This window comes from Bradyrhizobium sp. FW305-F6, from assembly GCF_058782905.1.
In genome coordinates this window covers 57672-114754 of the sequence record NZ_JBYSYD010000005.1, presented here as the reverse complement: position 1 = coordinate 114754, position 57083 = coordinate 57672, and the positions used below count along the sequence as shown (strand labels likewise).

At 64.1% G+C, this 57083-nt stretch carries 52 protein-coding genes (2 of these 52 cut by a window edge); 38 read left to right on the top strand and 14 right to left on the bottom strand.

All coding sequences use genetic code 11. The features are described from left to right. The 11 genes from AC3WLX_RS28630 to AC3WLX_RS28580 form a co-directional block, all read left to right on the top strand. Positions 1 to 133: the end of a molybdopterin molybdotransferase MoeA gene (locus AC3WLX_RS28630; RefSeq protein ID WP_492338499.1), read on the top strand. It extends 1124 nt beyond the left edge of the window; the window shows 133 of its 1257 coding nt (coding positions 1125–1257); its start codon lies off the left edge, out of view; the stop codon is at positions 131 to 133. A 47-nt stretch (positions 134 to 180) separates the two neighbouring features. Beyond that, the gene (locus AC3WLX_RS28625) at positions 181 to 414 is read left to right on the top strand and encodes a sulfurtransferase TusA family protein (protein ID WP_492338498.1); all 234 of its coding nucleotides are present in this window, start codon (positions 181 to 183) and stop codon (positions 412 to 414) included. 282 nt (positions 415 to 696) lie between these two features. Continuing rightward, positions 697 to 2403, top strand: a complete 1707-nt coding sequence (locus tag AC3WLX_RS28620; RefSeq protein WP_492338497.1) for an NADH-ubiquinone oxidoreductase-F iron-sulfur binding region domain-containing protein — start codon at positions 697 to 699, stop codon at positions 2401 to 2403. After that, a complete protein-coding gene (gene fdhF / locus AC3WLX_RS28615) occupies positions 2400 to 5168 on the top strand; it encodes a formate dehydrogenase subunit alpha (RefSeq protein WP_492338496.1) in 2769 nt (922 codons plus the stop codon). The genes AC3WLX_RS28620 and fdhF overlap by 4 nt, the downstream gene beginning before the upstream one ends. Positions 5169 to 5279: 111 nt before the next feature. Beyond that, a complete protein-coding gene (gene ybaK / locus AC3WLX_RS28610) occupies positions 5280 to 5753 on the top strand; it encodes a Cys-tRNA(Pro) deacylase (RefSeq protein WP_492338495.1) in 474 nt (157 codons plus the stop codon). An 18-nt stretch (positions 5754 to 5771) separates the two neighbouring features. Continuing rightward, positions 5772 to 6854 (top strand): HupE/UreJ family protein, encoded by a 1083-nt coding sequence (locus AC3WLX_RS28605; RefSeq protein ID WP_492338494.1) that lies wholly within the window; start codon positions 5772 to 5774, stop codon positions 6852 to 6854. A 183-nt stretch (positions 6855 to 7037) separates the two neighbouring features. Further along, the gene (locus AC3WLX_RS28600; protein WP_492338493.1) at positions 7038 to 7481 is read left to right on the top strand and encodes a hypothetical protein; all 444 of its coding nucleotides are present in this window, start codon (positions 7038 to 7040) and stop codon (positions 7479 to 7481) included. Then, positions 7478 to 8335: an alpha/beta fold hydrolase gene (locus AC3WLX_RS28595; protein ID WP_492338492.1), complete on the top strand. Its 858-nt coding sequence runs from the start codon at positions 7478 to 7480 to the stop codon at positions 8333 to 8335. The genes AC3WLX_RS28600 and AC3WLX_RS28595 overlap by 4 nt, the downstream gene beginning before the upstream one ends. Positions 8336 to 8351: 16 nt before the next feature. Then, entirely contained in the window at positions 8352 to 9548 is a 1197-nt protein-coding gene (locus tag AC3WLX_RS28590; RefSeq protein WP_492338491.1) for an ABC transporter substrate-binding protein, read from the top strand. A gap of 61 nt (positions 9549 to 9609) precedes the next feature. Next, positions 9610 to 10491, top strand: coding sequence for an NAD(P)-dependent oxidoreductase (locus AC3WLX_RS28585; protein ID WP_492338490.1), 882 nt, complete (start codon positions 9610 to 9612; stop codon positions 10489 to 10491). Between the two features lie 8 nt (positions 10492 to 10499). Then, positions 10500 to 11255, top strand: coding sequence for an IclR family transcriptional regulator (locus AC3WLX_RS28580; protein WP_492338489.1), 756 nt, complete (start codon positions 10500 to 10502; stop codon positions 11253 to 11255). Positions 11256 to 11259: 4 nt separating this feature from the next. On the opposite strand, the gene AC3WLX_RS28575 is transcribed toward AC3WLX_RS28580, so the two are convergent. After that, entirely contained in the window at positions 11260 to 11940 is a 681-nt protein-coding gene (locus AC3WLX_RS28575; protein WP_492338488.1) for a GntR family transcriptional regulator, read from the bottom strand. A gap of 147 nt (positions 11941 to 12087) precedes the next feature. Here AC3WLX_RS28575 and tcuA point away from each other — a divergent pair, with 147 nt between their 5' ends. Beyond that, positions 12088 to 13479 (top strand): FAD-dependent tricarballylate dehydrogenase TcuA, encoded by a 1392-nt coding sequence (gene tcuA / locus AC3WLX_RS28570; RefSeq protein WP_492338487.1) that lies wholly within the window; start codon positions 12088 to 12090, stop codon positions 13477 to 13479. Then, positions 13466 to 14566 (top strand): tricarballylate utilization 4Fe-4S protein TcuB, encoded by a 1101-nt coding sequence (gene tcuB / locus AC3WLX_RS28565; RefSeq protein ID WP_492338486.1) that lies wholly within the window; start codon positions 13466 to 13468, stop codon positions 14564 to 14566. Before tcuA ends, tcuB begins: the two co-directional genes overlap by 14 nt. A 27-nt stretch (positions 14567 to 14593) precedes the next feature. On the opposite strand, the gene AC3WLX_RS28560 is transcribed toward tcuB, so the two are convergent. Continuing rightward, a complete protein-coding gene (locus tag AC3WLX_RS28560; RefSeq protein WP_492338485.1) occupies positions 14594 to 17998 on the bottom strand; it encodes an acyl-[ACP]--phospholipid O-acyltransferase in 3405 nt (1134 codons plus the stop codon). 350 nt (positions 17999 to 18348) lie between these two features. Then, entirely contained in the window at positions 18349 to 18615 is a 267-nt protein-coding gene (locus AC3WLX_RS28555) for a hypothetical protein (RefSeq protein ID WP_492338701.1), read from the bottom strand. Positions 18616 to 18666: 51 nt separating this feature from the next. On the opposite strand from AC3WLX_RS28555, the gene AC3WLX_RS28550 reads away from it, so the two are divergent. Both AC3WLX_RS28550 and AC3WLX_RS28545 read left to right on the top strand, forming a co-directional pair. Further along, complete coding sequence (locus tag AC3WLX_RS28550) at positions 18667 to 19299, top strand: TetR/AcrR family transcriptional regulator (protein ID WP_492338484.1); 633 nt, start codon at positions 18667 to 18669, stop codon at positions 19297 to 19299. A gap of 89 nt (positions 19300 to 19388) precedes the next feature. Further along, complete coding sequence (locus AC3WLX_RS28545; RefSeq protein WP_291619513.1) at positions 19389 to 19748, top strand: helix-turn-helix transcriptional regulator; 360 nt, start codon at positions 19389 to 19391, stop codon at positions 19746 to 19748. Between the two features lie 30 nt (positions 19749 to 19778). Here AC3WLX_RS28545 and AC3WLX_RS28540 read toward each other — a convergent pair whose 3' ends face one another. From AC3WLX_RS28540 to AC3WLX_RS28530, 3 genes are all read right to left on the bottom strand, one after another. Beyond that, positions 19779 to 21089 (bottom strand): GGDEF domain-containing protein, encoded by a 1311-nt coding sequence (locus AC3WLX_RS28540; protein WP_291619515.1) that lies wholly within the window; start codon positions 21087 to 21089, stop codon positions 19779 to 19781. 229 nt (positions 21090 to 21318) lie between these two features. Next, positions 21319 to 22623: a nicotinate phosphoribosyltransferase gene (gene pncB, locus AC3WLX_RS28535; RefSeq protein ID WP_291619517.1), complete on the bottom strand. Its 1305-nt coding sequence runs from the start codon at positions 22621 to 22623 to the stop codon at positions 21319 to 21321. A gap of 78 nt (positions 22624 to 22701) precedes the next feature. After that, positions 22702 to 23631, bottom strand: coding sequence for a LysR family transcriptional regulator (locus tag AC3WLX_RS28530; protein ID WP_291619519.1), 930 nt, complete (start codon positions 23629 to 23631; stop codon positions 22702 to 22704). A 93-nt stretch (positions 23632 to 23724) separates the two neighbouring features. Between AC3WLX_RS28530 and pcaH the strand changes: the two genes are divergently transcribed. Together pcaH and pcaG are read left to right on the top strand one after the other, a co-directional pair. Then, the gene (gene pcaH / locus AC3WLX_RS28525; RefSeq protein ID WP_492338483.1) at positions 23725 to 24507 is read left to right on the top strand and encodes a protocatechuate 3,4-dioxygenase subunit beta; all 783 of its coding nucleotides are present in this window, start codon (positions 23725 to 23727) and stop codon (positions 24505 to 24507) included. Between the two features lie 4 nt (positions 24508 to 24511). Next, positions 24512 to 25138 (top strand): protocatechuate 3,4-dioxygenase subunit alpha, encoded by a 627-nt coding sequence (pcaG, locus tag AC3WLX_RS28520; RefSeq protein ID WP_291619523.1) that lies wholly within the window; start codon positions 24512 to 24514, stop codon positions 25136 to 25138. A gap of 41 nt (positions 25139 to 25179) precedes the next feature. Here pcaG and AC3WLX_RS28515 read toward each other — a convergent pair whose 3' ends face one another. Further along, positions 25180 to 25569 (bottom strand): nuclear transport factor 2 family protein, encoded by a 390-nt coding sequence (locus tag AC3WLX_RS28515; RefSeq protein ID WP_291619524.1) that lies wholly within the window; start codon positions 25567 to 25569, stop codon positions 25180 to 25182. A gap of 35 nt (positions 25570 to 25604) precedes the next feature. Continuing rightward, a complete protein-coding gene (locus AC3WLX_RS28510) occupies positions 25605 to 26318 on the bottom strand; it encodes a DJ-1/PfpI family protein (protein ID WP_291619526.1) in 714 nt (237 codons plus the stop codon). A 59-nt stretch (positions 26319 to 26377) separates the two neighbouring features. On the opposite strand from AC3WLX_RS28510, the gene AC3WLX_RS28505 reads away from it, so the two are divergent. Continuing rightward, positions 26378 to 27406 carry a GlxA family transcriptional regulator gene (locus AC3WLX_RS28505; protein WP_291619528.1) on the top strand — a complete coding sequence of 343 codons (1029 nt, stop codon included), beginning with the start codon at positions 26378 to 26380 and terminating at the stop codon, positions 27404 to 27406. 19 nt (positions 27407 to 27425) lie between these two features. On the opposite strand, the gene AC3WLX_RS28500 is transcribed toward AC3WLX_RS28505, so the two are convergent. After that, positions 27426 to 28328: a helix-turn-helix domain-containing protein gene (locus AC3WLX_RS28500; RefSeq protein ID WP_291619530.1), complete on the bottom strand. Its 903-nt coding sequence runs from the start codon at positions 28326 to 28328 to the stop codon at positions 27426 to 27428. A 50-nt stretch (positions 28329 to 28378) separates the two neighbouring features. Here AC3WLX_RS28500 and pobA point away from each other — a divergent pair, with 50 nt between their 5' ends. Beyond that, a complete protein-coding gene (gene pobA / locus AC3WLX_RS28495; protein ID WP_492338482.1) occupies positions 28379 to 29551 on the top strand; it encodes a 4-hydroxybenzoate 3-monooxygenase in 1173 nt (390 codons plus the stop codon). Between the two features lie 79 nt (positions 29552 to 29630). Here the strand turns inward: pobA and AC3WLX_RS28490 are convergent, their stop codons facing one another. The 3 genes from AC3WLX_RS28490 to AC3WLX_RS28480 form a co-directional block, all read right to left on the bottom strand. Beyond that, a complete protein-coding gene (locus AC3WLX_RS28490; protein ID WP_492338481.1) occupies positions 29631 to 31781 on the bottom strand; it encodes a CHASE2 domain-containing protein in 2151 nt (716 codons plus the stop codon). A gap of 18 nt (positions 31782 to 31799) precedes the next feature. Further along, complete coding sequence (locus AC3WLX_RS28485; protein ID WP_492338480.1) at positions 31800 to 32468, bottom strand: hypothetical protein; 669 nt, start codon at positions 32466 to 32468, stop codon at positions 31800 to 31802. A gap of 183 nt (positions 32469 to 32651) precedes the next feature. Then, complete coding sequence (locus AC3WLX_RS28480; RefSeq protein ID WP_492338479.1) at positions 32652 to 33788, bottom strand: HD domain-containing phosphohydrolase; 1137 nt, start codon at positions 33786 to 33788, stop codon at positions 32652 to 32654. Positions 33789 to 34059: 271 nt separating this feature from the next. Between AC3WLX_RS28480 and AC3WLX_RS28475 the strand changes: the two genes are divergently transcribed. The 13 genes from AC3WLX_RS28475 to AC3WLX_RS28415 all read left to right on the top strand — a co-directional run bounded on the left by AC3WLX_RS28475 (position 34060) and on the right by AC3WLX_RS28415 (position 48238). After that, positions 34060 to 34383, top strand: coding sequence for an STAS domain-containing protein (locus AC3WLX_RS28475; protein ID WP_291619541.1), 324 nt, complete (start codon positions 34060 to 34062; stop codon positions 34381 to 34383). Beyond that, positions 34383 to 34748, top strand: a complete 366-nt coding sequence (locus tag AC3WLX_RS28470) for a response regulator (protein WP_291619543.1) — start codon at positions 34383 to 34385, stop codon at positions 34746 to 34748. Before AC3WLX_RS28475 ends, AC3WLX_RS28470 begins: the two co-directional genes overlap by 1 nt. Next, positions 34745 to 36865, top strand: coding sequence for a chemotaxis protein CheA (locus AC3WLX_RS28465; protein ID WP_492338478.1), 2121 nt, complete (start codon positions 34745 to 34747; stop codon positions 36863 to 36865). Before AC3WLX_RS28470 ends, AC3WLX_RS28465 begins: the two co-directional genes overlap by 4 nt. Further along, a complete protein-coding gene (locus AC3WLX_RS28460) occupies positions 36865 to 37311 on the top strand; it encodes a chemotaxis protein CheW (protein ID WP_061023362.1) in 447 nt (148 codons plus the stop codon). Before AC3WLX_RS28465 ends, AC3WLX_RS28460 begins: the two co-directional genes overlap by 1 nt. A 35-nt stretch (positions 37312 to 37346) precedes the next feature. Continuing rightward, complete coding sequence (locus AC3WLX_RS28455) at positions 37347 to 39035, top strand: methyl-accepting chemotaxis protein (RefSeq protein ID WP_492338477.1); 1689 nt, start codon at positions 37347 to 37349, stop codon at positions 39033 to 39035. A 77-nt stretch (positions 39036 to 39112) separates the two neighbouring features. Then, positions 39113 to 41035, top strand: a complete 1923-nt coding sequence (locus AC3WLX_RS28450; RefSeq protein WP_291629563.1) for a methyl-accepting chemotaxis protein — start codon at positions 39113 to 39115, stop codon at positions 41033 to 41035. 53 nt (positions 41036 to 41088) lie between these two features. Continuing rightward, positions 41089 to 41571 carry a chemotaxis protein CheW gene (locus AC3WLX_RS28445; protein WP_492338476.1) on the top strand — a complete coding sequence of 161 codons (483 nt, stop codon included), beginning with the start codon at positions 41089 to 41091 and terminating at the stop codon, positions 41569 to 41571. 54 nt (positions 41572 to 41625) lie between these two features. Beyond that, entirely contained in the window at positions 41626 to 43431 is a 1806-nt protein-coding gene (locus tag AC3WLX_RS28440; protein ID WP_492338475.1) for a methyl-accepting chemotaxis protein, read from the top strand. Between the two features lie 133 nt (positions 43432 to 43564). Beyond that, on the top strand, positions 43565 to 44419 hold the full coding sequence (locus AC3WLX_RS28435; RefSeq protein ID WP_291623921.1) for a CheR family methyltransferase: 855 nt from the start codon (positions 43565 to 43567) through the stop codon (positions 44417 to 44419). Positions 44420 to 44435: 16 nt separating this feature from the next. Next, on the top strand, positions 44436 to 45527 hold the full coding sequence (locus AC3WLX_RS28430; RefSeq protein ID WP_291623923.1) for a protein-glutamate methylesterase/protein-glutamine glutaminase: 1092 nt from the start codon (positions 44436 to 44438) through the stop codon (positions 45525 to 45527). A 5-nt stretch (positions 45528 to 45532) separates the two neighbouring features. Continuing rightward, entirely contained in the window at positions 45533 to 47260 is a 1728-nt protein-coding gene (locus AC3WLX_RS28425; protein ID WP_492338700.1) for a chemotaxis protein, read from the top strand. 140 nt (positions 47261 to 47400) lie between these two features. Continuing rightward, positions 47401 to 47847, top strand: a complete 447-nt coding sequence (locus tag AC3WLX_RS28420) for a hypothetical protein (protein ID WP_291623927.1) — start codon at positions 47401 to 47403, stop codon at positions 47845 to 47847. A gap of 7 nt (positions 47848 to 47854) precedes the next feature. Beyond that, the gene (locus AC3WLX_RS28415) at positions 47855 to 48238 is read left to right on the top strand and encodes a hypothetical protein (protein ID WP_492338474.1); all 384 of its coding nucleotides are present in this window, start codon (positions 47855 to 47857) and stop codon (positions 48236 to 48238) included. A gap of 86 nt (positions 48239 to 48324) precedes the next feature. On the opposite strand, the gene AC3WLX_RS28410 is transcribed toward AC3WLX_RS28415, so the two are convergent. Beyond that, complete coding sequence (locus AC3WLX_RS28410; protein ID WP_492338473.1) at positions 48325 to 48498, bottom strand: hypothetical protein; 174 nt, start codon at positions 48496 to 48498, stop codon at positions 48325 to 48327. A gap of 685 nt (positions 48499 to 49183) precedes the next feature. Between AC3WLX_RS28410 and AC3WLX_RS28405 the strand changes: the two genes are divergently transcribed. The 4 genes from AC3WLX_RS28405 (at position 49184) to AC3WLX_RS28390 (ending at position 53468) form a co-directional block, all read left to right on the top strand. Continuing rightward, a complete protein-coding gene (locus AC3WLX_RS28405) occupies positions 49184 to 49525 on the top strand; it encodes a hypothetical protein (protein ID WP_291623933.1) in 342 nt (113 codons plus the stop codon). A 429-nt stretch (positions 49526 to 49954) separates the two neighbouring features. Beyond that, entirely contained in the window at positions 49955 to 50326 is a 372-nt protein-coding gene (locus tag AC3WLX_RS28400) for an H-NS histone family protein (protein WP_291623935.1), read from the top strand. A 722-nt stretch (positions 50327 to 51048) separates the two neighbouring features. Next, the gene (gene gspD / locus AC3WLX_RS28395; RefSeq protein WP_291623937.1) at positions 51049 to 53055 is read left to right on the top strand and encodes a type II secretion system secretin GspD; all 2007 of its coding nucleotides are present in this window, start codon (positions 51049 to 51051) and stop codon (positions 53053 to 53055) included. Continuing rightward, entirely contained in the window at positions 53052 to 53468 is a 417-nt protein-coding gene (locus AC3WLX_RS28390; protein WP_492338472.1) for a hypothetical protein, read from the top strand. The genes gspD and AC3WLX_RS28390 overlap by 4 nt, the downstream gene beginning before the upstream one ends. A gap of 9 nt (positions 53469 to 53477) precedes the next feature. On the opposite strand, the gene AC3WLX_RS28385 is transcribed toward AC3WLX_RS28390, so the two are convergent. Next, the gene (locus tag AC3WLX_RS28385; protein WP_492338471.1) at positions 53478 to 54293 is read right to left on the bottom strand and encodes a hypothetical protein; all 816 of its coding nucleotides are present in this window, start codon (positions 54291 to 54293) and stop codon (positions 53478 to 53480) included. 209 nt (positions 54294 to 54502) lie between these two features. Here AC3WLX_RS28385 and AC3WLX_RS28380 point away from each other — a divergent pair, with 209 nt between their 5' ends. Beyond that, positions 54503 to 56284, top strand: coding sequence for a GspE/PulE family protein (locus AC3WLX_RS28380; protein ID WP_492338470.1), 1782 nt, complete (start codon positions 54503 to 54505; stop codon positions 56282 to 56284). A 12-nt stretch (positions 56285 to 56296) separates the two neighbouring features. Continuing rightward, positions 56297 to 57083, top strand: the 5' portion of a protein-coding gene (locus tag AC3WLX_RS28375) for a type II secretion system F family protein (protein ID WP_492338469.1). It continues 464 nt past the right edge of the window; only the first 787 of its 1251 coding nucleotides appear in the window; the start codon lies at positions 56297 to 56299; its stop codon lies beyond the right edge, outside the window.

Below are 57083 nucleotides of genomic sequence, written 5' to 3'. Positions count from 1 at the left end.
GTTCCCGCGCGAAGGGGCAGGGCTGCTGTCTTCGCTGGTGGAGACCGACGGCCTCGTCGAACTCGTCGAGGACATCACGAATGTCGAGCCTGGGCAGGACGTTGGCTTCCTGTCCTACGCCAGCCTGATCTGATCCCGTCTAACGTTGACGCAGCCGCCCCGTCTCGCCATGGTGCCGCGATGAGCAGGACGACACTCGATCTCACCGGGCTGAAATGCCCTCTGCCGGCGCTCAAGACCCGCAAGGCGCTCAAGCCGCTTAAGGCAGGGGACCAGCTCGAGGTTCACTGCACCGATCCGCTCTCGGTCATCGATATTCCCAATCTGATCCGCGAGACCGGCGACAAGGTCGAGATCACCGAGCGCAACGAGGCGCGCATCGTGTTCCTGGTCGAAAAGAGCGGCGTCGCGTAGCAGGGCGAATGTTGGCAGCGGCCACCCTTGCGCTCCGCGGCTGAGGCGAAGTCGATAGGACTTCGCAATCGCAGCATGGGACGCCTTTATTGATCTCCCGCTCAATTCGGGCTTCGCTCGGCCAGATGGTCGAACGCAGGGTCGTGTCCGGGTCAGATCTGGGAGCGCTCCATTGAGCTGTGCCGCGTAACCGCTTCCGCGAGCATAATAAATGATCTTGGCATCTGGCATGCCAGAGTTTAGAAGTGGAGCCGTTCTACGAGACGAGATCGAGGCGAATCGATGAGCCATGAGGACGTGCACAAGGTCCGCTCCTTCGAGCATCCCGGTGAGGGGCGCCGACGCGCCAAGGCCACCCCGAAAGGACGGCAGGTCGATCCGACCGCCGCTCACGAGATCGAGCTCTTGCTCGGCGACAGGCCGCGGCGGCGCGATCTCCTGATCGAATATCTGCACCTGATCCAGGACGAGTACCACCAGATCTCGGCTGCGCATCTGGCTGCGCTCGCCGACGAGATGAAGCTAGCCTTCGCCGAAGTGTTCGAGACCGCGACCTTCTATGCGCATTTCGACGTGGTGAAGGAAGGCGAGCTGGACATCGCGCCGCTGACGATCCGCGTCTGCGATTCGCTGACTTGCGCAATGCTTGGCGGCGAGAAACTGCTCGAGGATTTGCAGAGCGCATCGGGGCCCGGCATCCGCGTCGTGCGCGCCCCCTGCGTCGGCCGCTGCGATACTGCGCCGGCCGCGGAAGTCGGGCACAATTTCGTCGATCATGCCACTGTCGCGAACGTGATGGCCGCCGCGAAAGCCGGCGACACGCACGCCCATCTGCCCAGCTATGTCGGTTACGACGCCTATGTCGCCGGCGGCGGCTACAAGCTGCTGGGCCGGCTGCGCGCGGGCGAACTCTCGACGGACAACCTTTTGAAGTCGCTCGACGACGCCTCGCTGCGCGGGCTCGGTGGCGCCGGCTTCCCGACGGGTCGCAAATGGCGCGCGGTGCTCGGCGAACCCGGGCCGCGGCTGATGGCAATCAACGGCGACGAGGGCGAGCCCGGCACGTTCAAGGACCGCTATTATCTCGAAACCGATCCGCATCGCTTCATCGAGGGCATGCTGATCGGCGCGCATGTGGTGCAGGCGAGCGACGTCTACATCTATCTGCGCGACGAATATCCGGCCTCGCGCGAGATCCTCCAGCGCGAGATCGCCAAGCTGCCGCCGGGTGGGCCGACGTTGCACCTGCGCCGCGGCGCCGGCGCTTATATCTGCGGCGAGGAATCCTCGCTGCTGGAAAGCATCGAAGGCAAGCGCGGCCTGCCCCGGCACAAGCCGCCTTATCCGTTCCAGGTCGGCCTGTTCGGCCTGCCGACGCTGATCAACAACATCGAGACGCTGTGGTGGGTGCGCGACATCGTCGAGAAGGGCGCCGACTGGTGGAAGGGCCATGGCCGGCACGAGCGGCACGGCTTGCGCAGCTTCTCGGTCTCGGGCCGCGTCAGGGATCCCGGCATGAAGCTCGCGCCCGCCGGCATCACCGTGCGTGAGCTGATCGACGAATATTGCGGCGGCATGGCCGAGGGCCATCGGTTCTACGCCTATCTGCCAGGCGGTGCGTCCGGCGGCATCCTGCCGGCGTCGATGGACGACATCCCGCTCGATTTCGGCACGCTGGAGAAATACGGCTGCTTCATCGGCTCGGCTGCGATCGTGATCCTGTCTCACAAGGACAGCGTGCGCGCGGCAGCATTGAACCTGATGAAGTTCTTCGAGGACGAGAGCTGCGGCCAGTGCACGCCATGCCGTGTCGGGACGCAGAAGGCGGCGCTGCTGATGCAGAAGCCGGTCTGGAACCGTGCCTTGCTGGAAGAATTGAGCCAGGCGATGCGCGATGCCTCGATCTGCGGGCTCGGACAGGCGGCATCGAATCCGCTGTCCTCCGTGATCAAATATTTCCCCGACGAGTTCAAGGAAGCGGCCGAATGACCAAGATTACGTTCGAGCTCGACGGCAAGCAGGTCGAGGCCAGCGCAGGCGAGACGATCTGGCAGGTGGCCAAGCGTCAGGGCCGCGAGATTCCGCATCTGTGCTATTCGCCGGCGCCGGACTATCGCCCCGACGGCAATTGCCGCGCCTGCATGGTCGAGATCGAGGGCGAGCGGGTTCTTGCCGCATCGTGCAAGCGCACGCCCTCGGTCGGCATGAAGGTGAAGACCGAGAGCGCGCGTGCGGTGTCCGCGCAGAAGATGGTGATGGAGCTGCTCGTCGCCGACCAGCCGGCGCGCGAGACCAGCCACGATCCGGAGTCGAAATTCTGGCACTGGGCCGAGACCACGGGCGTCACCGAAAGCCGCTTCCCCGCCGCCGAACGCTGGACCACCGACGCCAGTCATCCGGCGATGCGCGTCAATCTCGATGCCTGCATCCAGTGCGGCCTGTGCGTGCGCGCCTGCCGCGAGGTCCAGGTCAACGACGTCATCGGCATGGCCTACCGCAATCACGGTTCGAAGATCGTGTTCGACTTCGACGATCCCATGGGCGAGTCCACTTGCGTCGCCTGCGGTGAATGCGTGCAAGCCTGTCCGACCGGCGCGCTCATGCCGGCCGTGATGCTCGACGACAAGCAGATCCGCGTGACCTATGCCGACAGGAAGGTCGACTCGCTCTGCCCGTTCTGCGGCGTCGGCTGCCAGGTCACCTACGAGGTCAAGGATGAGAAGGTGATCTATGCGGAAGGCCGTGACGGTCCCGCCAATCACAATCGGCTCTGCGTCAAGGGCCGCTTCGGCTTCGACTACATCCACCATCCGCATCGCCTGACCAAGCCGCTGGTGCGGCTGCCGAACGCGAAGAAGGATGCCAACGACCAGGTTGATCCGGCCAATCCGTTCACGCATTTCCGCGAAGCAAGCTGGGAAGAGGCGCTCGATATTGCTGCCAAGGGCCTGGTCAAGATCCGCGACGAGAAGGGCGTAAAGGCGCTGGCCGGCTTCGGCTCGGCCAAGGGCTCGAACGAAGAGGCGTATTTGTTCCAGAAGCTGGTGCGCACCGGCTTCGGCTCCAATAACGTCGACCACTGCACCCGTTTGTGCCACGCCTCGTCGGTGGCAGCGCTGTTCGAAGGCCTGAGCTCGGGCGCGGTGTCGGCGCCGTTCGCAGCCGCCATGGACGCCGAGGTCATCATCGTGATCGGCGCCAACCCGACCGTGAACCACCCGGTCGCGGCGACGTTCATCAAGAACGCCGTCAAGCAGAACGGCGCAAAACTGTTCGTGATGGATCCGCGCCGGCAGACGCTGTCGCGCCACGCGACCAGGCATCTGCAGTTCAAGCCCGGCTCCGACGTCGCCATGCTGAACGCGATGATCAACACGATCATCACGGAGGGCCTGACCGACGACCAGTATATCGCCGGCTACACCGAAGGTTTTGAGGACCTCAAGGAGAAGATCAAGGAATTCACGCCGGAGAAGATGGAGCCGATCTGCGGCATCCCGGCGGAGACGCTGCGCGAAGTGGCGCGGACCTATGCGCGGGCAAAATCGTCGATCATCTTCTGGGGCATGGGCATCAGCCAGCACGTCCACGGCACCGACAATGCGCGCTGCCTGATCGCGCTGGCGCTGATCACCGGCCAGGTCGGCCGTCCCGGCACCGGCTTGCATCCGCTGCGTGGCCAGAACAACGTGCAAGGAGCGTCCGACGCCGGCCTCATTCCCATGTTCCTGCCGGATTACCAGCCGGTCGGTCGCGACGATCTGCGCGGCAGCTTCGAAAAGCTTTGGCAGCAGGATCTCGATCCCGTCCGCGGCCTGACCGTGGTCGAGATCATGAACGCGATCCATGCCGGCGAGATCAAGGGCATGTATATCGAGGGCGAGAACCCCGCGATGTCCGATCCCGATCTCCAGCATGCCCGCCAGGCGCTCGCCATGCTGGATCACCTCGTGGTGCAGGATCTGTTCGTCACCGAGACAGCGTTTCATGCCGACGTGATCCTGCCGGCCTCGGCCTTCGCGGAGAAGGAGGGCTCCTTCACCAACACCGACCGCCGCGTGCAACTGGCGCGCCAGGTGGTCAAGCCGCCGGGCGACGCGCGGCAGGATCTCTGGATCATCCAGGAGATCGGCAAGCGCATGGGCCTGCCGTGGAATTATTCCGGTCCCGGCGACGTCTTCACCGAGATGGCGCAGCTGATGCCGTCGCTGAAGAACATCACGTGGGAGCGCCTGGTGCGCGAAGGCGCGGTAACCTATCCGGTCGATGCGCCGGACAAGCCTGGCAATGAGATCATCTTCACCACGGGCTTCCCGACCGCGAGCGGCCGCGGCAAGATCGTGCCGGCCAAGGTGATCCCGCCGGACGAGATTCCGGACGATGAATATCCGATGGTGCTGTCGACCGGGCGCGTGCTGGAGCACTGGCACACCGGCTCGATGACGCGCCGCGCCCAGGTGCTCGACCAGATCGAGCCGGAGGCGGTCGCCTTCATGTCGCCGAAGGACATGCGCAGGAAGCAGCTCGCGCCGGGGGATTTCATCCGCCTGGAGACGCGCCGCGGCGCGGTCGAGGTCAAGGTCCGCTCCGACCGCGACGTGCCGGAGAACATGGTGTTCATGCCGTTCTGCTACGCCGAGGCGGCCGCAAACCTGCTCACCAATCCGGCGCTCGATCCGTTCGGCAAGATCCCGGAGTTCAAGTTCTGCGCGGCACGGGCCGAGCGCGCCGAGATGCGGGACGCGGCGGAGTAGCGGGCCTCGTCGTCATCGCACACGAGGCCACACAAGCCGCTGTCATTCCCCGCGAAGCCGGGGAATCCGGTACACTTTCGCTCCTCGCCATGGCGGTGGTAGATATGGCCCATGTCCAAAGTCACCCCCGCCACACGCGCACTCACGGCCGCCGGCGTCGCCTTCACCGTTCATGCCTACGACTATGATCCCGACGCCGAAAGTATTGGCCTCCAAGCCGCCGCCGCGCTCGGTGAGGACCCCGCGCGGGTCCTGAAGACGCTGATGGCGCAGGTCGACGGCAAGCCGGTCTGCGTGGTCGTTCCCTCCGACCAGGAAGTCTCGATGAAGAAGTTGGCGGCGGCGGCGGGCGGCAAGTCGGCGCAGATGATGAAGCCGCCCGAGGCGGAACGCAGCACCGGTTACAAGGTCGGCGGCATCAGCCCGTTCGGCCAGCGCAAGCAGGTCGGCACCGTGATCGAGCAGAGCGCGCTGGCGCATGACCTCGTCTATCTCAACGGCGGTCAGCGCGGACTGCAGATCCGGCTGAAGCCGGCCGATGTCCGGGATGTCCTCAAGGCGGTCGTGGCGGATGTACTGGCGTGACGGCGACGGAGCTAGATCGTGAAGTGGCCGCTTCTGCTGTGGCTAGCGGTTCTGCTCGGCATTGGCCACCCGGCCGAGGCGCATCAGGTCAACCTCGTCACGGCACGCGTGGCGCTGACCGCCGAACGCATTGTGAAGGTCGAGCTCGGATTGAAGGGCAGCGATGTCGACCGGCTGGTCGGCGCGAGGACATATGACGCAAAGCAGGACGCGGTCGATCCCGCGGCGGTCGAAGCGGCCGGCGCCGCAATCCTAGCCTATTTCCATACGCATATGGCCGTGACGGGGGGCGGCTCCGCCTGTGCGCCGGGCAACGCTGCGATTCTGCCCGATGGTGACGGCATCATCTATCGCAACAGCTTTGCTTGCGCGAGCATGGCCGGCGATATCGTCTATCGCTCCACCGTGCTGACTGAAAAGGACAAGGCCGCGCGTCAGGTCGTGCTGGTTGCGCAGGGCAGGTCCGAGACGCAGGCCTTGCTCGACGCGGACAACATCACGGTCACGCTCTCGAAGGAGCCACCGTCGCTGGCCTCGACCATGTGGCGCTATCTCCTGACCGGCATCGAGCATATCTTCCTCGGTTACGATCACGTGGCATTCTTGGCCGCAATCGTGCTATGGGCGCGCCGGCTGATGCCGGTCGTCAAGATCGTCACGGCCTTCACCGTCGCTCACTCCCTGACATTGTCGCTCGCGGCGTTGAATGTCCTGGTCGTCCCGAGCCGCATCGTGGAGCCGGCGATCGCGGCCTCGATCATGTTTGTGGCGGTCGAGAACTTCTTCTCGCGCGACGTCGACAAGCGCTGGCGCCTTGCTTTCCTGTTCGGCTTGATTCACGGCTTCGGCTTTGCCGGCGTGCTTCGGGAGATCGGCCTGCCGACGGATGCGATCGTCCCGGCGCTCGCCGCCTTCAACCTCGGCGTCGAGATCGGGCAGGTCGCGATCGTCGCCGTCGCGTTGCAGATCCTCCGTCTTGCCGATCGATGGAGCGCCGGCCGGTCGGAACCGGTGAGGGCGGCAGGGCTGGTATACGCACTGTCCGCGCTCATCGGCCTGCTCGGCGGGTATTGGCTGTTCGCACGCGTCTTCGAAGCTTGAGGTCGAGCGGCGCTGCCGGACCAGCTTCATCTCTTCAGCGGTCGCCTGCATCCGTCACAACCGCAGCCCCATGGCTCTTTCCCGTTATCCACCCTTGTCTTCGTTCGCGAGCGCTGTATAGAAATGGAATAGAAATAGAATAACGTTCTGTTAGATAGAACAATCAGGGCAGGGGAAGGAACGATGGAATCCGAACGCGCCCGGCCGGACGAAGGCTCCCCGGTGCCATTTACTCCCGATGCCGTGATCGCAGCGTTCAGGACGATCCCTGATTTGCTCGCCCGCGACGAGGCGCTCACTGCCCGCGGCCGCTGGCTCGATGTCGATTGCCTGCTCGGCCCGAGCCCCCAGCCATTCCACCTCGCCATTCGGGCCGGCCGAATCGTGGATATGGTGCCGGCGCCGGTGCTGATGCGCTCCTGGCGATTCTCCTATCGCGCGACGCCTGCAGCTCTCGCCGCGTTCTGGCAACCGATGCCGCCGGCGGGCTGGCACGATCTGCTGGCGCTGACCAAGCGCGGGCAGGCGACCCTCGAAGGCGATCTGCATCCCTTCATGACGCATCTCCAGTACTTCAAGGATCTCCTGGCGCTGCCCCGGCAGAACGGGTTTGGAGGTGCGTCATGAACGGCTTCATCGAGCCGATCGCCGGGCGCTATGTGCATGTCGACATCGATGGCGAACTCCATAGGATCTATTTCGAGGAGAACGGCAGTGGCGTCCCCCTCGTCTGTCTTCACACCGCCGGCTCCGACGCACGGCAGTGGCGCCATCTACTCGTGGACGACGAATTTACCAGGCACTTCCGCGTCATCGCCTTCGACATGCCCTGGCACGGCAAGTCCAATCCGCCGGAGAGCCAATATGGCAACGAGTATCGGCTGACCACCGCAAGCTATACGGCGACGATCCGGGCGTTTTGCAATGCGCTTGGGCTGGAGCGGCCGGTGGTGATGGGTTGCTCGATCGGCGGTCGCATTGTGCTCAATCTCGCCATAGAGCACGCCCGGGAGTTTCGTGCTCTGATCGGGCTCGAGGCCGCGGACTTCCAGCAGCCCTGGTACGACACGAACTGGCTGAACCGGCCCGATGTTCACGGCGGCGAGGTCTGCGCCGCGCTTGTCTCGGGTCTGATCGCGCCGGGCGGTCCCGAGGCTGCGCGCGCGGAGACGCTCTGGGGCTACAAGCAGGGTGGCCCGGGCGTCTTCAAGGGCGATCTCTATTTTTATCGCGTCGATGGCGATCTGCGCGGACGGACCGGCAGTATCGACGTCAATGCGTGCCCGCTTTATCTGCTGACCGGCGAGTACGATTTCTCCTGCACGCCGGAGGACACACTGCGGACCGCCGCCAACATTCCCGGCGCGAAAGCCATCGTGATGGAGCGGCTCGGTCATTTTCCGATGAGCGAAAACCCCGTGCAGTTCCGCCGCTACATCGCGCCGGTGCTGCAGGACATCCTCGATAAGCACAAGTCGTAAAAGGGAGGCATATGTTATGAAGTTGCGTTGGATGATCGCGGCCGTTCTGGCTGCACAAACGGGCAGCGTGACCGCGGCCGACAATGTCATCAGGATCGGCGTCCTCAACGACCAATCCGGCGTTTTCGCCGACAATGGCGGGCGCGGCTCGGTCGCTGCTGCCAAGCTGGCAGCGGAAGATTTCGGCAACGAACTGCTCGGCAAGAAGATCGAGATCGTTTCGGCCGACCATCAGAACAAGCCGGACATCGCATCGGCGACTGCGCGCAAATGGTTCGACAATGAGGGCGTCGACATGATCGCGGACGGCGCAGCCTCCTCGGCCGGCTTTGCCATTCTGGAAGTCGCGAAGCAGAAGAACAAGATTTTCGTCATTTCGGGTCCGGGCTCGTCGGATTTCACTGGAAAGTCCTGCTCGCCGGTCAGCTTCCACTTCAACTACGACACCTATGCGCTGTCGAAGCTGACCAGCGACGCGATCACGCGGGCCGGCGGCAAGACCTGGTACTTCGTGACCGCCGACTACGCCTTTGGCCACGCGCTTCAGCGCGATGCGACGAAGTTCATCGAGGCCGCCAGCGGCAAGGTGATCGGCTCGGCTGCGCATCCGCTCGGCACTGCGGACTTTGCGTCCTTTCTGCTGCAGGCGCAGGGATCGAAGGCAGACGTGGTTGGCCTTGCGACGTCGGGCGCGGACGTGCAGACCGCGATCAAGCAGGCGGGTGAGTTCGGCATCGTCGAGGGTGGCCAGAAGCTCGCCGGCCTGCTGGTCTTCATCACCGACGTGAATTCGCTCGGCCTGAAGGTCACCCAAGGCCTGCAGGTGACGACCTCGTTCTACTGGGATCTCAACGAGCAGACCCGCGCCTGGTCGAAGCGCTACGCGGCGCTGATGGACGGCAAGGTCGCGAGCATGGTGCAGGCCGGCGTCTACAGCGGTGTCCATCATTACCTCGCAGCCGTGAAGGCGGCCGGTACCACCGATGCAACGGCCGTTGCCGCCAAGATGCACGAGCTGAAGGTCAACGACATGTACAACAAGGACGTTGCGGTCCGCCCGGACGGGCGCGTGCTGCACATGATGCATCTGGTACAGGTGAAGAAGCCGGAGGAGTCCAAGTACAAGTTCGACTATTACCGGGTTGTCAGCTCGAAGCCGGGCGAAGAGGTGTTTCGTCCCATGAGCGAAGGCGGCTGCCCGCTGGTAAAGTAACTGCGCCGGCCGGCCGGGATCGAGTCCCGGCCGGCTGCTTAACTTCGAGGAGCGTTAAGGAATGTCTGGTTCGATTGGGTTCATCGGTCTTGGCGTCATGGGAGAGCCGATCTGCCGCAACCTGTTGCGCAGGAGCGGCCGGCTGGTCCTTGCGTTCGATCTTGCCGCGGAGCCTTTGGCGCGGATCGTGGCCGATGGAGCGACGGCGGCGAAGTCGATCGGGGATCTCGTCGCCGGCGTACAAACGATCTTCCTGTGCCTGCCCAGCGCCAAGCACGTGATGTCGGTGTTTGAGAGCATCTTGCCAGGGATCAAGCCCGGTCAGATCGTGATCGATCTCGGCACGTCCGACGTCGGCCTGACCCGTTCCTTCGCCAAGCAGCTCGCGGACAAGAGCGCGCTTTGGATCGATGCGCCGATCGCGCGCACCCGACAGGCGGCGCAGGACGGCACGCTCAGCGTCATGGTCGGTGCGACGACCGAGCAGTTCGCCGTAGTCGAGCCGCTGATCCGGCATTTTGCGACCGACGTCACGCTCTGTGGCGAAACAGGCGCGGGGCAAGTGACGAAGATCCTCAACAACATGGTGCTGTTCGAGACCGTGAATGCGCTGGCGGAGGCCGTCGCGATTGCCAAGCACAGTGGCGTCGAGCCAAAGCTGCTGCTGGACACGCTGTCCAAGGGGTCGGCGGACAGTTTTGCCCTGCGCAATCACGGTATGAAGGCGATCGTCGCCGAGGAGTTTCCGCTGCGCGCGTTCTCGACGGAATATGCCATGAAGGATCTCTCCTATGCGCTCGAGCTCGGCGCGCAGGCGGGGCTTAACCTGAGGGGGGCAGCGCTGATGCGCACGATCTTCCAGGAGACGATCGACAAGGGCTTGGGTGATGCGTATTTTCCGGTCATCGCAAAGCTCATCGATCCCTCCGGATTTCCGCAATAGGAGACCCCATGCCTTCGCCCGGCGTCGCAGCCGTCGACCGCGCTCTAAGTATCCTGGCGGCTTTCGAGGACGCGCCGGAGCCGATGACGTTGGCGGAGCTCGCCCGGCGCACCAAGATGTACAAGAGCACGCTGTTGCGGCTGATGACGTCGCTTCAGGAATTCGGCTATCTCGTGCAGTTCGCCGACGGTCGCTATCATCTCGGTCCGACGCCGTTCCGGCTCGGGGCGGTCTACCAGCGCAGCAATAATCTGCATGATCGCGTGATGCCGCTGTTGCGCCAACTCGTGGCCGACGGCACCGAGAGCCCTTCGTTCCACGTCCGGCATGATGCCAAACGCCGGCTGTGCGTCTTCCGCGTCGATTCCCGGCATTCGACCCTCGACCGGGTCGAGGCCGGCATGCTGCTGCCGCTCGACCGCGGCGCGGCCGGACGGGTCATCCTCGCCTTCGACGGCGAGAAGAGGGGCGGCTACGACGAGATTCGAGAAGGCTGCATCGCGCTGTCCTTTGGGGAGCGGGATCCCGATTGCGCCGGGCTGGCCTGCCCGGTGTTCGGTCCTGGCGGCAAATGCGCCGGCGCCTTGTCGCTGTCGGGGCCCAAGCCGCGCTTCACGCGCGACAACATCAAAACGATGACGTCGCTGTTGCTGAGAGCCGCCATCCGCCTGACGCGGGCGTTGGGCGGTCCGACCGAGCTGCTCGACAAGGCTCTGCCGGCGCCGGCTGAAGACGCGCGTCCCGCCCGCAGGGCGAAGCGCTAGGCGCTTACTGCTTCTGCAAAAGCTTCAGCCGGCAGCGCAGCGCCTCGCTTATATGCGCGCGCGCGAGTTGCTCGGCTCTGTCGCCGTCGCGCGCGGCGATGGCGTCGATGATGGCGCGATGCTCGTCGTGGCTGGTCGAGGGACGCCCCGATACGGTGAATGTGGTCGGGCCGAGCAGGGCGATCCAGTCCTGCAATTCCCGTGAGGCGTTGTCGAGATAGCGGTTGCGCGCGGCGCGGCAGACGGCCTCGTGAAAGGCGCGGTTGAGCCTCGCCATGTCGGCCGTATTGCTCGCGGGCGCCTCCACGAAGGCCTGCTCGATATCCCTGAGCGCATCGATCTCGGTTGGTGAGGCGTGCGCGGCGGCGAGGCGCGCGGCGGCGCCTTCCATGATCTCGCGCATGGCGTAGAGCTCCAGCACCTCGGAAATATCGAGATTGCGGACGATCAGCCCACGACCGCCGGCCGGCGCGACGAAGCCGCGCGCGGCGAGCCGGCCCAGCGCCTCCCTCACCGGCGTGCGGCTGACCTTCAGCCGCTGGGCGACCTCCTCCTCGCGCAGGCGGTCGCCGGCGCGGTAGCTGCCGGCCTGGAGCGCCTCGCACAGCGAGCGAAACACGGCCTCGCCGAGCGCAACGTCGCCGCGCAAGATCCTTCCGCCTGAGTTCGCCGGGCGTCTGGCCATCGTCCCTCGATGCGTATCCTGCCCATGCAGAGATGCCGCTTGCACGGTCGCTGTATATCTTTGTATACAAAAGTACGCAATGGCCGTCGAGGCATCGAGGCCGCCTGCAGAAAGAATGTCTCCAATTTAGCCGTAGCGGGCAACGGTATGAGCAGCAAATACGATGTGCTGGTGATCGGCGGCGGCAACGCGGCGCTGTGCGCAGCGATCAGCGCGCGGCGCGGGGGCGCTTCGGTACTGGTGCTCGAAGGGGCGCCAAAGTTCTATCGCGGCGGCAACACCCGCCACACCCGCAACATGCGCTGTGCCCATGACGCCGCGACCGAAATCCTCACCGGCCCCTACACGGAGGAGGAGTTTTGGGAGGACCTGCTGCGCGTGACTGGCGGGCAGACCGACGAGGTGCTCGCCCGCCACATGATCCGGGAGTCCAAGGACATCCTGAACTGGATCGTGGAGCAGGGTGTGCGGTGGCAGCCCTCGCTCGGCGGCACCCTCAGTCTCGGCCGCACCAATTCGTTTTTTCTTGGCGGCGGTCGGGCGATGCTGAATGCGTTGTATCTCACAGCGGAACGGCTCGGGGTCGACGTCGAATACGACGCCGAGGTCACCGATCTCCTGATCGAGGACAGCATGTTTCTGGCCGCGCGCCTCAAGCGGCCGATCAACGGCAAGACCGAGATCCGCGCCGGTGCGCTGGTGGCCGCCGCCGGCGGATTCGAGGCCAACATCGAATGGCTGAAGCAATATTGGGGTGAGGCGGCAGACAATTTCCTGATTCGCGGGACGCCGTATAATCGCGGCTCGATTCTCAAGATGCTGCTCGCCAAGGGCGTGCAGGAGGTCGGCGATCCCACCCAGTGCCATGCGGTCGCGATCGACGCCCGCGCGCCGAAATTCGACGGCGGCATCATCACCCGACATGACTCGGTCGTGTTCGGTATCGTCGTCAACAAGCACGCCCAGCGCTTCTACGACGAGGGCGAGGACATCTGGCCGAAGCGCTACGCGATCTGGGGCCGGCTGGTCGCGGCGCAACCGGACCAGATCGCCTACATCATCTTCGATTCCACAGTCGTCACCAGCTTCATGCCGACGCTGTTTCCGCCGATCGCCGGGCAGACGGTGGCGGAACTCGCCGCCAAGCTCGCGCTCGATCCGGTCGCGCTGGAGAAGACCATCACCGAATTCAACGCGGCGGTGCGGCCCGGGACCTTCGACCACACCATTCTCGACGATTGCGTGACGGAAGGCATTACGCCGCCCAAGACGCACTGGGCGCGCAAGATCGAAACGCCGCCTTATCTCGCCTATCCGGTTCGGCCCGGCATCACCTTCACCTATCTCGGCACGCGGGTGAACAAGGAGGCGCGGATGCTGATGGCGGACGGCAAGCCGTCCGCCAACATGTATGCGGCCGGCGAGATCATGGCCGGCAACGTGCTCGGCAAAGGCTATGCGGCCGGCATGGGTATGACCATCGGCAGCGTCTTCGGGCGGATCGCAGGACGGGAAGCGGCGAAACATGCACGGAACTAGGATTTTGGATGAAGCCGACCGTCTGATGACGGTCTGCAATTCCTGCCGATATTGCGAGGGACTGTGCGCAGTGTTTCCGGCGATGGAGATGCGACGGGCTTTCTCGGACGGCGATCTCAACTATCTCGCTAATCTCTGCCATTCCTGCGGCGCCTGCTACGTCGACTGCCAGTTTGCGCCGCCGCATGAGTTCAACGTGAATGTCCCGAAGACGCTTGCGGTCGCGCGTGCGGAATCATACGCGACCTATGCTTGGCCGCAGGTGCTGTCCGGTGCCTTCGCGCGTAACGGCCTCGTCATCAGCATTGTCGCAGCGCTCAGCATGGCAGCTTTCATCCTCGGCTTCGCAGCGCTGAATGATCACAGCGTGCTGTTCGGCGTGCACAAAGGGCCCGGCGCGTTCTACAAACTGATGCCGCATAACACCATGGCCGCGCTGTTCGGCGCCGCGTTTCTCTACGCCGTTTTCGCAGTGATCATGGGTGTGCGCGCCTTCTGGCGCGACATCGGCGCGCCCATCGGCGGCCGCGCGGACGGCGGCTCGATCTTTCAGACGATCCGCGACGCTGGCGAACTGCGCTATCTCCACGGCGGCGGTGTCGGCTGCTATAACGAGGACGACAAGCCCACGGACCGGCGCAAGCTCTATCACCACCTGACGTTTTACGGCTTCCTGCTGTGCTTCGCGGCGACGTCAGTGGCCACGCTGTATCACTATCTGCTCGGCCGCGAAGCGCCCTATCCGTGGTGGGACCTGCCGGTGGTGCTCGGTACGCTTGGCGGCATCGGCCTGATCGTCGGGCCGATCGGCCTGTTCACGGCCAAGATGAGGCGCAATCCGGCGCTGCTCGACGAGTTCAGCTACGGCATGGATGTCGGCTTCATCGTCATGCTGTTCCTGACCGGGCTCACCGGGATGCTGCTGCTGGTGCTGCGCGAGACCGCCGCGATGGGACCGCTGCTGGCGCTGCATCTCGGCGCGGTGTTCGCGTTATTCGTCACCATGCCCTACGGCAAGTTCGTGCATGGCATCTATCGCTTCGCAGCGCTGGTGCGCTATGCGCAGGAGCGACGGACGGCGGTGTGACCCGCGCGTCGCCCGTCTCCAAACCTCTTACGCCACCTCGCGCTCCGGCGCTGACGCCTGCTCGCGCGCCATCGCCGTCGACGTGACATAGTCGGTCTTGCCGGTGCCGAGCAGCGGCACCTTGTCGACCACCATGATCGCCGCGGGCACCGTCAGCTCGGAGGCGCCGATCGCCTTCGCCTGGGCCTGCATCGCGCTGCGCTCGGCGTTCTTCTCCGTGGTCAGCAGCACGATGCGCTCGCCCTTGCGCTGGTCGGGGATCGCGACCGCGACCGAGGCGGCCTGCGGCCATAGCGACGCAGCGATGGCTTCGACGGCGGACAGCGAGACCATTTCGCCCGCGATCTTGGCAAAGCGCTTGGCGCGGCCCTTGATGGTGATGAAGCCGGCAGCGTCGATCGACACGATGTCGCCGGTGTCGTGCCAGCCCTCGGGCAGCACTTCGAGCACGCCGGGATTTTCGGCCCTGAGGTAACCGAGCATCACGTTCGGGCCACGCACCGACAGGCGACCGCCTTCCTCGATGCCGGGGACTGGATCGAGCCGGCTTTCCATCAACGGCGAGAGGCGGCCGACGGTGCCGGGACGGTTGGCCATCGGCGTGTTCATGGCGAGCACGGGCGCGGTCTCGGTGACGCCGTAGCCTTCGAGAATGCGAATGCCGTAGCGCTCCATGAACACTTGCCGCGTGCGGTCCTTGACCGCCTCGGCGCCGGCGATCACGAGGCGCAGGGTGCGGAAGTCGTAAGCGTGCGCCGAGCGGGCGTAGCCGGTGAGGAACGTGTCGGTGCCGAACAGGATGGTCGCGCCGGTCTGGTAGATCAGCTCGGGCACGATCCGATAATGCAGCGGCGAGGGATACATGTAGATCGGAATGCCCGCCAGCATCGGCATCATCATGCCCCCGGTCAGCCCGAACGAGTGGAACACCGGCAGCACGTTGAACACCTTGTCGTTGGCGTTGGCATCGACCCGCGCCAGCGCCTGCGCCGCGTTGGCGAGGATGTTGCGGTGGGACAGCACGACGCCCTTGGGCGTGCCTTCGGAGCCCGACGTGAACAGCACGACGGCCGGGTCGTTCGGCTGGCGCGCGACGCGCGGCGCGGTGCCGGCGAGCAGGCCCTTGATCTTGTCGGCGGTACCGATCGAGGCGCGGACGTCCTCGAGATAGACGACGCGCGCCTCCGCGGAGATTGCGGTCATCAGCTTGTCGAGCTTGCCCTTCTCGATGAAGGCTTTCGAGGTCAGCACGGTCTTGACCTGCGCAGCCTTCATGGCGGCGAGCACGTTGACCGGACCGGCCGAGAAGTTCAGCATCGCCGGCACCCGGCCGATGTTCTGCAGCGCCATGAACACGACGGCAACGCCCGCCGAGTTCGGCAGCAGCACGCCGACATTCTCTCCGATTGCGGTGCCGCTTTCCAGCTTGCGGCTCAGGACCTGCGCGCCGAGGATCAGCTTGCGATAGGTCAGCTTGGTCCCGAGCGCGTCCTCGATGATGACCTTGCCGGTGTCGCGGTCGCGATAGGCGTGTCCGAGCGCTTCGAACAGCGTGTGATCGAGCATGGCGTTCTTCACGAGCGCATCGATCATGACGTCCTGCAGCGCGGCGCCGGCGGCATTGCGGCGCGCCTTGCCCTTCAGCGTCTCATCGACGGGGAGCTTGACGGGCGGCAGGATGGTGACCGTGACCCGCGGAAACCAGGATCGCTTGATCTGGCTGGAGTTGAGATAGCTGAGATAGGAGCGCTGTGCGCCTTCGATCCGGACCGGCACCACGACGGCATCGGCCTTGTCTGCGATCATCGCGGTGCCGTCATACACCTTCATGAGCGACCCCGAGACCGTGATGCGCCCTTCCGGGAAGATCACGACCGGCTCGCCGGATGCGACCAGCTTGATCAGGTCGCGCGCGGCCAGCGGCTTGGTCGGGTCCATGGTGTAATGCTTGACCGCACGCAGGAACGGCTTGGCCCACCAGGCCTTGGCGATGCCGGTGTCGACTGCAAAGCTCGCGTCGATCGGCAGCACAGCGTGCAGCAGCGGGCCGTCGACCAAGCTGACGTGGTTGGGCGCGATCAGCATGCGCGTGCCGGGAGGCGGCAGGTTTTCGAGCCCCCGCACTTCGGTACGGAAAAGGGCGCGGAACAGAAGCCCGCCGGCATCGCGCACGCCTTCCTTCCCCCACTTGGTCAGCACGAACCAGACCGCGCCGAAGCTGGCAATCCCGAGTCCGAAGAAGATCCAGCCGATATGAAGGCCGGCCGCCTGCAGCAGCGCGACGAACAGCGAGCCGACCACCATGAAGGCGGCCTGCAGCACGTTGCCGGCGGCGATGATGCGGGCGCGTTCGGACGGTTGCGACCAGGCCTGGACCGCGGCAAAGGACGGCACGACGAACAGGCCGCCGCCGAATGCGAAGGCGACGAAGTCGGCCAGCATGCGCAGGCCGGCGAACGAGGTCGCAAAGCTCAGCGCGGTGATGTCCTGCCCCTTGGCGGTGACGCCGATGGCCCAGGCGAGATCGATGCCGGCAAAGCCCATGATGATGGCGCCGATCGGCACCAACGCGAGGTTGGGGCGGACATGGCTGAGGCTTGCGGCAAACAGCGAGCCGATCGCAATACCGATCGCGAAGATGGCAAGGCACAACGTCACCACGCCCTCGGTGCCGCCGACCACCTCCTTGATCAGCGCCGGCAGCAGCGACAACACGATGGCGCCCACCAGCCAGAACCAGGAGACGATCACGGTGCCGTCCCACAGCCGGCGGTCGGCGTAGAGCGTCCTGAGCAGGCCGAGCGTCGAGGTCCAGGGATTGGCATCGACGCGCAGGTCGGGCGCGGAGGGCGTCGTCTGCGGAATGCGAGCGGCGAACGCCCAGGACAACAGCGCCAGCGCGACCACGGCCGAGGCGACCCAGCCCATATGCGTCGAGCCGGCCACGAACTGGCCGCCGGCGACGGTGCCGAGCAGGATCGCCATGAAGGTCGCACCTTCAACCAGTGCGTTGCCGGTCGCGAGCTCGCCGAGCTCGAGCTGGTCCGGCAGCATGGCGTATTTGACCGGGCCGAACAGGGCGGCGATGGTGCCGAACAGCGCGAGCGCGGCGAACAGCAGCGGCACCGAATGCAGGAAAAAGCCGGCGGCGGCAAAGCAGGCGGCGAAGATCTCGACGAATTTGAGCCGCCTTGCGACGACGGATTTGACGTATTTGTCGGCGAGCTGGCCGCCGAGGCCGGACAGGATGAAATAGGGGAAGATGAAGACGGCGCCTGCGACCGTCACCAAGGCATCGCCGTGGCTCGTCGCCGCGCTGTAAAGCAGGATGATGACGAGTGCGTTCTTGAGCACATTGTCATTGAGCGCCGAGAAAAATTGCGCCCAGAACAGCGGCGCGAAGCGGCGTGACGACATCAATTCCCTGATCATGACTAGTCCTGTTTTGGAAAGGCAGCCTGAGATTGTTACTTTGGCGGTGAAAGCGTCACGACCGGAAGGGCGGGGGGCGAGCATGACAGGGCGGCGGTCGCCGGCCTGCTTTGTCCCCTCGGTCCCTCTGATCCTGTTGGTCTCCAAGCGTTGTCGTTAGGTTCGCAAATATCTGGCCGCCGCCTGCTCCGGCGAGAGGCCGCGCCTGACCAGATATTGCGCCGGCGATGAGGAAAGGCTGAACCGCATCGCCGAGGTCTGGCGGGATCGGCCGCCGACATCGGGAGATGGTGAGTCCTTCCTTGCCACCGGATTTTGCATTCGAGCCGAGCAACTGCCAGCTGTGGGAATCAGGTGAGATGGGAGAGGTGGCGAAAGGGCGAGAGACGGCCGAGCAGGCTGTATCGGCGGCCCTCCTGCCGGGCACGCGAACGGCTCGCCCGCCACATCCGGAAGGTCGCCCGGCGTTCCGCGAGCACGCCGGCGACGTCGCAAGCATTGGCTATGCGATTGATCGGCGCCATCGCGAACCGCAGCAGGGTCCAGCCGAACCCGGTCACGAGAGCGGCGGCGTCATCGACGAAGGTGGCGGCGATATCAACAGCGAGGGTTTGCATTTGGAAGTTCTCCAGGCTAATTTGAACAATGTTCACATGAGTAGCTTGAAAATGAACAATGTTCAAGAAGAATCGCCGCGCGACCAGAAAAAATTTCGGCGCCGGATCCAGATCGTCGAGATCGCCCGCGGCATCATCTCAGCTAAAGGGCTGAGATCATTGAAGGTCCGTGACGTCGCGGAGGCTGTCGGCTGCTCGGTCGGCAGCGTCTATAACGAGTTCGGGGACTTCGACGGGGTCATCCTGACGGTCAATCGGGAGACGGTTCAGGCGCTCACGGCGCGGCTGAGGGGCGTTCCGGCTGAGGATCCGGTCCGCCAGCTCCATGGCCTTGCCGCGACCTATCTCGATTTCTTTGCCGAGCACGCCAATCTGCTGCGCTCCCTGTTCGAGCATCGGATGGAGGACGACCGCCCTTATCCGGACGACATTCTCCAGATGGTCATGGATGCCTTCGCGTTGATGCATCCGCCCCTGGTGCGGCTGTTGCCGGATGCGGATGACGTGAAGATCGCGCTGCTCTCGCGCACGCTGTTTTCCGCGGTGCACGGCATCATCTCGCTCGGCCTCGAGGAGCGTATGGTGGCGGTGCCGCCGCAGATGCTGCGCCAGCAGATCGAGCAGTTCGTCGAGACCCATCTCGTCGGTCTCGGAATTCTGCCGCTGGGCGGGCGGCTTGCTTGATCGGGGCGGCCGAGCCATTACATCCGACGCGCCGCCCGCCCGCTGGCCGGGTGGACTGAAGGTACAGTCGCGTATGGACTGAGGCGGCCGTGGCGCGTCTCGAGGCGATCAAGGCCGATGTGCTGGCGCGGCTGGGCAACGGTGACCTCAGTCTTGGCGACGTTGCCCAGCGCAACCGCGCCAGTGCGCGCTACGTGCAGATCCTGTTCGAGCGAACCGGCACCACGTTTTCAGAGTTCGTGCTGGAGCAGCGATTGCTCCGCGCCGCAAGGCTGCTCCGAGATCCCTTGCATCGCTCGCGCAAGGTGAGCGACATCGCGCATGTCGTAGGCTTCAACGACGTGTCCTACTTTCATCGCACGTTTCGGCGCCGGTTCGGCATGACCCCGAGCGACATGCGCCATCAGGCGCCGGCCGCTGAGGGGCCGTTGGCGGCATCCAAGAATTGAGGTCCGTCCAATTCTCTTCTCCGAAGGCCATCAGGCCCGCGCTGCGAGAGCTTCGCGAGGCTGCGGCGTAACGGCGACGACGCTTGGTCTCCCGCTCTCGACCTGAACGCGGTTGCGTCCTTTTTCCTTGGCCCGGTAGCAGGCGGCATCCGCGCACCGCATCGCATCCTCGAGCGTGGTGTTGCGGTCGGCGATGCAGGCGACGCCGATGCTGGCGGTCGCGACAAAGCAGCGGTCGTCCCAGGCGAAACTGAACTGCTCGAGCGATCTGCGCAAGCGCTCGGCGATGTCGGCGGCATCGAAAGCCGAGCATCGCGGCAGGATCAGGCCGAATTCGTCGCCGCCGAGCCGGGCCACCAGATCATCCGCATGTCGGCCCTGTTGCAGGAGGCGCGAGACCTCTCGGAGCAGGCGATCGCCGGCAAGGTGGCCGCAGCTGTCGTTGACGCCCTTGAACTGGTCGAGGTCGAGCAGGATCAGGCCAAGCGCACCCGCTGCGGGATTCTCCAGCTCGCTTTGCAAGCGCGCCTCGAAGGCGCGACGGTTGGAGAGGCCGGTCAACCAATCGTGCGAAGCCTGCCACGCCAGGCGCTCCTTCTCGGCATGCAAGGCCGTCTCGAACGCCTGGCGTTGCAAGACCAGCCGCCGCGTATGCCAGATCAGAAGCAGGATCAGCGTTGCCGCGCTGGCGACGTTGATGCAGGTCAGCATAACCTTGATCGCCCTCGAGCCTTCACCCAGGACGGTGGAAAAACGTTTGGCATGTACCGTGAACTGGGTGTTGAGCTCTGAGAGCCGAGACGACAGAAATTGCACGCGATCGTCTTGAATGGGACCGTTCGCCAGCTCCGACCGGATGAGCTCGCCGAATACGCTGAGCTCGAGCAAGATGGGATCGGTGGCTCTCCACTCCTGGATCGCTTCCTGCAGGAAGCTGACGCGGTTGAAGTAGCGGTACAGCCAGATCAGTCCCGACACATCCTCCGGATGGTTGCCGCCTTGCAGGAAGCCGATGCGGGCGGACTCGATGTCGACCGGATCGCGCTCGAGCGCCCAGCGCGCGAACTCGTCCCCGATGGGAACGGCGAGAGAGGCCTGGTACTGCGCGAACTGGCCCGGGTCACCCGAATGCAGGTAGAGATTGAGGAAATAGACGGCATTCTTCTGCGAGCGTGACCATAATGCCTCGCCTGCGACATAGGCTCGGACCGAGGACATCACCTCGAGACTGAACCCCGCGATCGCCGCCTGGAGCAGGACGACCATCACGAAAGGCGACACGAGCTTGATGACGTGAAGGAAGCTGTGTCCCTTCATCGACGTTGATGTTCTGCCAAACACCCTGGCGTTCCCCAAATCGCGCAATGCCCCCGACGGAGCGCTGCATCTGCAACCTGAACTAGAGGCGACGGTTGCTTAACTCGACCTGAAAATCGCGAATGACTGCGCCGTAAGGTGAAAGCAATGTAAGGTGGATGTGCGCAGATCGTTTCAAATGCCGATCAACCGATACCGGAGCGGTATCGGCGATGAGCGCTACACGCGCGCCATCGTGGTGATGCGCGTGTTGTCAGACCAGCACCGGCTTGCGCACGCGCCCGGCGTCGCCGAACACGCGCAGGTAACGCTCGATCTCCGAGGGCAGGCCGGTCGCCTTCTCCGGATTGTCCGATAGCTTGACGGCCGGCTGGCCGTCGACCGACGACACCTTGCAGACCAGCGAGATCGGATCGAGATTGAACGAGCCGTCCGGCGTGCAGCCGACGAAGTCGTTGGTGAGGTTGGTGCCCCAGCCGAAGGAGAGCCGCACCCGCCCGGCGAAGTGGTGATAGGTCTCCTCGATCGAACCGACGTCCATCGCGTCGGAGAAGACCAGCAGCTTGTCCGCGGGATTGCGGCCCTTCTTCTGCCACCACGCGATGATCTCCTCGCCGGCCTGGATCGGCGGCGCGCTGTCGGGGCGGAAGCCAGTCCAGTCGGCGACCCATTCCGGCGCATCGCGCAGGAATGCCTTGGTGCCGAAGGCGTCCGGCAGCGCGATCAGGAGATTGCCGCCATAAGTCTGGCGCCACTGGTCGAGAATGCGATAGGGCGCCCAGCGCAATTCCTCGTCGTCCCTGGCGAGCGCGGCCGCGACCATCGGCAGCTCGTGCGCGTTGGTGCCGATGGCTTCGAGATCGTTGTCCATCGCAAGCAGCACGTTGGAGGTGCCGATGAAGGATGAGCCGAGGCCTTCCTTCACCGCCTCGACGCACCAGCGCTGCCAGAGGAAGCCATGACGGCGGCGGGTGCCGAAGTCGGACAGCCGCAAATTCTCCAGCTTGCGCAGCCGCTCCACCTTGGTCCAAAGCTTGGCCTTGGCGCGGGCATAGAGCACGTCGAGCTCGAAGCGGCCGCGGCCCTTCATCGCCGCACGCGAACGCAGCTCGTTGAGGATTGCGAGCGCCGGAATCTCCCACATCGTGGTGTGGGTCCACGGGCCATGGAAATGCAGCTCGTATTGGCCGTCGACCTTGTGCAGCTCGTACTCAGGCAAGCGGAATTCCGCCAGCCAGCGGATGAAATCCGCCGAGAACATGTGGGTCTTGCCGTAGAAGGTGTTACCGGCCAGCCAGATCAGCTCTTTCTTGCTGAAGCGGATGGTACGGGCGTGGTCGAGCTGGGCACGCAGCTCGCTTTCGTCGATGATCTCGGCGAGACGCACATGGCGCGAGCGGTTGATGACCGAGAAGGTCACCTGCTGATTCGGGTAATCCTCCCGAATCATCTGCAACATCAATAGCTTGTAGAAGTCGGTATCAAGCAGGCTGCGGATGATGGGATCCAGCCGCCAGCTGTGATTGTAGGTCCGGCTCGCAATGTCGGTCACTGTCATGGCGGGATTTTAGCGCGGCTCTCCCTGCGCAACCAGTGGGTTTGGGAAGGTCAGTCTTGCGGAAGACGGCACTTGGTATCAGGATTTGGCGGCCGTCGCCGCAACGGCCTCGAGCTGGGCCCTGACCCAGCGATGGGCCGGGTCCTTCTGGTAGCGTTGGTGCCAGACCATGAACATCGGCAATTCGGCCAGCGTCCGCGTGCGCGACGCCAGCGGGATCGGGGTCTGGGCAAAGCCCCGCATCACGCCGGGTGCGAGCAGGCTTGGCATGCTCGCCAGCATCTGCGAGCCCCGCAGAAAGGACGGCACGCCCGAGAAGCTCGGCACGGAGATCGCGATGTCGCGGTGAAGCCCGTTCGCGGCCAGCCGCCGGTCGAAGTCGAGCCGCTCGTTGTCGGTATAGACCACGGTGATGTGGCGCGCCGCGAGGTAGGCGTTGCGGCTCGCCGGCGCGGCCCGTGCCTTGGCGTCGTAGTAGCAGACGTAATGATCTCGCAGCAGCCGCTTTTGCACGATGTCGACGCCGGACGGCGGCAGCGGCGTGATCAGGAGGTCGCAGCGGTTCTCGCGCAACATCGCGGGCGAAGGCGATTGCGAGGGAATCACGCGCAGGTTCAGGCTCTTCACTTGCGCGGCAACGTGGTCGAAGAACCGCGGCAGCAGCAGGTCGCGCTGGAAGTCGTTGGCGGCGACCGTCAGCGAGAGCTGCGCGCGCGGCGGCTCGAACGTGACGCCGCCGGCGAAGCTGCGCATCTCGTCGATCAGCGCGCGTGCCTTGGTCGCCAGCGCCTGGGCGTGCGCCGTCGCGACGATGCCGCGACCGGATTTCGCGAACAGCGGATCGCCTGCGATCCGCCGCAGCTTGTTCAAGCCGTGGCTGACGGCAGACTGGGTGAGGCCGAGCCGCGTCGCTGCCGCCGTCACCGAGCCTTCTTCCAGCACCGCCAGGAACAGCTCGAGGGCGTGGCCGTCGAGGGTCAAATGATCGATTTCCTTCATGCAATTCATTATAATTCATCTATTTATCTTGAGAATAGGGCGGCTCATGATCTCTCGATAAGCCGCGTCCGGGTCCGGGCGCCCCAGGGAGAGACAACGCCGATGAACGTCCAGGCGCCAGCCTTGCAGGATTCCCGCCTCAACCGCCCCGAGCCTTTCAGGCCGAGCGACGGCGGCTTCTTCCAGCGCGATCGTTCGATCCATCCGCCGGCGCATGCGCCGGGGTACAAGTCCTCGGTGCTGCGCTCGCCACGCCAGTCGCTGCTGTCGCTGGAGACCTCCATCTCTGAGATGTCAGGGCCCGTGTTCGGGCACAACGATCTCGGCCCGCTCGACAATGATCTGATCCGCAACTACGCCAAGGACGGCGATCCCATCGGCGAGCGTATCGTCGTGCACGGACGCGTGGTCGACGAGACCGGCCGCGGGGTGCCGAACACGCTGGTCGAGTTCTGGCAGGCCAATGCCGGCGGCCGCTACCGGCACAAGAAGGACACTTATCTGGCGCCGATCGATCCGAATTTCGGCGGCTGCGGCCGCGCGCTGACCGACGACACCGGCTACTACTATTTCCGCACGGTGAAGCCGGGACCGTATCCCTGGCGCAACTACGTCAACAGCTGGCGCCCCGCGCACATCCACTTCTCGGTGTTCGGGTCGGGCTTTGCGCAGCGGCTGATCACGCAGATGTATTTCGAGGGCGATCCGCTGATCCCGGTGTGCCCGATCCTGACGACGATCCCGGACAAGGATGCGCTCGACCGACTCGTGGCGCCGCTCGACCTCAACGCCTCGACGCCGTTCGATTCGCTGGCCTACCGCTTCGACATCGTGCTGCGCGGCCAGCGCTCCACCTATTTCGAAAATCGCACCGCGGGGAACTGAGCCCATGCCGCAGCCGCTCGACTACCTCAAGGAGACAGCTTCGCAAACCGCGGGGCCCTACGTCCATATCGGCCTGATCCCGGCCATGGCCGGCTTCGACATTTTCGAAAAGAATTTCTCCAACGTGCTGGTGACGCCGAACACCAAGGGCGAGCGCATCACGCTGGAGGGCAGGGTGCTAGACGGCACCGGCACGCCGCTGCGCGACGTGCTGCTGGAGATCTGGCAGGCCAATGCGGCCGGCCGATACAACCATCCGGCGGACCGTTCGGCGGGCGCACTTGAAGAGGACTTTCGCGGCTGGGGCCGCGCCGGCTCCGACTTCGACAGCGGCCTCGTCACCTTCGAGACCATCAAGCCGGGCGCGATCACCGATAAAGCGGGGCGGAAGTGCGCGCCGCATGTCAATGTCTGGATCGTCGCGCGCGGCATCAACATCGGCCTCAACACGCGACTTTACTTCTCGGACGAGGAGGCCGCCAACGCCGCCGACCCCGTGCTCAACCTGATCGAGCAGCCAGTGCGCCGCAAGACGTTGATCGCAACCCGCTGCGAGCGTGCCGGCAAGGTCGTGTATTCCTTCACGGTCAATCTGCAGGGGCCGGACGAGACGGTGTTCTTCGACGTCTAAGCCATGCGATCGGCCTCACCGAAAGATGAGGCCGATCCAAGCTAGAAGGCCGTCGGTCCGACGGCCCCGATCCAGTGTTTGACCTTGGTGGGATCCTCTTCGTCCATGTAGAAGAAATGGACCATCGTCGGCTGCACGGGCGCGACGTTGGGATCGTCGAAGCGCATTGATACCTCGCCGCGAAAGATCTTGAGCAGGGGGCTGTCCCAGTACTCGATCACATCATGGAGCGCGGTGACGCCGCGATCGATGAACTGCCGAAGATTGCTACGGATCGTCTCACGGCCGTGCCAGTCCGCGGCGCCGAGATTGCAGATCGCATCCTCGGCGAAGCAGTCGAAACCCTTGCCGAAGGTCTTGTCGTCGATTTCTCTCCACATCGCGAGCAGCCATTCCGGCGGCGCCGTCTTGGTGAAGGTCTTCGTGCTCATCGTTGTCTCTCTCGAATGCGGGGGGCTTCCGGAAATCACTCTCGAGTGGGGACGATCCCAAGTCGCGACGCGACGCGCCTGGCCGTCGCCTCGCGCTGTGCGGTGATGTCGGCCACCGCGCGCCTTGCCTGATCGAGGATGGCGCCGGGCGCGCGCTCCGGCGTGCCGCTGTCGAACGGCGGCTCGGGCGCATATTGCATGTAGAGCTGGATCGCGCGCGCGGCATCGTCGCCGCGCAGCTCGGCAGCGAGCCGTAGTGCGCCGTCAATTCCGGCGGTGACGCCGGCGGCGAAGATCCAGGTCCCATCCACCACGACGCGCTCGTTGACCGGAATGGCGCCGAGCAACGGCAGCAGGTGGAATGAGGCCCAATGGGTCGTTGCCCGCCGTCCCCTGAGCAATCCGGCCGCGCCGAGCAGCAGGGCGCCGGTGCAGACCGAGAATACGCTGCGCGCACCCGCTGCCTGTTGCGTGATCCAGGCCAGGATCTCCTCGTTCTCCATCAAGGCTTCCTGACCGAAGCCGCCGGGCACATGCAGCACGTCGAGCTTCGGTGCTGCTGCCAGCGTTGCATCTGGAGTCAATTGCAGGCCCTTGACGTCGCGGACAGGGTCGGTCGTCTTGGCGTAGACGCGATAGGTCGCATTCGGGATACGCGAGAGCACTTCGAAGGGGCCCGTCAGATCGATCTGGTCGAGGCCATCGAACAGCAGGGATCCGATTTGCAGGTGCGTCTCTGGTAGGATCATGGGTCGTCCTCAATTCGCAGCTGGACAGGGGCAACCTAACGGGTCAGGCTGTGGCCAAGATGCCAAAGTCCCCTCGTTTCCCGCCAAACTCGCGATCACATGCCGTGCGCCCAGCCGCGGCCCAGGCCGCCCGTGTTATCGAAGTGCTGGCCTATCCGGCGGTGCAGTTGCTGGATGTGACAGGGCCGCTCCAGGTGTTCGCGACCGCCAACGAGCAGATCGTGCAGGCCGGCGGAACCGCACCTTACGTCCTGCGTGTCGTGGCAAAGGATCGCGCGCGCGTGGCGGCCTCGTCGGGGCTGGAAGTCGTAACCGACGCATTGCCGCGCAGCACTGCCGCGCTGGATACGCTGGTGGTCGCGGGCGGTCCCGGCGTCGACCTCGCTGCTGCCGATCCGGCGCTGCTCGCTTGGCTGCGCCGGCGCGTGAGGAAGGCGCGCCGTGTGGCGTCAGTCTGCACCGGAGCATTCCTGCTCGGCGCATCGGGTGCGCTCGACGGGCGGCGCGCGGTCACGCACTGGTCGTACTGCGCCGAGCTCGCGCGGCGGTTTCCCGCCGTACGCGTCGAATCCGATCCGATCTTCGTGCGCGACGGCGCAATGTGGACGTCCGCAGGCGTGACGGCTGGCATCGACTTGGCGCTGGCGCTGGTAGAGGAGGATCTGGGCCGCACGACGGCGCTGGCGGTGGCACGCTATCTCGTCGTCTTCCTCAAGCGGCCGGGAGGGCAGGCGCAGTTCAGCGAGACACTGTCCTTGCAGTCGGCCGAGGACGAGTTCGGCGCCCTGCACGATTGGATCATCGAGCATCTTTCCAGCGATCTTTCGCTTTCCAGACTGGCCAATCAGGCCGGCATGAGCGAGCGCAGTTTCAGCCGGCACTATGCCAGAGCGACCGGACAGACCCCGTTGCGCGCAATCGAACGGCTGAGGGTGGAGGCCGCCCGACGGATGCTGTCGGAGACGCGCCTGCCGATGAAGCGGATATCCCAGCGCTGCGGTTTTGGATCGGAGGAGACGATGCGCCGCAGCTTCCTGCGCGTGCTGTCAACGGCGCCGCAGGACTATCGCCGCCGGTTCGGCGTCTGAAGCCGATTGGTCGAGGGGTCTATTCGCCGCCATGGAGCCGCGCACGAAACGCGCGCGGCGATACGCCCGTGGCCGCGGCATAGACCCGGCTGAAATAGGCGGGATCGTCGAAGCCGAGCGCATAGGCAATCGTCGAGACCGGCAGGTTGGTGTAGACGAGGTTGCGCCGCGCCTCGCGGACCAGGCGGTTGAGGATCAGATGCGAGGCCGTGTCGCCGGTCGCAGCGCGCGTCACCCGGTTGAGGTGAGTGGGCGTGATCGACATGGCTCTGGCATAGTCGGCGACGCTCCAGCGCTCCAGATGATGCTGCTCCAGCAGGGCTTCGAAACGGCGAAACAGTCCGGTCTGCGCCGTGCCGCTGCCGCCGCTTTCGCTCGCGAGGGCGCGGGCCACCAGCCCCATCATGGCCGATGACAGGGCGCGCAGCACATGGGCCCGGCCAAAGTCGCGCGCGGCATGCTCGGCGAAGATCTGCTTCATCATCGCGCGAATCTGCGGCGTGCCGCGTACCACCGCCGATTGCGACAGGGCGCCCCGCAATCCCTCGGCGGCGAGCAGCGCTTCGTCGAGGATTTCCGCAGCGATCGTCAGGACCCAGCCTTGCGTATTCGGCTCGAAGCCGAAGCCATGGACATGGCCGACGGGCACGTTGACGATCTGCATCGGCCTCAAAGATACCACGCGACCGTCGAGTGTTGCTTCGCCGCCGCCGCGCTCGATCAGCAGCACCTGGTGCAGCCGGGCATGGCGGTGCACGGCCAGCGTCCAATCGTGCAGCACCGAGCGGGCCGCAATGGTCTCGCAATGCACGACGTCGGGCAGGTCGCCGGATTCCCCGAACAGATTGTAGACCCGGATTGCCGGGGCGGGGGCTGCGTTTCTCATGTTCGAATAGTACAAGACAATAGCGAAACCCTCCATCGGTTTGCGGCGCGACTTCTGCAAAAAAGTGCCGACGGGAGGACGCAAAAATGAAAGTTCAGGTCTGTATCATCGGCGGTGGCCCGTCCGGGCTGCTGCTATCCCAGCTCCTGCACCTCAAGGGCATCGACACGATCGTGCTGGAGAAATACAGCCGCGATCACGTCCTCGCCCGCATCCGTGCCGGCGTGCTCGAGCACGGCTTTGCCGAACTGATGCGCGAGGCGCAGTGCGGCGAGCGGATGGACCGCGAGGGCGAGATCCATCGGGGGTTCGAGATCGCCCATGACGGCGTGCTCTCGAAAATTGACCTGCACAAGCATTCCGGGGGCAATTCGGTGCTGGTCTACGGCCAGACCGAGCTGACGCGCGACCTCTACGAGGCGCGCGACCGGCTCGGCGGCAAGGTCGTGCATGATGCGCAGGATGTGACGCCGCACGATCTGACGTCGGACCGTCCTTACGTCACCTATCGCTCGAACGACGAGACGGTCCGCGTCGATTGCGACTACATCGTCGGCGCTGATGGTTTCCACGGCGTCAGCCGCAGGTCGATCCCGAAGGACGTGCTGCGCGAATATGAGAAGGTCTATCCGTTCGGCTGGCTCGGGGTGCTATCGCGCACCAAGCCGGTATCGCCCGAGCTGATCTATGTGAAGCACGCGCGCGGCTTTGCGCTCTGTTCGCTGCGCTCGCAGGTGCTCAGCCGCTACTACATCCAGGTGCCCTTGACCGACAAGGTGGAGGACTGGAGCGATGACGCGTTCTGGGCCGAGCTGAAGCGCCGCCTGCCGGAGGAGGTTGCCGGCCGCATGATCACGGGTCCGTCGATCGAGAAGAGCATCGCCCCGTTGCGCAGTTTCGTCGCCGAGCCGATGAGCTATGGCCGCCTGTTCCTCGCCGGCGATGCCGCGCATATCGTGCCGCCGACTGGCGCGCGCGGGCTGAACAGCGCCGCGTCCGACATCTATTATCTCTATCACGCTCTGCTCGCGCATTATCAGCGCAGCGATGATTCAGGCCTTGCAGGCTATTCCGCCAAGGCGCTCGCCCGGATCTGGAAGGCGCAGCGCTTCTCCTGGTGGATGACGATGATGCTGCACCGCTTCCCCGACCGGATCGACTACGAGGACCGGCTGCAGCAGACGGAGCTGGACTATCTGCTCTCGTCCGAGACCGCGCAGCGCCTGCTCGCGGAGAATTATGTGGGGCTGCCGTTCTAGGGAATGATCTCGCCAACGTGAGTGCTGCCGTCCCTTTTCCCACAAGGGGAGAGGGATGAAGGCGCGCGTGGCTGATACGCTACTTTCCTTCCAGCGTATTGACCGGTGTCCAGTCCGGCGGCGGCGGAGTCTCAGTCAGCGCTTTCGCACGCTTGGCAAACCGAGCTGACGCAGGATCGGTCTTCGCGATGCCGTCGAACGCATCAGCCGCCTTCGCAAACTTCTTCGCCCGCCAGCACGCCAATCCCTCCGCATATGCTGCCGCCACCTTCGCTTGCTCTGCGGTCTCCGCACCCGCTTCCGCCAGCGGTTCGAAAACCCTGATCGGCTCGCCGCGGCCCTGCACACGGATCGCGTCGAGCTCGCGCCAGGCGAAAGTGTCGCCGGTCTGCGCCATCGTGGTCTCGGACGCCATGATCGCGGTGCCGTAATATTTGTTGGCGCCCTCGAGCCGCGAGGCGACGTTCACGGTGTCGCTCATGACGGTGTAGTTGAAGCGGCGGCGCGAGCCGATGTTGCCGACCACGGCTTCGCCGCTGTTGAGCCCGATGCGGTGCGACAGGCCGTGGCCGGCGAAAGCGGGATGGCCGGCATTGAGCTCCGCCAGCGTTTCGTGGCACTTCAGCGCGGCGCGAACCGCATTGGTCGCGTGGGCGGGATCGTCGGCCGGCGCGCCGAACATGGCGACGATGGAATCGCCGATATATTTGTCGACATAGCCGCCGTGGCTTTGGATGATGTCGGTCATGGCGGACAGATATTCGTTCATCAGCGTCACCAGCTCGACCGGCGTCATGGTTTCCGCAATCGAGGAGAAGCCGCTGAGGTCAGAGAAGAGCATGGTGACGTTGCGCATCTCGCCGCCGAGCGCCGGCATCTTGCCGGAGGCGATCATGGTCTCGATGACCTCGGGCGCGAGATAGTAGGCAAAGCTCCTGCGCAGGAAGCGCTCGTCGCGATCGGCCAGCACGAAGCGGTAGCCGATCATCGTCGCGAGCGCGGCAAGGCTCGCGAGCACAGGCTCGGTCAGAGGCAGCGCCAGTGCGTGGACGAACGCGCCGACCGCGACCGCGGCGTAAGCGGCGGTGAGGCCTAGCCAGGCAGCCAGCGCAGTGCCCGGCGCCAGCATGCAGGCCGCGCACGCGACAACGAGTGCGAACACGACCGTGAGAAGGGTCCGCGCGGGAAAGCCGAGCTCGGTCACGGCATCGCGCTCGATCAGGTTTCGGACCGCAGCGGCGTGCACGAACACACCGGCGACGTCGCTGCGCGCCTTTTGCGCGGTGCTGGCGGGCGCGGGCAGGGCACATTGTGCCCCCGGCGTCCCGTCATGGCCGCCGGACAGGCGCATCGAGGTGAGCTTGCGGTCCTCGAAGTTGAGGATGGTGCCGAGCAGCACGACCTTGCCCTCGAAGGCGCGGCGGAAGAAGTCGCGGTCGCCTTTTTCGACGCAGGCACGCAGATCGGCAAAGGAGAAGGTCGGAACGTCGCGGCCGAGGCCGCGGAAGTTGAGCGTCAGCGTATTCGGCACGGCGCTCGGGATTGCGTAGCCCGACAGCTCGGCCGCGCCGGATGGCGCAATCTCCACCTTCGCGCCGAGCGCGCGCGCGGCGAGCTCGACCGCCATCGTGGGCACCGTCTGGCCATCGATGGAGAAGCTGAGCGGCATCCGCCGGATGACATCGTCCGCGTCGGTGTGGACATTGAGCGCACGGACGTTGTTGCGCACCGCCAACCGCTGCGCACGGTAGGGCGATTCTGGATGGTCGTTGCTCAGGATCTCGCCGAGCACCAGCTTGCCGTTGTCCGAGATCTGCCGCAGCGCGATCAGATAGTCCCGGTCGAATCCCCGCATGCGGGCACCGAGCGGAGCGTCGCCAAAGGGAATCTCGGACTGCTCCATCGAATTCTTGAAGATGACGTCGAAGCCGATCACCTTGGCGCCGCCCTCGCTGATGCTGGCGAGCACCCGCCCGATCTCGCGAGTCCAGGTCTGCGTCGGCGATCCCTTGAAGGGCGGCGTGTCGTAGGTCTCTCCATCGATCGCCACGACGACGACCGGCGACGTCGCGGGATCGCGGCGTTCGCCGGCCAGCTTGCCGCGCAGCGCCGTGAGGAGGTCGAGGGAGAGACCCTGCAGCGTCTGCAGCGGTGGCGAGGTGAAGATCGCGCCCGCAAGCAGCGCGATCAGGATCGCCACAACGATGTCCCGTCCCCCGATCCGCCGCATCGCGCCGTCGCTGAGCGGCTATTCGAGACGCAGCAGGCGGCCGATGATCGGGGTCGGCGAGGAGGTGGCGCTGGCGTCGATCTGGAAGGTGTAGCGCTTGGCCCCGAGAATGGCGAGGTAGCTCCCGCCCGCCGTCAGCGTCTTCCCGGCCTTGGCAAAATCATAGAACTTGCCACCGACCATGGCGTCGCCCTTCAGCGGCACGCTGATCGTGGGCTCCTTGCCGTCGGTCCGCTCGATCACCAGCGTGCCGCCGGCTTTGGCCTGCACCAGTGGCGAGACGCCGTAGAGCGTCGGCAGCTTGGCCGGCGCGGCCTTGGCGTCCGACCGCACGGTGCGGAAGGTCGTTGCGGCACTCTGGTTCGCTTCGCGCTCGGACAGCTTCGTCGCATTGGTATCGCAGGGCACCTTCTCCCGCTTGACCTCGCCCAGCTGCACGGTGCTCTGCTCGGCGCCGATCAGGACGACGCCCTCGCTGATGGTCTCGCGCTGGCAGGATTTCAGGTAGCTGAGCGTGATGCTGGCCTTGGGTCCGAGCTTGATGATCTTGCCCGGCGCCACATAGTCCATGAACGCGATGCCGTCGACCTTGCCCTGGACGTCCTCGACGATAGCTGCAGGCGTCTCAGCCAAAGCCGGGGTCGCAAGGCAGAACGCGCCGACACAGGCGCCGATCAGGCTTTTCATGGGAATTCTCATCCAATTAGACGATGCTCTGGTGCCCCGTCCTGGTTCGATGCCTAGCAGCAGGACGCCGGGGCAAGTGTGACCAGAATCACTCTTGGTTCTTGGTGCCACTTTAGCAGGAACAGGTTCAAACCGGCGACCGAAGAAAAAGGCCGCTGCGGCAAGATGTTGGCGGGGGCCGTCTCAGGCGGTCGGGACCGCGGCCGAATGATCCTCGCCTGAAAGGCTCTCGGCCGCATTCTCCATCGATGGAGCGAGGGGGGCCTCACTGCTTTGACCAGGAATCGTCCGCTGACCGCCGGCGATCGCGACCACCTCGTCCCAGCGCGACAGAAAGGCCCCGACACAGGCCGGGTCGAACTGCCGTCCCGCGTTCTCGGCGAGGTAGCTGCGCGCCGCCTCGAGCGGCATCGGCTCCTTGTACGGCCGCCGCGTCGTCAATGCGTCGAAGACATCGGCAACGGCGACCACCCGCGCGGCGACCGGGATTTCGTCCGCCTTGAGGCCCTTCGGATAGCCCGCGCCGTCCCAGCGCTCGTGATGACCCGCGGCGATCTGCGCGCCGAGCCGAATCAGCTCGCAGCTGGAATCGGCCAGGATCCGCTCGCCGATCGCCGGATGCGTCCGGATTACCGCCATCTCTTCGTCGGTGAGCTTACCCGGCTTGAGCAGGATGTGGTCGGGAATGGCGACCTTGCCAACGTCGTGCAGGGGCGCAGCCAGATAGATGTCGCGGCACAGCCGGGAGGGCAGGCCCAGCTGCTCGGCGATGGCGCGGCTGTACCTGGCTACCCGCAACGTGTGCTCCCCAGTGTCGTTGTCGCGGTACTCGACCGCGAGCGCCAGCCGCAGGATGATCTCCTCCTCGCGCTCGCCTAGCTTTCGTGTGGCCGCTGCGACGTCGCTGGCCAGATGCGCGGCGCGGTCGTTGAGCTTGCGCACAGCTGCACCAAGCTGAACCAAATTCCGAAGACGCACCGTCATCTCGAGGCTTTGTCGCTGCTTGGGCAGGAAATCGGTTGCACCAGCCTGCAGCGCTTCCATCTTGAGGTCATCGGTTTGATGCGACGTGATCATCGCGATCGGGATGTCGGCGCAGCCGGGAAGCTCGCGGAAGCTGCGGATGAAGCTGATGCCGTCCATATGCGGCATCTCGTAGTCGACCAGCACCAGATCGAAGACGCGCTCCTGCGCGCAAGCCAGCGCCTCCACGGGATCGAGCAAGGCGGTGACCTCGACCAGACCGTCAGCCTCGATATGACGTTTCAGGAAGTTGAGGACGGAGCGGCTGTCGTCAACCAGGAGTGCTTGGGTCAGCATCTGTCGGCCGGGCTCTGTTCGCTGGCGAAGGCAAGAACCCTAGCCATAACCCAGGCGCGTTTAACGCGAAGCAAATGCCGTTGCAGAGAGGTGAGAGACGCCGGGAATATGCGTGCCTCGCACGAGGTTTCAGCAGTCCGCCCACCTTGCATGCAACGACGCGAACCCTCTGAAAGTGTGACCCGTAGTTGTACGGATGCTCGCGTTAGGAGTTTGCTCACTCGACTCAAACAAAACGTGTAGCGGGATTCTTAGCAAAGGCGGGGCAGCGATGGCGCTCAATCCGACGGAGCCTAAATGGTCGTTGCGGTTACCCGCGGACTGCAGCATCGCAGCCATTCGCAACGTCTATGAGCTCATTCGCGAGGCTTTCGGCCGGCAGGAGCGACTCGAGATCGATTGCTCGAGCGTCGACAAGGCCGACGTGACCTCGATCCAGCTTCTGCTGTCGACCGCCAAGACGGGCGAGGCCCAAGGCCGTCCGGTGGTCCTGACCTCCTTCTCTCAGTCTCTGCGCAATACGCTTCGCCGCGCGGGTTTCGCCAGCGATGCGATGCTCGATCAGCATCTCCCGCAAAAGAAAGATGGCACCTGATGGCCACGATTCTCACGGTCGACGACTCTCCCAGCATTCGGCAAATGATCAAGGTCGTGCTCGAGCCGGCCGGTCACAACGTGATCGAGGCGGGCGACGGCGCCCAGGGGCTCGCTAAGGCGCAAGCTGCCAAGCTCGATCTCGTCATCACCGACCTCAACATGCCCGTCATGAACGGGCTGGAGCTGATCCGCGCATTGCGCAAGCTGCCGAGCGCCGTCGGCATGCCCATCGTGTTCCTGACCACCGAATCCAACGAGACGGTGAAGCAGGAAGCCAAGAGCGCCGGCGCCACCGGCTGGATCACCAAGCCCTTCAAGCCCGAGCAGTTGCTCTCCGTGGTCGCCAAGCTGGTGCGCGCATGAGTGCAATGGATCCGACCGAGATCTTCCGCCAGGAAGCCAGCGAGCTGTTCGAGGTTCTGGAAGGGGCCCTGCTCGACCTCGGTCAGCGTCCCGACGACCGCGAACTGGTCGATTCCGCCTTCCGCGCCCTGCATACGATCAAGGGATCGGGCGCCATGTTCGGCTTCGACAAGGTCGCCTCCTTCACACACGAGTTCGAGACCGCCTTCGACCGCGTCCGCAAGGGCGAGATCAAGCCGACGCAGGAGCTGATCTCGGTCGCGCTGGCCGCCAAGGACTACATCCGCGCGCTGATCGAGGATCCGCAGTCGACCGACGACATCATCGGCGAAGCCATCCTCGACGACCTCAAGCGCTTCGTTTCGTTCGACCAACCTGCTGCCCCGACCGTTGAGATCGCCGAGGCGCCGCCGTTGGTCCCCGGCGACAGCAACCAGGCCGGCTGGCACCTGTACCTTGAATTCGAATCGCACGTTCTGCGCAACGGCTCGAATCCGCTCGATCTGCTGGAAGATCTTTGCAAGCTCGGGCCTTGCTTCGTGGTTCCGGTCACGGACGGCATCCCTTTCCTCGACGAGATGGAGCCGGAAGACTGCTATCTGAAGTGGGACGTCAAGCTGCACGCGGCCTGTGACAAGGACGCGATCGACGACGTCTTCATGTTCGTCCAGGACGAGATGAAGCTGACGCTCGCGCCGCTGGAGCAGGTCGAAGCGCCCGCGCCGGGACCCTTGTTCCGGCTTCTCGACGAAGAACCCGCGCCAACGGCCGAGACGGTCGTGGCGGTGGCCGAGGCGGCTCCAGCACCCGTTGCCGAGCAGCCCGCTGCAAAAGCAGAGCCGAAGACGGAAATTGCTAAGGCCGAAGCGGCGACCGAGCCGAAAGCCGAGATCAAGCGCGAAGCGGCGCCGGCCAAGCGCGACGACGTCAAGCAGGAGCGCGGCATCGCCACCGTCCGCGTCCAGGCCGAACGTCTCGACGAGCTGATGGACCGTGTCGGCGAACTCGTCATCGCCCAGGCGCGGCTGACCCAGCTCGCTTCGTCCGGCTCCGACCTCTCGATCAAGATGATCGCCGAGGAGATCGAGCGCCTTGCCTCTTCCCTGCGCGACACCACGATGGGCGCGCGCATGGTGCCGATCGGCTCCCTGTTCGGCCGCTTCCGCCGCCTCGTGCACGACCTGTCGCGCGATCTGTCCAAGCCGGTCGAATTCGTCACCTCGGGCGAGGATACCGAGCTCGACAAGACCATGATCGAGTGCCTGGCCGATCCGCTGGTGCACCTGATCCGCAATGCCATCGACCACGGCATCGAAGACAACGCCACGCGCGCTGCCAATGGCAAGACCGAGCAGGGCCGCATCGAGCTCGCCGCCGTGCATTCCGGCGCGCAAGTGCTGGTCACCGTGAAGGACAATGGCGGGGGTCTCAACACCGCACGTATCCGCGCGAAGGCGGAAGAGCAGGGCTTGATTGCGGTCGGCGCCGTGCTGACCGACCACGAAATCCACCAGTTCCTGTTCCATCCGGGCTTCTCGACCGCCCAGACCATCTCGGCACTATCGGGCCGCGGCGTCGGCATGGACGTGGTCAAGCGTACCATCGAGAACATGCGCGGCTCGATCGATCTGTCGACCAGGCCGGGCCAGGGCACCACCGTGACGCTGCGCCTGCCGCTGACCCTCGCGATCATCGAGGGTCTGCTGATCCGGGTCGGCGAAGGCCGCTACATCATTCCGCTGCCGGCGGTCGAGGAGTGTGTCGAGCTGACGGCCGAGGACGAACGCTCGCGCGGCCGCAACTTCCTCAACATGCGCGGCAATCTCGTGCCCTTCCTGCGCCTGCGCGACATTCTCTCGGTCGACGGTTCGCCCGACCAGCACCAGAAGACCATCATCATCTCGACCGGCGAGACGCAGGTCGGCCTCGTCGCCGACCAGATCATCGGCAACCACCAGACGGTGATCAAGTCGCTGTCGAAGTTGCATTCGGACGTGACCATCTTCTCCGGCGCGACCATTCTCGGCGATGGCACGGCAGCCCTGATCCTGGACGTCGCCCAGCTCGTCGCTTTGGCGCAGTCGAAGGTCGAGAAGCACATCAGCGAGGCGGCGTGATGAACCAGCAGCAGGCGGACGCAATGCAGGTCGTGATGATCGGCCTCGGTGACGAGAAGTTCGCGCTCGACGCCGGGCTGGTGCGGGAGATCATCGATCCCGTGCCGGTGACGAAGGTCGCGGGCGCGCGCGATTTCGTGCCCAGCGTGATCAACGTGCGCGGCAACGTCATCCCTCTCGCCGATCTGCGCATCCGGTTCGGCATGCCGCAGACCGACAGCTCGGCCGATTCGCGCATCGTCGTCATCGAGATCGAGATCGAGAACGAGCCGGTTCTCGTGGGCGTCACCGCGGACAAGGTTTACGAGGTCACGGAGATCTCCCAGGCCGACGTGCAGCAGACGCCGCGGGTCGGAATGCATTGGAAGCCGGAATACATCCGCTTCATCACCAAGTGGCGTGAAGAGTTTGTCATCGTTCCGAACATGGAACGGATCCTGAATTGAAGCCTGTGGGCGATTCGAGGCAATTGGGGGACTACATGCGGTTTACGGTCAAGGCGAAGTTGGCGAGTTCGTTCGGTTTGATCATCGTGCTCTCGATGATCGCGGGCGGCGTAGCTTATCTCAAGCTCACCGACATGATTAGCGGATCCGAGGCGCTGATCTCGCGTGCAAATCGCATGCAGATGGGCGCGCAGATCGAGATCAATCTTCTGTCGCAGGTGAGAGCGGAGAAGAATGCGATCATCGCGCCCGAGAACGAGACCGACATGTTCCTCGCCGACATCCCCAAGATGCGTGCGGCGAACACTAAGTTGAGAGAGGAAGTCTACGCCCTCGCCAGCGAAGGCGGAAAGCGGCTGCTCGAGAAATTTGCCGCCGCCTACGACAAGATGAACAGCGAGCAGGACCTCACGATCAAGCTGATCAAGACTGATCGCCCGAAGGCGGCCGATCGGACGGTTCACGAGGGACGAAAGGCGATCGCCGAGGCCGTCGAGGCAATCGACGCCTACGTCGTGTTCACGAAGAAGAGCATGGCCGATGAGGCCGAGATTACCCGGGCGGACGCTGCCAAGGGCCAGATGATCGTCATCGCGCTCGTCGTCGCATCGCTCGTGATAGCGGTCCTTGCAGCGCTGTGGATGGCGATCAGCATCAGCCGTTCGCTCAGCCGCGCCGTCGGTCTTGCAGGAGCGGTCGCCGCCGGTAACCTCACCGAGACCATTCCCTCGGCCAGCAACGATGAAATCGGCGATCTCATTCGTTCCCTGAACGGCATGGTGGAGAAGCTTCGGCAGGTCGTGTCGGAGGCCCTGACGGCGGCGCAGAACGTTTCTGCGGGCAGCCAGGAGCTTTCCGCCAGCGCCGAGCAGCTCTCGCAAGGAGCCACCGAGCAGGCCTCGTCGGCGGAAGAGGCGTCCTCCTCGATGGAAGAGATGGCCTCGAATGTGAAGCAGAACGCCGACAACGCCAACCAGACCGAGAAGATCGCTGCGCAGTCGGCCAAGGACGCGGAAGCGTCCGGAGCTGCCGTAGGCCGCGCCGTGGATGCGATGCAGACGATCGCCGAGAAGATTACCATCGTGCAGGAAATTGCACGCCAGACCGATCTGCTCGCGTTGAACGCAGCCGTCGAAGCGGCTCGCGCCGGCGAGCACGGCAAGGGCTTCGCCGTGGTCGCGTCCGAAGTGCGCAAGCTCGCCGAGCGGAGCCAGGCGGCCGCCGCCGAAATCGGCACCCTCTCGACCGAGACCGTCAAGGTTGCGCAGGAAGCCGGCGAAATGCTGGGCAAGCTCGTGCCCGACATCAAGAAGACGGCCGAGCTCGTCCAGGAAATCACCGCCGCCTGCCGCGAGCAGGACGTCGGCTCCTCGCAGATCAATCAGGCGATCCAGCAGCTCGACAAGGTCGGTCAGCAGAACGCCAGCGCCTCCGAACAGGTGTCCTCGACCTCCGAGGAGCTGGCTTCGCAGGCCGAGCAGCTGCAGTCGACGATCGCCTTCTTCCGTATCGAAGACTCTGGGCGCAAGCCGATGGCTGCTCCGGAAGTCGACCGGGCCGTTGGTCAGCTTCGCGCCAAGGCCGCGAAGATGGCGGCGGTCGATCGCCGCGGCAAGGCACCGGCAAGCAGGCCTGCAAAGGCCCTGAAGGTCGCGGGCGGAGGCGGGTTCGCCTTCGACATGGATGACGGCGGCGACGAGCGCGACGCCGAGTTTCAGCGCTAGACGTTCTTGCGGGACGCGGGCTGTCGGGCTCGCCTCCTGTCAAAATCAAACTGGGCCGTACCCGAGGGACGACGAAAATGAGATTCACAGTCAAGGCAAAACTCGCCTCCGCCTTTGGAGCCGTTCTCGTGCTGTCCGTTGTCGCCGGCGGAATCGCGGCCTGGAAGCTGAGCGATATTGCCGCGAAGACGGAGCTCCTCCTTGGGGCAGCCGGACGCTCAAGCAAGGCTGCGGAGTTGGAGCGCGGGCTCCTGCTGCAGATCCGGGCCGAAAAGAACGCTTTGCTAGCGCAGTCGGATGCCGAACTGGAGCGATACGCTGCCGAGGTCCGTAAGGTTCGCGGGGACATGGCCAAGACTCGGGACGAGATCTACGCCGTGGCCTCCGAGACGGGTCGGAAGATGATTGACCGCTTCTCGGCGATTCACGTCGCAATGAATGCTGCCGAGGACGAAACGCTCAAGCTGGCCCGCACGGACCGGGCGAAGGCGGCGGAGCACTCGGCCACCGAAGTGCGTCGGCATCTATTGGATGCCACCCACGTCCTCGACGAATATCTCGACTACCTAAAGAAGTCGATGACTGAGCGCGCCGACGAGGCGAAGCAGGAAAGCAGCCGGGCCCAGGTGCTGCTGATCAGCATCGTCATCTTGTCTCTGCTTCTCGGCGCTGCCGCCGCGATCTTCATCGCACTCAGCATCAGCCGCTCCCTGATGCGCGCAGTCGGCCTAGCCAATGCGGTCGCCACCGGGGACCTCACCCAGACGGTCGAGGCGAAGACCAACGACGAGGTCGGCGATCTCCTCAAGGCACTCAATGCCATGACGGCGAACCTGAATGCCACGGCCATCGTGGCCGAGGAGGTCGCGCAGGGCAATCTGGCTGTCCAGGCCAAGCGCCTGTCCGACAAGGACACGCTCGGTATTGCGCTGGAACGCATGATCGCCAGCCTCAATGCAAGCGCGGAAATCGCCCACGAGATCGCCCGCGGCAATCTGACCGTCGACGTCAAGCGCCTGTCCGACAAGGACAAGCTCGGCATTGCGCTGGAGACCATGGTCAGTCGGCTTCGGCAGATCGTGTCGGAGGCACTCACGGCGGCCGAGAACGTCTCGGCCGGAAGCCAGGAGCTGTCCGCAAGTGCCGAGCAGCTCTCGCAGGGCGCGACCGAGCAAGCCTCATCCGCCGAGGAAGCCTCCTCCTCGATGGAAGAGATGGCCTCCAACGTGAAGCAGAATGCCGACAATGCCAACCAGACCGAGCGGATCGCCGCGCAATCGGCCAAGGACGCAGAAGCCAGCGGTGCAGCCGTCGGGCGTGCCGTTCAGGCGATGCAGACCATCGCGGAAAAGATCACCATCGTGCAGGAGATTGCGCGGCAGACCGACCTGCTGGCGCTTAACGCGGCGGTCGAGGCCGCTCGCGCCGGCGAGCACGGCAAGGGCTTTGCCGTGGTGGCGTCCGAGGTGCGCAAGCTCGCCGAACGCAGCCAGGCCGCTGCCGCCGAGATCGGCACCCTCTCGACCGAAAGCGTGAAGGTCGCCCAGGAAGCTGGCGGGATGCTCTCCAAGCTCGTTCCCGACATCAAGAAGACGGCCGAACTGGTCCAGGAGATCACGGCCGCCTGCCGCGAGCAGGATGTCGGTGCGGCCCAGATCAACCAGGCGATCCAGCAGCTCGACAAGGTCGGCCAGCAGAACGCCAGTGCCTCCGAGCAGGTGTCCTCGACGTCCGAGGAACTGGCCTCGCAGGCCGAGCAGTTGCAGTCGACGATCTCGTTCTTCCGGATCGAGGAGAGTGAGAAAGGCAAGGTCGCTCCGCGGGAGATCGATCGTGTCGTCGGTCAGCTCCGGGCCAAGGCGGCGAAAATGGCGGCGGCCGACGTCGGAGCCAGAAAGCCGACGGCCAGGCCCGCCCGGGCCCTCAAGGTCGGCGGTGGCGGCTTTGCCTTCGATATGGATCAAGCCGACGACGATCGCGACGCAGAGTTTCAACGCTAACCGGCAAGGTCCCGACGGGGCCGCAGCCCGATACTTGATCGAATGGATGCATCATGGCCGCAACATCGCAATATCTGACTCTCGGTCTTGCCGGCGAGACGTTCGGCATCAGCATCCGCAACGTCCGAGAAATCCTCGACATGCGGCCGATTTCGCGGCTGCCGCACGCGCCGGCTTTCCTGCTCGGCATGATCGACGTGCGCGGCGCCGGATATCCGATCGTCGACCTCAGGACCAAGCTCGGCCTGCCGAGCGTTCCGGCAACCGAAGCCACCCGCATCATCATCCTCGACGTGCCGATGAAGGACCGGCTGGTCGGCGTCGGCTTCGTCGCCGACTGCGTGTTCGAGGTGACTGACATCAACGAGCAGGCAATCGAGCCCATCCCGGAGGTCGGCGGAAAATGGCAGTCGGACTATGCCGCCGGCATCGGCCGAAAGGGGGAGAAGTTCGTCGTGATCTTCGATCTGGCCAAGCTGATGGCCAACGACGAGATTCCTGGCGGGGCCGGCGCGGAGGCACCGCGGGCCGCCTGAGATTTAGTGCGAAGCGTAGCAGATCGCGAGCACCCATAAGCTGTGAGACAGAAAATGAGATTTACCGTCAAAGCCAAGCTAGCGAGCGCGTTCGGCGTGGTCATCGCGCTGTCCATGATCGCCGGAGCGGTCGGCTACATCAAATTGTCCGAGATGATCGCGACCGCCGACCAGCTGGTCAGCCGCTCCAATCGCATCGAGAGGGCTGCCGAACTCAAGGAGGGCGTGCTGTTCCTGTTGCGCGACGAGAAGAACGCCATCCTCGCCGCGACGGACGCTGGGTATGACGAGGCTGCCGCTGATCTCGTCAAGACCCGCGAAGCAGTCAACAAGTCGAAGGACGAAATCTACGCCGCCGCGAGCGAAGGCGGAAAGAAGCTGATCGACAGGTTTTCGGCGGCATTCGGCAGGATGAACGCGTTCCAGGACGAGACAGTCAGGCTGGCTCGCACCGACAAGGCGAAAGCCCTCGATCGCTCGATGCACGAAGGGCGCAAGCTGGTCGAAGATGCGCTGGAGGGCGCCGACGGCTACATCAAGAGCGCAAAGAAGAACATGGCCGACCAGGCGGAGCAGTCAAAGCAGGATGGTGTGCGGGCCGAGATGCTGCTGATCAGCCTGGTCATCGCCTCGCTTCTGATCGCGGTCGCTGCTGCGACCTGGATCGCCGTCAATATCAGCCGCGGGCTCGCCCGTGCAGTCGGCCTCGCCAATGCGGTGGCGGTCGGCGACCTCAGCCAGAAGATCGCCGTTTCCAGCAATGACGAACTCGGTGATCTCGTGACATCGCTCAATGCGATGACAGCGAATCTGAATGCCACGGCGGACCTCGCCAACGAGATCGCGCAAGGCAACCTCACCGTCGAGGCCAAGCCGCTGTCGGACAAGGACACGCTGGGATTGGCGCTCGAACAGATGGTGGAGAAGCTCCGCCAGATCGTCTCGGAAGCTTTGACGGCCGCGCAGAACGTCTCCGCCGGCAGCCAGGAACTTTCTGCGAGCGCCGAGCAGCTGTCGCAAGGCGCGACCGAGCAGGCGTCCTCGGCCGAGGAAGCCTCCTCCTCGATGGAGGAGATGGCCGCGAACGTGAAGCAGAATGCCGACAACGCCAACCAGACCGAGAAGATCGCCGCGCAGTCCGCCAAGGATGCGGAGGCGTCCGGCGCCGCCGTCGGCCGCGCCGTCAGCGCGATGCAGACCATCGCCGAGAAGATCACGATCGTGCAGGAGATCGCGCGTCAGACCGATCTCCTCGCGCTCAATGCCGCAGTGGAAGCCGCGCGCGCGGGCGAGCACGGCAAGGGCTTTGCGGTGGTCGCCTCCGAGGTACGCAAGCTCGCCGAACGCAGCCAGGCGGCGGCGGCCGAGATCGGCACGCTCTCGACCGACACCGTCAAGGTGGCGCAGGAGGCCGGCGCCATGCTGTCCAAGCTCGTTCCTGACATCAAGAAGACCGCCGAGCTCGTCGAAGAGATCACCGCGGCCTGCCGCGAGCAGGACGTCGGCTCGTCGCAGATCAACCAGGCGATCCAGCAGCTCGACAAGGTCGGCCAGCAGAACGCCAGCGCGTCCGAGCAGGTGTCCTCGACCTCGGAGGAGCTCGCCTCGCAGGCCGAGCAGCTGCAGTCGACCATCGCGTATTTCCGCATCGAGCACGACGCGAAGAGCCAGGCGGCCGCGCCGATCGACCGGGCGGTTAACCAGCTGCGCGCCAAGGCGGCCTCAATGGCGGCGACCGAGCGGCCGGCCAGGAAGCCGCAGGCCAAGCCGGCGCGCGCCGCGAAGGTTGCCGGTGGCGGCGGTTTCGCCTTCGACATGAACGAGGGCGATGACGACAGGGACGCCGATTTCCAGCGCTAGTGTTCCGAAGGATCGGCCCCCCATCGGAGGGCCGATCCGTCTTCGGCAGTCTTAGTTAAAGTGTAGGATTCAAGATGCTCCGTATGGCCGGTTATGCAACGCAGGTGGCCGTCCCGGGCCGGGGCAGCCGGTCATGATGCCTGCCCTGCAGGATACGGCCGTGCACTTGTCCGACCGCCACTTCCGGACCATCGCCGAATTGATCGAGGGCCAGGTCGGCATCAAGCTGCCGCAGGGCAAGCGGCTGATGCTGGAGGGGCGGCTGCACAAGCGCGTGCGCGCGCTGAACTTCTCCGACCTCAACGAGTATGTCGAGAATCTATTCGACGCGGACCATTTCGACACTGAGCTCACCCATCTCATCGATGTGGTGACGACCAACAAGACCGATTTCTTCCGCGAGCCGCAGCATTTCACTTTCTTGCGCGACGTCGCGATTCCCGACCTCCTGAAGGCGCGTGGACGCAGAAATGCGAATCTGAAGATCTGGAGCTCGGCGAGCTCGACCGGCATGGAAGCCTATACGACGGCGATGGTGCTGGACGACATGACGCGGAGCGGCTCGCGCTTCCAGTTTCGCGTTCTCGGGACCGACATCTCGACCGCGGTGCTGCGCCTTGCCAGGACGGCGATCTACACCCGCGACGTGCTTGCTCCGGTGCCGGAGCAGTTCGTGAAGCGCTATTTCCTGTCCTCGCGGGACAGGTCGCGCGGCGAGGTGCGGGTGGTGCCGGAAATTCGACGCTTGACGCATTTCATGAGGATGAACCTCATGGACAAGTCCTATCCGGTCGATCGCGACGTCGATATCATCTTCTGTCGCAACGTCCTGATCTATTTCGAGCGCGAGACCCAGCGCAAGGTGGTCGAGCAATTGTGCAGCCACTTACGTCCGGGCGGCTATCTGCTGGTCGGGCATTCGGAGTCGATGATTCACAGTGCCGTGCCCGGGCTGAAGCAGGTTCAGCCAACCATCTTCCAGGTCTAGCCGGAGCGCAACGACAATGCTGAGGGAGAAAGTTCGCGTGCTGATCGTGGACGATTCGGCGTCGGTGCGCCAAATCCTGCTGACGATCCTGAGTGAAGACCCCGATATCGAGGTGATGGCGACCGCATCCGATCCGTTCGTGGCGGCCAAACGGCTCGAGAAGGAGCTGCCCGACGTCATCATCCTCGACCTCGAAATGCCGCGCATGGACGGCATGACCTTCCTGCGCAAGATCATGGCGCAGCGTCCGATTCCGGTGATCATCTGCTCCTCGCTCACGGAGGCGGGCTCCAACGTGATGTTCGAGGCCTTCGAGGCCGGTGCGGTCGACATTGTACCGAAGCCGAAGATCGACACGCGGCAGGCCCTGCTCGAATGCTCGACGCGGCTGCGTGAGGCTGTGAAGTCGGCCGCCCGCGCCCGGGTGCGTCCGCGTGCGGAGCGTCGCGCCATCGAGCAGAAGCTGACGGCCGATGCCATCATCCCGCCGCCGGTGCTGGGTAAGGTCCGGCCGACCACGGAGCGCATCGTGTGCGTCGGCGCGTCCACGGGCGGCACCGAAGCCCTCAACGACGTTCTGGAGATGCTGCCGGTTCATTGTCCGCCGCTGGTCATCGTCCAGCACATGCCGGCAGGCTTCACCGCGGCCTTTGCCAGGCGTCTCGACAGTGTCTGCCAGATCAGGGTGAAGGAGGCCGAGGACGGCGAGCCGGTGCTGCCGGGCTGTGCCTATATCGCGCCCGGCGCGCGGCACATGCTGCTCCAGCGCATCGGCCTGCGCTACCAGATCGCGATCAAGGACGGGCCGCCGGTGTCGCGGCATCGCCCGTCGGTCGACGTGCTGTTCCGCTCGGCCGCCCAGCACGCCGGCGCCAACGCGCTCGGGGTCATCATGACCGGCATGGGCGACGACGGCGCGCGCGGGATGCTGGAGATGCGCAAGCTCGGCGCCGCGACGCGGGCGCAGGACGAAGAGAGCAGCGTGGTGTTCGGCATGCCCAAGGAAGCCATCGCCCATGGCGGCGTCGAGAAGGTGGTGTCGCTGCACCAGATTCCGCGCGAGATCATGCAATGGTATCAGGCTGGGCATCCCGCGGTGGCAGGTTGATGGCGATGTCGCTCATTCCGGCCGATACGCTCACCGAGGCCATCGCGGGGATCGAGGACGTCTCCTCGCGCATCGAAGACGTGTTCGCACGCGTCGGTCACGAGCTCGGTCGCGGCCACCTCATCTTCAAGGAGCTGAACCAGGGCCTGGCGGCGCTTTCCTCCGAGCTCTCCGGAGCGCAGATCGAGGGCGCCGCGACGGCGCTGCAGGAGATCGCCGCGCGGCTCAACGAGCTGGCGCAGGTGCTTCCGACCGAGACCGCCCTGCTCGAGACGATCGGCAAGAGCACGGCCGAGGCGTCTTCGCTGCTCAAGCCGCTATTCAAGCACATCCAGATGATCACCATCATCGCCCGCAGCGCGCGGATCGAGGCGGCCTCGCTCGAGGGCGACCGCGAGGGCTTTCTCGCCTTCACGCAAGAGGCCTACGATCTCGGCAAGGCCGTGCAGGGCGCGATCGAGGGCTGCGCGCGGGATCAGCAGCACCTGTCCGAGGCCGTCGCCACGGCATTCGGTCGGCAGAAGGAGTTCGAGAGCCGCTACCGCAATCAACTGGCTGCGGAGAGCGCCGAGCTCGGTTCGGCCTATTCCGGATTGCGAGATCAGCGCAGCAGCAGCAGCCACCTCGCCGATCTCGCCAGTTCCAGTACCAGGAAGATCGCCGAGGCGGTCGGAGGCGCGATCATCTCCTTGCAGGCGGGCGACAGCACGCGCCAGCGTCTCGAGCATGTCTCCCACGGCCTCGGCCTCGCCTCGGAACGTGCCCCGAGCCTCGTGCCGGAGCCGGTCGCGAGCGAGGACGGCGCGCGCGCGATCTGCCAGCTGCAGGCCGCCCAGCTCAGGGATGCCCAACGCGAGTTCGGCGGGGACATCGACCAGATCGTTCGCGCGCTGACCGCCATCCTGCACGATGCGGACAGCGTCGTCGGGCACGGCCGCACGTTGGTCGGTGGCGAGGATGGCGGCTCATCATCGTTCCTGACACGCATCAAGCAGACGTTGGCGCACGCGTCCACGCTGATCGCCACCTGCGAGGGGGCGGGCCGCTCCGTCGACGAGGCGCTCGCGCTGGTCGAGGACACACTGGCGAAATTCCGCCAGGCGATTGCGGGGCTCGCCGAGGCGACGGTGGACATCACGCTGATCGGGATGAATGCGGGCCTCAAGGCGAGCCATCTGGGCAGCCGCGGTAGCGCCTTCGTCGTCATTGCCAACGAGCTGAAGGCTACGGCCGACCAGGTCTCGATGGGGGCGGGGCGCCTCAAGCCGGTGCTCGACGCGATCGAACGTTCGGCCAGGGAGTTGAAGGAACTCCGTATGCAGGGCGATCCGACGCAGCTTGCGCAACTCGAACCACAGATTCTCCAGGCGCTGCGCGAGGTCGAGGCCGGGAATGAGCGGCTCGGCAAGCTGATGGGCCGGCTCGTCAAGGAAGGCGCGGAATTCGAGGAGCTGATGAATTCGGCGCAAGGCCTGATGACCACGCTCGGTGACGGCTCCGCGGCGTTGCCCGCGGTCGCGGCGCGGCTCGAGGCCGCGAGCGCGGGCGCTCAGACACCGCGGCCGGCAGCGCAGGACGAAGCGATGCTCGACGACCTCTTCGCGCGCTACACGATGGAGCGGGAGCGGGACGTGCACCGGCAATTCCTGCAAACGCTCGGGTTAACATCGGCCGCCATCATGCGCCGGGTAGAACCCGTGGAGACCGCGGACGACGGCATAGAATTGTTTTGATGGTGCCGCTGCCTGCGGCGGCAAATTTGACGGATTGTCTTTGCAGGTCGTTAACCTCTGCGGAACGCCCGCCGCGACGGCCATTGTGGCGCCCCAGAGTTGGTCGCAAATACGCATGGAATTCATGGGTGGATGTCTCCATGCTGAAAGAGGGCAAGTACGCGGCGTGGTTCAGAACCGCGCAGGCGCAAGGCACCGGTATCGTACATCTGGCCGAGGGTCGGATCTCGGGTAGTGACAGCTTCTTCATCTATGGCGGCTCCTACCAGTTCGATGACGACCGGCGTTTCACGGCCGTTCTCACCACCCGGCGGCATGCCGAGGGACCGCCCACTGTGTTCGGGCTCGACGAGGTCGAGGTCGACCTCTCCGGCGTGTATGGCGGTGCGATGGCGACCTGTTCGGGCACCGCCCGGCAAGCACCCGACGTGAGCTTCGAAGTGACGCTGATCTACAGCCAGGAGAATGTGCCGGCTGCGGAGGCCCGGGGCGCCGTCGTGAGGCTCAATGACAAATTGCCCAAGGGCCTCGACAGCCGTTCACGAGGGCGCCCTCTCCCCGCACCTTCCAGGCCTCCCGCATCTTAGTCTTGCGTTGACGCTATCGCAGCGGAACTGGATCGCCTCGGCATCGCACAACAAAGCCTTTAGACCTGGAACATATGTTGAGGCCGAACAAGCGTGGTGGGAGAACATGCCTCAGATCTGGATGACATATGACGAACTCGCGGCGCTCTATGGTTGTACAGCGCCGGAAGCCCGGCTTCAGGCGCTGAACATGTCGCTCGACCGCCGCAAGAGCCGCGATGGAAATACCCGCGTCAAGCTGAATGTGGCGCTGATGGCGCGGTTCATCGACACGATCCGCAAAAGCGAATTCGATCTCGATGACGCTGTCGCGGCGTTGCGCGATGCGCATCGCGCCATGTCCGGAGGTCCAGCGATTGAGCCGGCGAGCCTCAGGCGTTCAGGGGCATAGGTGCCGCTCGAAGGATCGATGCATCAAAGGAACCAGGCATCGGCCACAGCCGTACCTCGAGCGCTCTAAGCACTGTGGGGAACCGTCTAGCTCTTCTTCTTGCTCTTCGACTTGAGCGACAGACCAAGCCTCAAAGCCATGCGCTTGATGGCGTCGGGCGATCGTCCCAGCTGCTTGGCCGCGTCTTCCAGCGAAGCTGAAGACTTTGCCAACTCCATGAGCTTGCGGTCCTCCTTGAACGACCAGGGCTTGCGCGCCATAACCGAAAAGTTCCTCTCGTCGACGAAACGGCAAAGCCGCCAAGCGGACCCATTTCGCTCGACGGCTTTGCTTGGATGGGGCCGGCCTTTGGGGGAGGCCGGTGGCGAGAGGAATAGAGGATCTTGGAATCCTCGCAACAAAGACTGCGGATTAAGCTAACTGCTCAACCTTACTTGCAGCTCGATGCGATCGCTCGGTAGTTGTACGGCTTGGTGGCAGCTGCGCCCCTCGGTTTTCAGTGCGCAACCGGCTTTGTCGAGAAGGCGGCACGGCGTGCATTCGGCATTATTCGCGCCGGAGAGAGATCTCTTTCAGGGGCTTCTCTGGGGAAAGTCCGGTCTGATGACTGCTTTCTCAATTCGCACAACGGTGCGATCGTTGTCGCACAAGCTGATCGCTGGCTGCGGCGCCACGAGCGGTCGTGCTAATCAGCCACAACATAATCCGCGGCCCGACCGCAAGGAGCGGCAAGTAACCATGTGTGGTTACGTTGAATTGAACTGATCGTTGTTTAGGCGGCTCCCGCAAGCTACGCTCGGACGATTTCAACCGAAGTGATTGCTCACGGCGTCGGCGTGAGTGGGAGCTCGAGTCGATTATCTGCTCTTGCTTTCGTGCAGTATTTCTTGCGGGCGCCGCACGCCGCACTGGACGAACCGCAGAAGGCGAGAGAGGAGTGCCCGCTTGAGCAGCAACGCACCGCGTCGATATGTCGGTGATGGAACGGGACGTTACGTCTTGATCGGCCTGACCTATGAGGAGACGCTCGAGTTCCAGCGCCTGGATCGCCTCGAGATGGGCCGGCTCGGTGCCAGGGCCGACATAGCTAAACGGAGCGATCTCGGAGCGGCTGACGAAGAGCTGCGCTGGCTGGAGCTCTATGCCAAGCACGATTGCGGTTGGAAAGATTGGGTGACAGCCAGCCGTACTGTGCGGCGTGATTCCAACATTCTTAAGCGCAAGGATCGGTCTGAATCGACGGCCTGTTCGGCGGCCTTGGGAAGCGCGCGGAACGATCAACCCTGAGAGCAGAAGGTCTGAGCTCCGCCTACCGCGTCGGCACACCCCGCCCCTAACTGCTCTGCATTCGGGTCGTCCGCCAATCCTGCAACTCCGAGCATCTGACGCAATCGAGCATGGAGGATGAGCGGCGGGGCGAAGCCCGGATCACATGGCGACCGTGATGTTCGGCCTTGTGACGAGGCGCCCCCGGGCCGGTGGCTGCACGAGGCCACCATGATTACGGAGTAGATTTCAAATATTGCCGAGATTTTTGCGGTAATCCGATTTTGCGAATTGTGTCGTAAGCTCAATGCTTTACGGCGCCATCCATTTTTGCTCGATTTTCTGGCCCATTTTTGCCGCTTGACTCGCATTTAAGACCGCTGGCACAGATTAAAAAGGGGTGGGCGAATCGCACCGTGCAATGCGGTCGGTTGTGAGCGATGGGTTGCGATGCAAAAGAAGATCGACCTTGAGGCGATGCCACTGGACGAGATGTGGGCGCTTCACGAGGAGATTGGGCAGATACTGTCAGTGCGCCTGACCTCCGAAAAGCGCGAGCTCGAAAAGCGCCTGGCTCAACTTCGTGGCGAAAAGGAAGCCGCCTTAGGAGAGCCCGCGGAAGGTGCATCAAGGGAACGCCGCAAGTACCCTCGTGTCTATCCGAAGTATCGCAATCCCAATGAGCCATCCCAAACTTGGTCCGGTCGAGGAAAACAGCCGCGGTGGCTGACTGCCGCATTGAGAACCGGCCGCTCGATCGACGAGTTTGTCATCGCAAATCAAGAGACGCGAGACGGTACGCCTCGGCGGCGCCGAGCCTGAGCCATCCAGGTTGGTGCTGGGTGGGGTAAGCAAGACCTTGCTGCCAGGTTGGGCCGAGGTCGGTTATAACCCGTCAGGGGAAGATCAATAAATCAAGTGATCCGGAGAAGGGTCGTATGCCTCCAATGGGCGCGACTCCGCGGCACTGGCACCGCCGGGTCGGAGCGGCGGGTCCAACCGGCAGACGCGCTCGGCCGTATCATGCTGCCGCCTGTGCCGCAGCGAAAGCTCGGCGGTCCAGGCTGAGGCATTGACATGAGGGCGAGAAAGCAAGCGCGTTGCTACGCCTCGCGCGCAACGGCTCAAAGTTGCGAATTTCCAGTGGCCCCTGCATTCGGTGGCGCCTCGCACGTGTGACTCCCGAAGGGCAGGTGAGGCAGACCGTAATCTGCGGCGGCTGCAGGTTTACGTTTGCTTAACCTTAATGATTTACCGCTTGTTTACGCAGATTAACACGCATTGATGTTGGAGCTTATTCTTTGCCGGCCAGCCGCAGCCTTTGTTTGAGCGTGGCCGTCTGCGTCATGGCGGCCATAGCCGTTTCTGGTTGCAGCTCGCCGGGTGTCGTGGGTCTCACCGTCGACGCGCGGCCGAGATTATCATCTCAACCTGTGTCGCTCGAATCCTACGCTCAAGCGACCGATCCTTCCCCGACAGGCGCGGTCCCGTTGCCGTCACGGTCGTCGCGGGCTGTTCCGACGTCGGAGGGTGGCAACGGCCAAATGATCGGCGTCTCGCCGGAGAAGCCGGCAGCGGGAGCAGCCAACGGTACCGTCGTGCTCAATCTCGCCGGTGTCCCCTTGCAGCAGGCGGCAAAAACCGTCCTCGGAGACCTGATCGGCGTAAACTACATCCTTGATCCGCGTGTGGACGGTGTGATCTCGGTTGAAACGACGAAGCCGGTCACGAAGGCGGAAGCGCTGGAATTGTTTCAAGCAGCGTTGGCACCCGCCGGTGCAACACTTGTGCAGAGCCGGGGCGTCTATCGGATCGTCCCGACGGACCAAGCGGCTACCGGTATCGTGGCCACCGTTCGCGGGGGAGGCGATGGAGCAAGTCCGGGCAGTGGAGTCCGGGTCGTTCAACTGAAATATGTCGCCGCGACGGAGGTCGCTCGTGTGCTTGAGCCGATGGTGCCCAAGGGAGCGATAGTTCAGGCCGACGACGCACGTAACATACTGGCCTTGAAGGGCACACCTTCGGAAATCGACAACATGCTCGACTCGATTGCGATCTTCGATGTCGACGTGATGAAGGGAATGTCGTTTGCGGTTGTCCCGGTAAAGGCCTCTCAGCCGGAAAAGATGGTGGACGAACTCAAGGCGGTCTTCTCGTCGGACAAGGAAGGGCCGCTGAAAGGGCGCGTGAAATTTGTCGCGAACAATCGCCTCGGCGCAATTCTCGTCATAACGTCCCATCCAAGTTATCTCCCTCGCGCTCAGTCGTGGATCCGACGGCTGGATTCCCGTGCAAGCGGAACCGAGCCTCAGCTGCACATTTATCAGGTGCAGAATCGAACGGCCGCAGAGCTTGCGGCGGTTCTCCAATCCATGTTCTCCAACGAGATGAAGGTGGTGCGACCGTCGACCAGGAACGTATCCCCGCGTTCGAAGCAGGTCAGTCTGCTTGGCGACATGAAGAGAGCGAACGGTGTCGCGACTGCGGCGGACTCGGCCGGACCCGGCGGATTTGGACGAGGGGGGGATCCGCAGTCCAACTCTCGCCAGGCGGACATGGATCCCGACAGCCTCGCAGCGGAGCCGTCCGAAGAGAGCGGCAGTGCAGATTCGAAGGGGGAGCCCGTTCTCAAGATCGTGGCCGACGAAGCAAAGAATTCGTTGCTGATCATGGCCAACGACCGGGACTATCAACGCGTCCTGCGCGTCGTTCAGGGCCTCGATGTCGTTGCGAGCCAGGTGCTCATCGAAGCGGTGATCGCCGAAGTTACGTTGAACGACAATCTGCAATTCGGATTGCAATGGCAACTCGCGAAGCAGGGGCAGCCCACCGCCACATTCTCCAGCGCTCTCACGGGAGGGGTCGCTGCAGCGTTTCCGGGATTCAACTACGCTGTAAACACCGCGAGCATCGCGGCCACCCTTAGCGCGTTGGACGCTCTTACCCATGTCAACGTGATCTCGACACCTTCGCTGATGGTTCTCGACAACAAGACTGCCCGACTGCAAATCGGCGATCAGGTGCCGATCACCACTCAGACCGCGACCAGTACGGTCACTGCCAATACGGCGATCGTGAATTCGATCACGATGCAGGATACCGGCGTCATCCTGGCGGTAACTCCCAGGATCAATGAAAGCGGTCGAGTTCAGTTGGACATCGAGCAGGAAGTCAGTAACGTCGTGAAGACGACCACTTCCAAGATCGACTCGCCGACGATTCAGCAGCGGCGTGTGAAGACGACCGTCGTCGTGAGCGACGGTGAGGTCCTCGCTCTCGGCGGCATGATTCAGGATCAGTCCAACAGGACGAGCACGCAGATTCCCATCGTCGGCGACATTCCTGTCGTGGGAGCTCTCTTCGCGAACAGAGGCAACTCGGTCCAGAAAACCGAGCTCGTCATCCTCATCACACCGAAGGTCGTGCGTGATCCGACGGAAAGCCGGCTCGTTACGGAGGAATATCGACGGAAGATGCATGTTTACATGCCTCATACGTCGACCCGGGAGCGCAGTTTCGCCAACACGGCGCAGCGGCTGGTGGTCCCGTGAGCACCGCGTTGCGCGTGGTCCTGCTTCCCGTCTTGGTGTGGACCCTCGGCGGCTGTGCAACGGGTTACTACAATTTCGCTCCGCCCTCTCCTTATATGGTGCTGCCGGTCGACGAATCGATGTCATGCAACGCAATTGCCGCATCGTTTCGGTACTCGGTGAGGCGTGCGGCGCGTTTCGAATACTGGCTCGCTGCCGGTCCGCTCGCGGGCTACGACTCGGAACGATTTCCTCTCGATGCTCCCAAGCAACTGCTCGACGAGCGAAAGCGCTTGGATGCATTGACTGACCTGCAACGCACCAAAGGCTGCACGGTCATCGAACCGGGTCCTGCCGTTGCCGCGGAGCGTGAGCGCCTCGAGGAATCGGCACGTGCGTCTCGCCCGCCAGTGGTACTGAATTCGAAGGGCTAGGGCTCGATGTCAGATTCTCACGCAGGGCGGCAGCCGTCGTTGCTGCGTTGGCGATGAGGCCGAAGTGCCTAGTCGCCATTCGCGTATCACATAGGGTAGCTGGGTTCCGCCTTCGAAGTCGATCAGCGCTTCGCGGACTTGTCTCGATCCATCGCTCAAAGTGACGTCCGCGCGTATGGTGACACTGCCTGATGCCGAGATCCGGCGAGGTTGAGCAGGCGGAGGGCTCAGCCCAAGCGCCTCGATCAGGGCCGGAGAGGCCGCTTCGCCTGCAGGCGAAGTACGGCCGGATGCAACAGTAATGAACGGTAGCGCCTTCCTGAATAGCCCGAGCGACATTCCGGCCATTTGATCCAGCTCCATGATACTGGTGATTCCGGGCCGAGGACCTTGCTTGCCGTTCGTGGTGGACGGTGATGGGTTACCCGCCTCGGTGCCGGGCCTTGGCGTGTTGCTCTGCGTGGTGCTCCTGGTTCTCAGGATTTCTCCGGATATTGTCTCACCGAGGGCCTTGTCACTTGCGAGCGCAGCGAACAGCCGTTCCAGAATGGGTTTGGACGCGGTGTTGAGATCGACCTTGCCGATCTCCTCCTCTACCGTGACGAAGGCGCGCTCACCGCCCGGCATCCTGCATTGCAATGGAAACCTTGTCCTTCCCTCCGGCATCAATGTTGCCGCGATCGCCAAATTGATCGCACTCTCGGCCGCCGCTGCCGCCCTGGCGATTGAAGTGTCCGCGCTCGCGATCCTGCTGCGATATTTCGCCCCTGCGACGAGCGTTCCCCCCAGCAGGAGGATCAATCCCAAACCCCAGATCACCGTCACGAGGGCGAAGCCGCGCTGATGGCGATGTAACAGCGACCGAAGGAGGCTTTTGCGGGGAGTTTCTTGCATTTCGAGCGGTTTGCCAGGCTCGCAGACAGGGTTCGGCCAAACTAGACACAAATGGCAAACGATCCGTCAAACAGCATGTGTTAACCAAACCGCTCTAGGATTCCCGGGTATCTCTAACGGGTCAGGTCCACGAGCACGAGATGCCGTCCAGTGTTCAGGAATTGCCGCGGCATGCGCATCTGCCAGAGGGCGGCGGGGTGGGGCTGACCCCCAAAGATCCAAACTTTGCAGAAGCGTTTACCGGCCACCTCGTCGCTGAAGAAATTCTCGACAGGAGTGCGGTCGCGCGAGCCAGGCGAGCGGCGGAAGCGGCTTCGGAACGTATCGACACCGTTCTAGTGAAGCTCGGCTTGGTGTCCGAGGTCGACCTGTGCAGCGCCTATGCATCCTATTGCGGGTTGGCCGTGGTCGGCCCCGGCGATATCCCGGCGCGGCCGGTCCTGGCCGAACGGCTGGGCTTGACGTTTCTCAAAACGAGCCGTTCTCTTCCCGTCGCGCTCGGGAGAGAGTCCTTGCTGCTGGCCGTCGTGGATCCATTCGACGACGAAGCGCGTCGTTCGATCTCCTACATGCTGGGCATTCGCGTCGACCTCGCCGTAATTGCGCCTGCCGACATCGAACGCGCCTTCCGGGACGTCTATCAGGACCAGGAGCCGGCATCTCAGGCTGACGACGAACAAATAGCGGCGACCGGCGGCAACGAGGGAAACGAGCCGGACGTCGAGCGGCTGCGTGATATCGCGAACGAAGCGCCGATCATACGATTGGTGAACCAGATCATATCGCATGCCGTCGAGCGGGGTGCTTCGGACGTTCACGTCGAGCCTGGGCGCGACGAAGTCGCAATTCGCATTCGTCTTGACGGCTTCCTGCGGCCCGAGCGATCCGTGCCTACGACACTTCGAGCTGCCCTGACGACGCGTATCAAGATCATGGCCAGGCTGGATATCGCGGAGCGACGACTGCCGCAGGACGGACGGATAAAGACCGCGGTTCGAGGGACCGAGGTCGACATTCGTGTATCGACGATACCAACCGCATTCGGGGAGAGCCTCGTCCTACGCATTCTCGACCGCACTCGCGTCGAGCTCGAATTCCCGAAGCTCGGCTTGGACAAAGTTACGGAGAAAAACCTTCATCGTCTGATGGCGCTTCCGAATGGTCTTGTCCTGGTGACGGGACCAACCGGCAGCGGCAAGACAACGACCTTGTACACTGCGCTGAAGCACCTCAACCGCCCCGAGCTGAAGGTCTTTACGGTCGAAGATCCTATCGAGTACCAGCTTGCCGGCATCAACCAGGTTCAGGTTCAGCCACAGATCGGGCTCGATTTTCCTTCTGCCCTGCGCGCAATCCTGCGTCAGGACCCCGACGTTATCATGGTCGGCGAGATCCGCGACGTGGAGACCGCGCGTATCGCGGTTCAGGCGGCTCTGACCGGTCATCTCGTGTTTTCCACGCTGCATACCAACGGCGCCCTCGCAGCGATCACACGCCTCATAGACATCGGGCTCGAACGTTACCTGCTCGCGTCGACAATTTCGGGAGTGATGGCACAGCGCCTGGTGCGGCGCTTGTGTCGACATTGCTCGCGTCGGCATGTCGATCACGGCGGCATCCCGGCCACGCTGACCATCGCGCCCCCCGAAGGCATGGTGGTGGATTGGTCCGATAGCCGCGAGGCGGTTGGATGCGAAGCCTGTGGTGGTACAGGCTATAGCGGCCGGACAACCGTCTCCGAGTTGCTCGTCGTCAACGACGATGTACGACAGGCGATCGGCCGAAGAAGTGGCGATCAACTGACGCTCGAAAACCTGGCAAGGGCTGCCGGCTTCGTAAGTCTCTACGAGAACGGATTGATGAAGGTCGCGGCCGGTGAAACAACCTTGGACGAAGTGCTTCGCGTTACCCGCACGACATGAAGGAGCACTACGATGGCGACCTATCGATATCGAGCCTATACGGCCCAGGGGGTCGTCACGGCGGGGACCATAGCGGCTGAGGGAACCGATGCGGCCATCGACGCGCTATATGCCGCCGGGCTCACTCCATTCGAGACTTCGCTCTCCGAGGCTGGTGACGAGGTGCGAGCTTCGGCACGACAGAAAACGCAGCCGGTTTGGCGCCGGGAATTCGTGCGATCGAATCATTTTGGTCTGAGCGAGCTGACGGCCTTCACCGTTGAACTGGCTGCGTTGGTCAATTCGGGCTTGCCGCTCGATGTCTCGTTTCGGGTGTTGGCTGGGCCGGGTACGTCGCCTAAACGCGCCCGATTGGCCAGTGATCTGCTGCAGGAGATCCTGGGCGGGGCTCAGCTTTCTGAAGCCATGCGGCTCAGGCCGGCGATCTTCCCGCAGGATTACGTGGCGATCGTGGGCGCGGGGGAGGCCAGTGGACGCACCGGCGAAGTCTTGGGGCAGATTGGCGACATGCTCACGAAGCGCCTCGAGATTCGTAACAAGATCAGATCTTCGCTGGTCTATCCCGTCATTCTCCTTCTCATGTCACTCGCCTCCGTCGCGGTGATCGTCTTCGTGCTGATCCCCAACCTGTCACCGATCTTTGCAGATGCTGGCTTGCCGCTGCCGGGAATTCTCGGAGTCCTGGCCGGTGTTCCCGATCATTGGCTGCCGTTGACGGTGTGTCTGTTGGGAGGGGCGGCGGTCTGCGCAATGCTCTGGTACAGAATCAGGAGGAACGCGAGTGTGGCGCTGGGGCTGG

Bases quoted from the DNA above. Each gene is read 5' to 3' on its own strand.
- AC3WLX_RS28625 (WP_492338498.1), top strand. From the start codon at position 181: ATGAGCAGGACGACACTCGATCTCACCGGGCTGAAATGCCCTCTGCCG.
- AC3WLX_RS28620 (WP_492338497.1), top strand. From the start codon at position 697: ATGAGCCATGAGGACGTGCACAAGGTCCGCTCCTTCGAGCATCCCGGT.
- fdhF (WP_492338496.1), top strand. From the start codon at position 2,400: ATGACCAAGATTACGTTCGAGCTCGACGGCAAGCAGGTCGAGGCCAGC.
- ybaK (WP_492338495.1), top strand. From the start codon at position 5,280: ATGTCCAAAGTCACCCCCGCCACACGCGCACTCACGGCCGCCGGCGTC.
- AC3WLX_RS28600 (WP_492338493.1), top strand. From the start codon at position 7,038: ATGGAATCCGAACGCGCCCGGCCGGACGAAGGCTCCCCGGTGCCATTT.
- AC3WLX_RS28595 (WP_492338492.1), top strand. From the start codon at position 7,478: ATGAACGGCTTCATCGAGCCGATCGCCGGGCGCTATGTGCATGTCGAC.
- AC3WLX_RS28590 (WP_492338491.1), top strand. From the start codon at position 8,352: ATGAAGTTGCGTTGGATGATCGCGGCCGTTCTGGCTGCACAAACGGGC.
- AC3WLX_RS28585 (WP_492338490.1), top strand. From the start codon at position 9,610: ATGTCTGGTTCGATTGGGTTCATCGGTCTTGGCGTCATGGGAGAGCCG.
- AC3WLX_RS28580 (WP_492338489.1), top strand. From the start codon at position 10,500: ATGCCTTCGCCCGGCGTCGCAGCCGTCGACCGCGCTCTAAGTATCCTG.
- AC3WLX_RS28575 (WP_492338488.1), bottom strand. From the start codon at position 11,940: ATGGCCAGACGCCCGGCGAACTCAGGCGGAAGGATCTTGCGCGGCGAC.
- tcuA (WP_492338487.1), top strand. From the start codon at position 12,088: ATGAGCAGCAAATACGATGTGCTGGTGATCGGCGGCGGCAACGCGGCG.
- tcuB (WP_492338486.1), top strand. From the start codon at position 13,466: ATGCACGGAACTAGGATTTTGGATGAAGCCGACCGTCTGATGACGGTC.
- AC3WLX_RS28560 (WP_492338485.1), bottom strand. From the start codon at position 17,998: ATGATCAGGGAATTGATGTCGTCACGCCGCTTCGCGCCGCTGTTCTGG.
- AC3WLX_RS28555 (WP_492338701.1), bottom strand. From the start codon at position 18,615: ATGCAAACCCTCGCTGTTGATATCGCCGCCACCTTCGTCGATGACGCC.
- AC3WLX_RS28550 (WP_492338484.1), top strand. From the start codon at position 18,667: ATGAACAATGTTCAAGAAGAATCGCCGCGCGACCAGAAAAAATTTCGG.
- pncB (WP_291619517.1), bottom strand. From the start codon at position 22,623: ATGACAGTGACCGACATTGCGAGCCGGACCTACAATCACAGCTGGCGG.
- AC3WLX_RS28530 (WP_291619519.1), bottom strand. From the start codon at position 23,631: ATGAATTGCATGAAGGAAATCGATCATTTGACCCTCGACGGCCACGCC.
- pcaH (WP_492338483.1), top strand. From the start codon at position 23,725: ATGAACGTCCAGGCGCCAGCCTTGCAGGATTCCCGCCTCAACCGCCCC.
- pcaG (WP_291619523.1), top strand. From the start codon at position 24,512: ATGCCGCAGCCGCTCGACTACCTCAAGGAGACAGCTTCGCAAACCGCG.
- AC3WLX_RS28515 (WP_291619524.1), bottom strand. From the start codon at position 25,569: ATGAGCACGAAGACCTTCACCAAGACGGCGCCGCCGGAATGGCTGCTC.
- AC3WLX_RS28510 (WP_291619526.1), bottom strand. From the start codon at position 26,318: ATGATCCTACCAGAGACGCACCTGCAAATCGGATCCCTGCTGTTCGAT.
- AC3WLX_RS28505 (WP_291619528.1), top strand. From the start codon at position 26,378: ATGCCAAAGTCCCCTCGTTTCCCGCCAAACTCGCGATCACATGCCGTG.
- AC3WLX_RS28500 (WP_291619530.1), bottom strand. From the start codon at position 28,328: ATGGAGGGTTTCGCTATTGTCTTGTACTATTCGAACATGAGAAACGCA.
- pobA (WP_492338482.1), top strand. From the start codon at position 28,379: ATGAAAGTTCAGGTCTGTATCATCGGCGGTGGCCCGTCCGGGCTGCTG.
- AC3WLX_RS28490 (WP_492338481.1), bottom strand. From the start codon at position 31,781: ATGCGGCGGATCGGGGGACGGGACATCGTTGTGGCGATCCTGATCGCG.
- AC3WLX_RS28485 (WP_492338480.1), bottom strand. From the start codon at position 32,468: ATGAAAAGCCTGATCGGCGCCTGTGTCGGCGCGTTCTGCCTTGCGACC.
- AC3WLX_RS28480 (WP_492338479.1), bottom strand. From the start codon at position 33,788: ATGCTGACCCAAGCACTCCTGGTTGACGACAGCCGCTCCGTCCTCAAC.
- AC3WLX_RS28475 (WP_291619541.1), top strand. From the start codon at position 34,060: ATGGCGCTCAATCCGACGGAGCCTAAATGGTCGTTGCGGTTACCCGCG.
- AC3WLX_RS28470 (WP_291619543.1), top strand. From the start codon at position 34,383: ATGGCCACGATTCTCACGGTCGACGACTCTCCCAGCATTCGGCAAATG.
- AC3WLX_RS28465 (WP_492338478.1), top strand. From the start codon at position 34,745: ATGAGTGCAATGGATCCGACCGAGATCTTCCGCCAGGAAGCCAGCGAG.
- AC3WLX_RS28460 (WP_061023362.1), top strand. From the start codon at position 36,865: ATGAACCAGCAGCAGGCGGACGCAATGCAGGTCGTGATGATCGGCCTC.
- AC3WLX_RS28455 (WP_492338477.1), top strand. From the start codon at position 37,347: ATGCGGTTTACGGTCAAGGCGAAGTTGGCGAGTTCGTTCGGTTTGATC.
- AC3WLX_RS28450 (WP_291629563.1), top strand. From the start codon at position 39,113: ATGAGATTCACAGTCAAGGCAAAACTCGCCTCCGCCTTTGGAGCCGTT.
- AC3WLX_RS28445 (WP_492338476.1), top strand. From the start codon at position 41,089: ATGGCCGCAACATCGCAATATCTGACTCTCGGTCTTGCCGGCGAGACG.
- AC3WLX_RS28440 (WP_492338475.1), top strand. From the start codon at position 41,626: ATGAGATTTACCGTCAAAGCCAAGCTAGCGAGCGCGTTCGGCGTGGTC.
- AC3WLX_RS28435 (WP_291623921.1), top strand. From the start codon at position 43,565: ATGATGCCTGCCCTGCAGGATACGGCCGTGCACTTGTCCGACCGCCAC.
- AC3WLX_RS28430 (WP_291623923.1), top strand. From the start codon at position 44,436: ATGCTGAGGGAGAAAGTTCGCGTGCTGATCGTGGACGATTCGGCGTCG.
- AC3WLX_RS28425 (WP_492338700.1), top strand. From the start codon at position 45,533: ATGTCGCTCATTCCGGCCGATACGCTCACCGAGGCCATCGCGGGGATC.
- AC3WLX_RS28420 (WP_291623927.1), top strand. From the start codon at position 47,401: ATGCTGAAAGAGGGCAAGTACGCGGCGTGGTTCAGAACCGCGCAGGCG.
- AC3WLX_RS28410 (WP_492338473.1), bottom strand. From the start codon at position 48,498: ATGGCGCGCAAGCCCTGGTCGTTCAAGGAGGACCGCAAGCTCATGGAG.
- AC3WLX_RS28400 (WP_291623935.1), top strand. From the start codon at position 49,955: ATGCAAAAGAAGATCGACCTTGAGGCGATGCCACTGGACGAGATGTGG.
- gspD (WP_291623937.1), top strand. From the start codon at position 51,049: ATGATCGGCGTCTCGCCGGAGAAGCCGGCAGCGGGAGCAGCCAACGGT.
- AC3WLX_RS28380 (WP_492338470.1), top strand. From the start codon at position 54,503: ATGCCGTCCAGTGTTCAGGAATTGCCGCGGCATGCGCATCTGCCAGAG.